The 56,347-nt window shown below is 63.5% G+C and carries 52 protein-coding genes and 1 pseudogene (2 of these 53 cut by a window edge); 32 read left to right on the top strand and 21 right to left on the bottom strand.

Annotation, left to right across the window (positions count from 1 at the left end; translation table 11 throughout):
• From ggt to AC0L3O_RS04805, 14 genes are all read left to right on the top strand, one after another.
• A protein-coding gene (ggt, locus tag AC0L3O_RS04870; RefSeq protein ID WP_023800417.1) for a gamma-glutamyltransferase crosses the window boundary here: on the top strand, positions 1 to 1,567 show its 3' portion. 44 nt of this gene lie to the left of the window's left edge; only the last 1,567 of its 1,611 coding nucleotides appear in the window; its start codon lies off the left edge, out of view; the stop codon is at positions 1,565 to 1,567.
• Between the two features lie 58 nt (positions 1,568 to 1,625).
• The gene (locus AC0L3O_RS04865) at positions 1,626 to 2,603 is read left to right on the top strand and encodes an ABC transporter permease (RefSeq protein ID WP_287218166.1); all 978 of its coding nucleotides are present in this window, start codon (positions 1,626 to 1,628) and stop codon (positions 2,601 to 2,603) included.
• A 1-nt stretch (position 2,604) separates the two neighbouring features.
• Positions 2,605 to 3,528 carry an ABC transporter permease gene (locus AC0L3O_RS04860; protein WP_473614962.1) on the top strand — a complete coding sequence of 308 codons (924 nt, stop codon included), beginning with the start codon at positions 2,605 to 2,607 and terminating at the stop codon, positions 3,526 to 3,528.
• On the top strand, positions 3,525 to 4,487 hold the full coding sequence (locus AC0L3O_RS04855) for an ABC transporter ATP-binding protein (protein WP_091597382.1): 963 nt from the start codon (positions 3,525 to 3,527) through the stop codon (positions 4,485 to 4,487). Before AC0L3O_RS04860 ends, AC0L3O_RS04855 begins: the two co-directional genes overlap by 4 nt.
• Before the next feature lie 56 nt (positions 4,488 to 4,543).
• A complete protein-coding gene (locus tag AC0L3O_RS04850) occupies positions 4,544 to 5,539 on the top strand; it encodes an ABC transporter ATP-binding protein (protein ID WP_091597380.1) in 996 nt (331 codons plus the stop codon).
• Between the two features lie 20 nt (positions 5,540 to 5,559).
• Positions 5,560 to 7,470 (top strand): CocE/NonD family hydrolase, encoded by a 1,911-nt coding sequence (locus AC0L3O_RS04845; RefSeq protein ID WP_473614961.1) that lies wholly within the window; start codon positions 5,560 to 5,562, stop codon positions 7,468 to 7,470.
• 365 nt (positions 7,471 to 7,835) lie between these two features.
• Positions 7,836 to 9,146, top strand: a complete 1,311-nt coding sequence (locus AC0L3O_RS04840) for an ABC transporter substrate-binding protein (RefSeq protein WP_473614959.1) — start codon at positions 7,836 to 7,838, stop codon at positions 9,144 to 9,146.
• Between the two features lie 72 nt (positions 9,147 to 9,218).
• Complete coding sequence (locus AC0L3O_RS04835) at positions 9,219 to 10,094, top strand: ABC transporter permease (RefSeq protein ID WP_473534942.1); 876 nt, start codon at positions 9,219 to 9,221, stop codon at positions 10,092 to 10,094.
• 2 nt (positions 10,095 to 10,096) lie between these two features.
• A complete protein-coding gene (locus AC0L3O_RS04830) occupies positions 10,097 to 10,996 on the top strand; it encodes an ABC transporter permease (RefSeq protein ID WP_023800425.1) in 900 nt (299 codons plus the stop codon).
• Entirely contained in the window at positions 10,993 to 12,099 is a 1,107-nt protein-coding gene (locus tag AC0L3O_RS04825) for an ABC transporter ATP-binding protein (RefSeq protein WP_128167576.1), read from the top strand. The genes AC0L3O_RS04830 and AC0L3O_RS04825 overlap by 4 nt, the downstream gene beginning before the upstream one ends.
• Before the next feature lie 13 nt (positions 12,100 to 12,112).
• Positions 12,113 to 12,601 (top strand): (2Fe-2S)-binding protein, encoded by a 489-nt coding sequence (locus tag AC0L3O_RS04820; protein WP_023800427.1) that lies wholly within the window; start codon positions 12,113 to 12,115, stop codon positions 12,599 to 12,601.
• A 2-nt stretch (positions 12,602 to 12,603) separates the two neighbouring features.
• Entirely contained in the window at positions 12,604 to 14,991 is a 2,388-nt protein-coding gene (locus tag AC0L3O_RS04815; protein WP_128167606.1) for a xanthine dehydrogenase family protein molybdopterin-binding subunit, read from the top strand.
• A 10-nt stretch (positions 14,992 to 15,001) separates the two neighbouring features.
• On the top strand, positions 15,002 to 15,823 hold the full coding sequence (locus tag AC0L3O_RS04810; protein ID WP_128171840.1) for an FAD binding domain-containing protein: 822 nt from the start codon (positions 15,002 to 15,004) through the stop codon (positions 15,821 to 15,823).
• Positions 15,824 to 15,871: 48 nt separating this feature from the next.
• Positions 15,872 to 17,335 carry an amidase gene (locus AC0L3O_RS04805; RefSeq protein WP_023800430.1) on the top strand — a complete coding sequence of 488 codons (1,464 nt, stop codon included), beginning with the start codon at positions 15,872 to 15,874 and terminating at the stop codon, positions 17,333 to 17,335.
• Here the strand turns inward: AC0L3O_RS04805 and AC0L3O_RS04800 are convergent.
• The 3 genes from AC0L3O_RS04800 to AC0L3O_RS04790 all read right to left on the bottom strand — a co-directional run bounded on the left by AC0L3O_RS04800 (position 17,322) and on the right by AC0L3O_RS04790 (position 20,182).
• Positions 17,322 to 18,251, bottom strand: coding sequence for a LysR substrate-binding domain-containing protein (locus AC0L3O_RS04800; protein ID WP_023800431.1), 930 nt, complete (start codon positions 18,249 to 18,251; stop codon positions 17,322 to 17,324). The two genes, AC0L3O_RS04805 and AC0L3O_RS04800, sit on opposite strands and share 14 nt — an antisense overlap.
• Positions 18,252 to 18,403: 152 nt before the next feature.
• Entirely contained in the window at positions 18,404 to 19,303 is a 900-nt protein-coding gene (locus AC0L3O_RS04795; protein ID WP_287226318.1) for a proline iminopeptidase-family hydrolase, read from the bottom strand.
• Positions 19,304 to 19,456: 153 nt separating this feature from the next.
• Positions 19,457 to 20,182, bottom strand: coding sequence for a LuxR family transcriptional regulator (locus AC0L3O_RS04790; RefSeq protein ID WP_287226316.1), 726 nt, complete (start codon positions 20,180 to 20,182; stop codon positions 19,457 to 19,459).
• Between the two features lie 299 nt (positions 20,183 to 20,481).
• Here AC0L3O_RS04790 and AC0L3O_RS04785 point away from each other — a divergent pair, with 299 nt between their 5' ends.
• From AC0L3O_RS04785 to AC0L3O_RS04765, 5 genes are all read left to right on the top strand, one after another.
• Complete coding sequence (locus AC0L3O_RS04785; RefSeq protein WP_473614957.1) at positions 20,482 to 22,173, top strand: ABC transporter substrate-binding protein; 1,692 nt, start codon at positions 20,482 to 20,484, stop codon at positions 22,171 to 22,173.
• 121 nt (positions 22,174 to 22,294) lie between these two features.
• Positions 22,295 to 23,323, top strand: coding sequence for an ABC transporter permease (locus tag AC0L3O_RS04780; protein ID WP_473614956.1), 1,029 nt, complete (start codon positions 22,295 to 22,297; stop codon positions 23,321 to 23,323).
• An 11-nt stretch (positions 23,324 to 23,334) separates the two neighbouring features.
• A complete protein-coding gene (locus tag AC0L3O_RS04775) occupies positions 23,335 to 24,297 on the top strand; it encodes an ABC transporter permease (RefSeq protein ID WP_287171680.1) in 963 nt (320 codons plus the stop codon).
• Positions 24,287 to 25,309, top strand: coding sequence for an ABC transporter ATP-binding protein (locus AC0L3O_RS04770; RefSeq protein WP_128171846.1), 1,023 nt, complete (start codon positions 24,287 to 24,289; stop codon positions 25,307 to 25,309). The genes AC0L3O_RS04775 and AC0L3O_RS04770 overlap by 11 nt, the downstream gene beginning before the upstream one ends.
• Positions 25,306 to 26,298 (top strand): ABC transporter ATP-binding protein, encoded by a 993-nt coding sequence (locus tag AC0L3O_RS04765; RefSeq protein WP_473614954.1) that lies wholly within the window; start codon positions 25,306 to 25,308, stop codon positions 26,296 to 26,298. Before AC0L3O_RS04770 ends, AC0L3O_RS04765 begins: the two co-directional genes overlap by 4 nt.
• Positions 26,299 to 26,351: 53 nt before the next feature.
• On the opposite strand, the gene AC0L3O_RS04760 is transcribed toward AC0L3O_RS04765, so the two are convergent.
• Entirely contained in the window at positions 26,352 to 27,248 is an 897-nt protein-coding gene (locus AC0L3O_RS04760; RefSeq protein ID WP_128171847.1) for an arginase family protein, read from the bottom strand.
• A 279-nt stretch (positions 27,249 to 27,527) separates the two neighbouring features.
• A complete protein-coding gene (locus AC0L3O_RS04755) occupies positions 27,528 to 28,466 on the bottom strand; it encodes a LysR family transcriptional regulator (RefSeq protein ID WP_473614953.1) in 939 nt (312 codons plus the stop codon).
• 80 nt (positions 28,467 to 28,546) lie between these two features.
• On the opposite strand from AC0L3O_RS04755, the gene AC0L3O_RS04750 reads away from it, so the two are divergent.
• Complete coding sequence (locus AC0L3O_RS04750) at positions 28,547 to 29,035, top strand: cupin domain-containing protein (RefSeq protein ID WP_128171848.1); 489 nt, start codon at positions 28,547 to 28,549, stop codon at positions 29,033 to 29,035.
• A 17-nt stretch (positions 29,036 to 29,052) separates the two neighbouring features.
• Here the strand turns inward: AC0L3O_RS04750 and AC0L3O_RS04745 are convergent, their stop codons facing one another.
• From AC0L3O_RS04745 to AC0L3O_RS04710, 8 genes are all read right to left on the bottom strand, one after another.
• On the bottom strand, positions 29,053 to 30,129 hold the full coding sequence (locus AC0L3O_RS04745; RefSeq protein ID WP_023800441.1) for an ABC transporter ATP-binding protein: 1,077 nt from the start codon (positions 30,127 to 30,129) through the stop codon (positions 29,053 to 29,055).
• Entirely contained in the window at positions 30,126 to 30,926 is an 801-nt protein-coding gene (locus tag AC0L3O_RS04740; RefSeq protein WP_473614951.1) for an ABC transporter permease, read from the bottom strand. The genes AC0L3O_RS04745 and AC0L3O_RS04740 overlap by 4 nt, the downstream gene beginning before the upstream one ends.
• Position 30,927: 1 nt before the next feature.
• Positions 30,928 to 31,788 (bottom strand): ABC transporter permease, encoded by an 861-nt coding sequence (locus AC0L3O_RS04735; RefSeq protein ID WP_128245434.1) that lies wholly within the window; start codon positions 31,786 to 31,788, stop codon positions 30,928 to 30,930.
• A 69-nt stretch (positions 31,789 to 31,857) separates the two neighbouring features.
• Positions 31,858 to 32,862 carry an ABC transporter substrate-binding protein gene (locus tag AC0L3O_RS04730; RefSeq protein WP_473614950.1) on the bottom strand — a complete coding sequence of 335 codons (1,005 nt, stop codon included), beginning with the start codon at positions 32,860 to 32,862 and terminating at the stop codon, positions 31,858 to 31,860.
• Positions 32,863 to 32,917: 55 nt separating this feature from the next.
• Positions 32,918 to 34,393 (bottom strand): aldehyde dehydrogenase, encoded by a 1,476-nt coding sequence (locus AC0L3O_RS04725; protein ID WP_473614949.1) that lies wholly within the window; start codon positions 34,391 to 34,393, stop codon positions 32,918 to 32,920.
• Positions 34,390 to 35,442 (bottom strand): LLM class flavin-dependent oxidoreductase, encoded by a 1,053-nt coding sequence (locus AC0L3O_RS04720; RefSeq protein WP_473614947.1) that lies wholly within the window; start codon positions 35,440 to 35,442, stop codon positions 34,390 to 34,392. Before AC0L3O_RS04720 ends, AC0L3O_RS04725 begins: the two co-directional genes overlap by 4 nt.
• The gene (locus AC0L3O_RS04715; protein ID WP_473614946.1) at positions 35,439 to 37,247 is read right to left on the bottom strand and encodes an alpha/beta fold hydrolase; all 1,809 of its coding nucleotides are present in this window, start codon (positions 37,245 to 37,247) and stop codon (positions 35,439 to 35,441) included. Before AC0L3O_RS04715 ends, AC0L3O_RS04720 begins: the two co-directional genes overlap by 4 nt.
• Positions 37,240 to 37,827 (bottom strand): amino acid synthesis family protein, encoded by a 588-nt coding sequence (locus AC0L3O_RS04710; RefSeq protein WP_023800447.1) that lies wholly within the window; start codon positions 37,825 to 37,827, stop codon positions 37,240 to 37,242. Before AC0L3O_RS04710 ends, AC0L3O_RS04715 begins: the two co-directional genes overlap by 8 nt.
• A 146-nt stretch (positions 37,828 to 37,973) precedes the next feature.
• Between AC0L3O_RS04710 and AC0L3O_RS04705 the strand changes: the two genes are divergently transcribed.
• The 4 genes and pseudogenes from AC0L3O_RS04705 (at position 37,974) to kce (ending at position 41,519) form a co-directional block, all read left to right on the top strand.
• Positions 37,974 to 38,645 carry a GntR family transcriptional regulator gene (locus tag AC0L3O_RS04705; RefSeq protein ID WP_473534931.1) on the top strand — a complete coding sequence of 224 codons (672 nt, stop codon included), beginning with the start codon at positions 37,974 to 37,976 and terminating at the stop codon, positions 38,643 to 38,645.
• Between the two features lie 150 nt (positions 38,646 to 38,795).
• Positions 38,796 to 39,602, top strand: coding sequence for an SDR family oxidoreductase (locus tag AC0L3O_RS04700; protein WP_287190188.1), 807 nt, complete (start codon positions 38,796 to 38,798; stop codon positions 39,600 to 39,602).
• Positions 39,603 to 39,613: 11 nt separating this feature from the next.
• Positions 39,614 to 40,560 (top strand): annotated as a pseudogene (locus tag AC0L3O_RS04695) (3-hydroxyacyl-CoA dehydrogenase).
• Complete coding sequence (kce, locus tag AC0L3O_RS04690) at positions 40,557 to 41,519, top strand: 3,5-dioxohexanoate:acetyl-CoA acetone transferase (protein WP_091597324.1); 963 nt, start codon at positions 40,557 to 40,559, stop codon at positions 41,517 to 41,519. The pseudogene AC0L3O_RS04695 and the gene kce overlap by 4 nt, the downstream one beginning before the upstream one ends.
• A gap of 70 nt (positions 41,520 to 41,589) precedes the next feature.
• On the opposite strand, the gene AC0L3O_RS04685 is transcribed toward kce, so the two are convergent.
• Positions 41,590 to 41,835 (bottom strand): hypothetical protein, encoded by a 246-nt coding sequence (locus AC0L3O_RS04685; protein WP_198032841.1) that lies wholly within the window; start codon positions 41,833 to 41,835, stop codon positions 41,590 to 41,592.
• Between AC0L3O_RS04685 and AC0L3O_RS04680 the strand changes: the two genes are divergently transcribed.
• Complete coding sequence (locus AC0L3O_RS04680) at positions 41,822 to 43,033, top strand: acyl-CoA dehydrogenase family protein (protein WP_287226284.1); 1,212 nt, start codon at positions 41,822 to 41,824, stop codon at positions 43,031 to 43,033. The genes AC0L3O_RS04685 and AC0L3O_RS04680 overlap by 14 nt on opposite strands.
• 30 nt (positions 43,034 to 43,063) lie before the next feature.
• Complete coding sequence (locus AC0L3O_RS04675; protein WP_287226281.1) at positions 43,064 to 44,101, top strand: phosphotransferase family protein; 1,038 nt, start codon at positions 43,064 to 43,066, stop codon at positions 44,099 to 44,101.
• Positions 44,102 to 44,141: 40 nt separating this feature from the next.
• Here the strand turns inward: AC0L3O_RS04675 and AC0L3O_RS04670 are convergent, their stop codons facing one another.
• The 6 genes from AC0L3O_RS04670 to AC0L3O_RS04645 form a co-directional block, all read right to left on the bottom strand.
• Positions 44,142 to 44,639, bottom strand: coding sequence for a sarcosine oxidase subunit gamma (locus AC0L3O_RS04670; RefSeq protein ID WP_473614944.1), 498 nt, complete (start codon positions 44,637 to 44,639; stop codon positions 44,142 to 44,144).
• Positions 44,632 to 47,586 carry a sarcosine oxidase subunit alpha family protein gene (locus AC0L3O_RS04665; protein ID WP_473614942.1) on the bottom strand — a complete coding sequence of 985 codons (2,955 nt, stop codon included), beginning with the start codon at positions 47,584 to 47,586 and terminating at the stop codon, positions 44,632 to 44,634. Before AC0L3O_RS04665 ends, AC0L3O_RS04670 begins: the two co-directional genes overlap by 8 nt.
• On the bottom strand, positions 47,583 to 47,879 hold the full coding sequence (locus AC0L3O_RS04660) for a sarcosine oxidase subunit delta (RefSeq protein WP_473614941.1): 297 nt from the start codon (positions 47,877 to 47,879) through the stop codon (positions 47,583 to 47,585). Before AC0L3O_RS04660 ends, AC0L3O_RS04665 begins: the two co-directional genes overlap by 4 nt.
• Before the next feature lie 13 nt (positions 47,880 to 47,892).
• Positions 47,893 to 49,149: a sarcosine oxidase subunit beta family protein gene (locus AC0L3O_RS04655; protein WP_473614940.1), complete on the bottom strand. Its 1,257-nt coding sequence runs from the start codon at positions 49,147 to 49,149 to the stop codon at positions 47,893 to 47,895.
• A 9-nt stretch (positions 49,150 to 49,158) separates the two neighbouring features.
• Positions 49,159 to 50,307 (bottom strand): M24 family metallopeptidase, encoded by a 1,149-nt coding sequence (locus tag AC0L3O_RS04650; protein WP_473614939.1) that lies wholly within the window; start codon positions 50,305 to 50,307, stop codon positions 49,159 to 49,161.
• Positions 50,308 to 50,382: 75 nt separating this feature from the next.
• Positions 50,383 to 51,573 carry a M24 family metallopeptidase gene (locus tag AC0L3O_RS04645; protein WP_473614937.1) on the bottom strand — a complete coding sequence of 397 codons (1,191 nt, stop codon included), beginning with the start codon at positions 51,571 to 51,573 and terminating at the stop codon, positions 50,383 to 50,385.
• A 216-nt stretch (positions 51,574 to 51,789) separates the two neighbouring features.
• Between AC0L3O_RS04645 and ehuB the strand changes: the two genes are divergently transcribed.
• The 5 genes from ehuB to AC0L3O_RS04620 are packed head-to-tail and all read left to right on the top strand — an operon-like array spanning position 51,790 to position 55,603.
• Positions 51,790 to 52,659 (top strand): ectoine/hydroxyectoine ABC transporter substrate-binding protein EhuB, encoded by an 870-nt coding sequence (ehuB, locus tag AC0L3O_RS04640; RefSeq protein WP_023800462.1) that lies wholly within the window; start codon positions 51,790 to 51,792, stop codon positions 52,657 to 52,659.
• Positions 52,660 to 52,714: 55 nt separating this feature from the next.
• Positions 52,715 to 53,443: an ectoine/hydroxyectoine ABC transporter permease subunit EhuC gene (ehuC, locus tag AC0L3O_RS04635; protein ID WP_473614936.1), complete on the top strand. Its 729-nt coding sequence runs from the start codon at positions 52,715 to 52,717 to the stop codon at positions 53,441 to 53,443.
• Positions 53,440 to 54,099 carry an ectoine/hydroxyectoine ABC transporter permease subunit EhuD gene (gene ehuD, locus AC0L3O_RS04630; RefSeq protein WP_023800464.1) on the top strand — a complete coding sequence of 220 codons (660 nt, stop codon included), beginning with the start codon at positions 53,440 to 53,442 and terminating at the stop codon, positions 54,097 to 54,099. Before ehuC ends, ehuD begins: the two co-directional genes overlap by 4 nt.
• Positions 54,096 to 54,875, top strand: a complete 780-nt coding sequence (gene ehuA, locus AC0L3O_RS04625) for an ectoine/hydroxyectoine ABC transporter ATP-binding protein EhuA (RefSeq protein WP_023800465.1) — start codon at positions 54,096 to 54,098, stop codon at positions 54,873 to 54,875. Before ehuD ends, ehuA begins: the two co-directional genes overlap by 4 nt.
• Complete coding sequence (locus AC0L3O_RS04620; protein WP_023800466.1) at positions 54,872 to 55,603, top strand: GntR family transcriptional regulator; 732 nt, start codon at positions 54,872 to 54,874, stop codon at positions 55,601 to 55,603. Before ehuA ends, AC0L3O_RS04620 begins: the two co-directional genes overlap by 4 nt.
• A gap of 28 nt (positions 55,604 to 55,631) precedes the next feature.
• On the opposite strand, the gene AC0L3O_RS04615 is transcribed toward AC0L3O_RS04620, so the two are convergent.
• Positions 55,632 to 55,904: a hypothetical protein gene (locus tag AC0L3O_RS04615; protein WP_287232803.1), complete on the bottom strand. Its 273-nt coding sequence runs from the start codon at positions 55,902 to 55,904 to the stop codon at positions 55,632 to 55,634.
• Between the two features lie 126 nt (positions 55,905 to 56,030).
• On the opposite strand from AC0L3O_RS04615, the gene AC0L3O_RS04610 reads away from it, so the two are divergent.
• Positions 56,031 to 56,347: the 5' portion of a helix-turn-helix domain-containing protein gene (locus AC0L3O_RS04610; protein WP_473614935.1), read on the top strand. Its footprint extends 904 nt past the window's final position; 317 of the gene's 1,221 nt are visible here — the first part of the coding sequence; its start codon is at positions 56,031 to 56,033; its stop codon lies beyond the right edge, outside the window.

The raw sequence follows: 56,347 nt of genomic DNA, 5'->3' as shown, positions 1-56,347 counted from the left end.
GGGCGCGCTGGTGCTCAAACGCGGCGGCAACGCCGTCGATGCGGCGATCGCCTGCGCTTTCATGCAAGGCGTCGTCGACCCTCAAATGGCCGGCATCGGGGGCTTTGGCTCGATGCAGGTCTATATGCCGCGACGCGGCGTGCACGAGGTGCTAGAATTCTACGCCAGGGCGCCGCTCAAAGCGTCGCCTGAAATGTGGAGCGACCTTCTGGTCGGCCAGTCGCGCGACGGCTTCGCCTTTCTGCTGGAAGGCGGCATCAGCGAGATCGGCTATCTCGCCGTCTGCACGCCGGGCAGTGTCAAGGGCTATGCCGAGGCGCTGGCGAGATACGGCACTTTTGAATGGGCCGACGTCGTCGCACCCGCCGCCAAGCAGGCGAGGCGCGGCTTTATGGTCCGCCCGCATGTCCATTGGTACTGGGCCCAGGACGGCGTAGATACCGGCGAAGTGCGGACCCTTGACAAGCTGCGCTTCAGCAACACGGGGCGCGCCATCTATTTTCGCCCGGACGGCGCGGTCAAGCTGCCAGGCGACGTCGTCGTCAACACCGACCTCGCCCAAACGCTCGAGCGCATCGCGGCCGCCGGTCCGGATATTTTCTACAAGGGCGAGATCGCCGAAGAAATCGCCGCCGACATGGCCGCCAACGGCGGCCTTATCGGGAAGGATGATCTGGCGCGCTATGAGCTATCCACCGCGCAACCGCTCTGGGGCGAGTATCGTGGCTACGATATCGCGACCAGCCCGCCGCCCGCCAGCGGCATATCCATGCTGCAATTGCTCCACATCCTCGAGCATTTTGATGTCGGAGCCATGGAGCATGACGGTGCCGAGCACATCGTCCTGCTGGCGGAGGCGATGAAGCGCATGACCATCGACAAGGACCGCCATCTCGGCGATCCTGCCTATGTCGACGTGCCGGTCGCGCGGCTGCTGTCCCGCGACTATTGCAGCGGGCTCGCCGCCGAGATCAAGGCCGGGCTGCGCGCCAGGATCGAGCGCGTCGATGACCGGTCGCCGCGCGACACGACCCATATTTCGGTGGTCGACCGTGAGGGCAATGCCGTCGCCTTGACCCACACGCTGGGCAGTCCCTCGGGGGCGATCACCGATGGCCTGGGATTCATGTACAACGGAACGATGAGCCGCTTCGACCCAAGGCCGGGCCGGGCCGGATCGCTGGCTCCCGGCAAGCGGCGGGCCAGCTCTGCGGCGCCCACAATCGTATTCAAGGACGACCGGCCGGTGATCGTCATGGGAGCGCCCGGCGGCAGCTATATCGCGCCGTCCATGGCGCAGGGGCTGATGAATCTCATTGATTTCGATATGAGCATGTCGGAAGCGGTGGCCGCCCCGAGGATCGTGGCGGTGTCGAACACAATCGACGTCTCCAATCGCATTCCGCGCTATGTCACTGAAGAAATCGAGGGCCGGGGCTACGAGGTGAAGCGCTCTTGGCAAAGTTACGCTTTTGCCGCCCTCCACGGCATCCAGATCGAAGACGGAATTTGCCGCGGCGGCGCCGATCCGCAGCGCGACGGCATGGCGATGGCGGTGCCGGCGTGATGTGCCGCGCACAGACGACCGGCGACCCTTTCCGGCAATCAGGCTGCGGAGCGATGCCATGACCGCAGCCGTCGCGCGCCGGCTGCTCCAAGCCGCGATGGTCATGCTCGCCATGACGGTCATTGTCTTCATCGCGATCAACGTCATCGGCGACCCCGTCGACATTTTGATCTCGCCCGACGCCGATCAGATCGAGCGCGCGCGCGTCGTCCAGGCACTCGGGCTCGACCTGCCGCTTTGGCAGCAGTACCTCCGCTTCCTCTGGGCAGCGCTGCATGGCGACCTTGGCGAGAGCTACGTCTACAACGAGCCGGCGATCAGGGTGATCCTGCAGCGACTGCCGGCAACACTCGAACTGGCCGTCTCTGCCATTCTCATTGCCATCGTCGTCGGCGTGCCGCTCGGGCTTTATGCCGGACTGCGGCCGGATGGCATCTTGAGCCGCGTCATCATGACCGTCAGCATCCTCGGCTTCTCGTTGCCGACCTTCTGGGTCGGGCTGGTCCTGATCATGTTTTTCGGCGTGCAGCTCGGCTGGTTGCCGAGCGGCGGGCGCGGCCAGACCGCCGAACTGTTCGGTGTCCAATGGGCGTTCCTGACCAAAGACGGCCTTGCCCACCTGATCCTGCCGGCGGTGAACCTCGCCTTGTTTGACGCCTGCCTCATTCTGCGCCTGACGCGCGCCGGCGTCGCCGAAGTCCTGCCGCTCGATTTCGTCAAGTTCGCGCGGGCCAAGGGCCTCAGGGAAACGCGCGTGATCGGCGTCCACGTCTCGAAGAACATCATGATCCCGGTGGTGACCATCATCGGCCTGGAATTCGGCTCCATCGTCGCCTTCTCGGTCGTCACCGAAAGCGTGTTCAGCTGGCCTGGCATGGGCAAGTTGATCATCGACAGCATCAACGTGCTCGACCGTCCGATCATCACCGCATACTTGATGGCGATCGTCGCCTTCTTCGTCATCATCAATCTCGTCGTCGACCTGACCTATACGGCACTCGACCCGCGGGTGCGGCTCCAGGGCGAGGGACCGTGACATGAGCGTCGACACCTTGCCGCCACCGATGCCTACCGAGGCCGAGAAGGGTGAAGAGGCGCCGTTTCGAGTGCTCGTGCGGGCATTCTTCCGCTCGCCTGCCGCCATTGCCGGCTTCGTGCTGCTGACCGCGATCATTGGGCTGGCGCTGCTCGCGCCACTTATAGCGCCGCAAAATCCCTACGACCTCAACCAGCTCGACATCATGGACAGCCGCCTGCCGCCCGGCTCGCAATCGATGACGGGCATGATTTTCTGGCTCGGCACCGACGACCAGGGCCGTGACATGCTTTCCGGCATCATCTACGGTCTGCGCATATCGCTCGGCGTCGGCGTCAGCTCGGCACTTTTCGCCGCGCTGTTCGGCGCCTCTTTAGGCCTGCTCGCCGCCTATCTCGGCGGTCGGACCGAGACGGCGATCATGCGCGTCGTCGATCTGCAACTCTCCTTCCCCTCCATTCTCGTTGCACTGATGATCCTTGCCTTTCTCGGCAAGGGAATCCTCAACGTCGTACTCGCGCTGGTGATCGTCGAATGGGCGACTTATGCACGTGCCGCGCGCGGCACGGCGCTGGTGGAGCGGCGCAAGGAATACATGGAGGCGGCAGAGTCGCTCGCCATTCCGCGATGGCGCATTCTGTTCGTCCATCTTCTGCCCAACTGCCTGCCGCCGCTGATCGTGATCGCAACGGTGCAGGTGGCGCGCGCCATTTCGCTGGAGGCGACCTTGTCCTTTCTTGGCCTCGGTGTGCCGATCACCGAGCCCAGTCTCGGCCTGCTGGTCGCCAACGGCTATCAGTACATGCTCTCCGGAATGACGTGGATCAGTTTCTATCCCGGCGTGGCGCTGCTGATTACCGTGGTTGCGATCAACCTCGTCGGTGATCGGCTCCGCGACGTGCTCAACCCGCGGGGGCGCGAATGAACGCGACCGTGCTCGAAGTCCGCGATCTCAGGACCCATTTCGGACAAGCAAAAGCCGTTGACGGCGTCTCGTTCAGCGTCGCGCGAGGCGAGGTTCTGGGTCTCGTCGGTGAAAGCGGGTCCGGCAAATCGGTCACCGGCTTTTCCATCATCGGCCTTGTCGATCCGCCAGGCACGATCGTCGGCGGCCAGATCGTCTTCGACGGCCGCGACATCACCCGCTCCAGCCGCGAGGAGATGCGAGCGTTGCGCGGGCGCCGCATGGCGATGATCTTCCAGGATCCGATGATGACGCTGAACCCGGTCCTGCGCATCGACACGCAGATGATCGAGGCGGTGCAGGCGCATGAAAACGTCTCGCGCATGGACGCCAGGGCGCGGGCGCGCGACGCGCTCGGCATGGTCGGGATCCCGAGTCCGGATGAGCGGCTGCAGGCCTATCCGCATCAGTTTTCCGGCGGCATGCGCCAGCGCGTCGTTATCGCTATTGCGCTGCTGCACCGGCCGGACTTCATCATCGCCGACGAGCCGACCACCGCGCTCGATGTTACGATCCAGGCACAGATTCTCGCCGAGATGCAAAAGCTCGTGGCGCAGAACAACACGTCGCTGATCTGGATCACGCATGATCTCGCCGTCGTCTCGCGGCTCGCCGACCGGATCGCCGTGATGTATGCGGGCCGCATCGTCGAATCCGGCCCGGTGTCGGACGTTCTCGCCCGTCCGTTGCACCCTTATACCGCCGGTCTGATCGACTCCGTTCCCAGCCGCAACCGGCGTGGCGAGCGGCTTCGGCAGATCCCGGGAATGGCGCCCAGTGTTGCGCGGCTGCCGGCCGGATGCGCTTTCGCCCCGCGCTGCGCGCGCGCCGACGCGGCGTGTGCCCAGGCGGTGCCTCTGCTCACTGCTGGCCCGCGCGAGCACCGCTGCGTTCATCCCTTGCCGGAGTTCCGCGTATGATCCCCTCCACTCCGATTGCGGCAGACATTCAAAGCTCCTCAGCGGGTTCTAGCGGGATGGCGCCGCTGATCGAGCTGAACGAGATTTCTCACAGCTTCGGCACGCGGCCGGATCTCGCGGCCCGTTTGGCGATCTCGTTCAAACTCGCCAAACCGACGGCAAGCGTGCAGGCGATCGACGGTGTCAGCCTCGCCGTTCGCAGGGGCGAGGTTCTGGGCCTCGTTGGCGAGTCGGGATGCGGCAAGTCTACACTGGGCCGGATCGTCGCCGGCATCGTGGCGCCCAGCAAGGGATCGGTATCATGGCGCGGCAAGGACTTGAAGGCGCTTCCGCCGCTCGAACGGCGTGAGGCCAAGCTGCGCGTTCAGATGATATTCCAGAATCCCTACGCCTCGCTCAATCCGCGCCGCAAAGCGGCCGATATCGTCAGCGAGGCGCCGCGCGTACACGGGCTGGTTGAGGGCGATCTCGGTACCTTTGTCGATCAACAGTTCCGGCGTGCCGGTCTCGATCCGGCGCTAAAACACCGCTTTCCGCATCAGTTCAGCGGCGGCCAGCGCCAGCGGATCGGCATTGCCCGCGCGCTCGCCGTGCAGCCGGAATTTCTCGTCTGCGATGAGGCCGTTGCCGCTTTGGACGTCTCGATCCAGGCGCAAATCCTCAATCTCTTCATGGACCTGCGCGAGAGGCTGAACCTCACTTACTTGTTCATCAGCCACGATCTCGGAGTGGTCGAGCACATCTCCGATCGGGTGGCGATCATGTATCTCGGCCGCATTGTCGAAGAGGCTCCGGCCGAGGAGATCTTTGCACGGGCCAACCATCCCTATACGCAGGCGCTTCTCGCCGAGGTGCCGCGGATCGAAACCACCAAACGCGGCTTTGCCGCGATCAAGGGTGAATTGCCGAGCCCGCTCTCGCCGCCGAGCGGATGTCATTTCCACCCGCGCTGCCCGCACGCGATGCCTCGTTGCCGCACCGAAGCGCCCCGACTGAAGGTGGTTGCTGCCGGACACAAGAGCGCATGCCACCTCAATGACGCCGCCGCCTGAACGCCTTGGAATTTTTTGAGATGACCGACCTCCAGGCGTTCCAGTCCGTGACCGATGACATGGTCCTCTGCCGCGATATCATGGTGACGATGCGCGATGGGGTAAGACTGGCGACCGACGTCTACCGACCGGCAAGGGGAGGCCGCGCGCTGGACCGGCCAGCTCCCGTCATCGTTGAGCGGACGCCTTATGGCAAGGCGATGGCATCGCGCGCCGAACTCGAGGTCAGCATGACCGAACCGATGGATCGCGCGACGGTCGCCGAGCATTTCGTGCGCCATGGCTACATCGTCGTCTACCAGGACTGCCGCGGCCGCTACGGCTCGGAAGGCGAGTTCGTCAAATATCGCTCCGAAGGTCCGGACGGCTACGACACGCTTGCATGGATCGCAGCCCAGCCCTGGTGCAATGGCCGGATCGGCACCATGGGCCTTTCCTATGCTGCGCATACCCAAATGGCCGCGGCGTGCCTTGCGCCGCCGGCTCTTGCAACCATGATCCTCGATTCCGGCGGATTCTCTAACGCCTTCACCTGCGGCATCCGCCAAGGCGGCGCGTTCGAGCTGAAACAGGCGACCTGGGCCTACCGGGAAGCCCGCGAGAGCGCCGTCGCCGCCGGCGACGAGTTGGCCCGGAAGGCGCTCGAAGCGGAAAACCTGCATCGCTGGTTCGGCAAAATGCCCTGGTCTGAGGGCCGTTCCCCGCTCCGCTGGGCTCCGGACTACGAGGCTTACCTGCTGGAGCAGTGGCGGCACGAGACCTTCGACGGCTTCTGGAAGCAGGTCGGCATTCATGCAGCGGGCTTCTACGACGCCATTCCCCACATTCCGATCGCCCTGATCTCGAGCTGGTTCGACGTCTATGTCCCGACGACGTTCGAGAATTTCGCCGGCCTTGCACGCAATGGCAAACGGCCGCTCGCCTTGATCATGGGTCCGGGTCTGCACGGCGATCGCAATCTGACCTTTGCCGGCGACGTCGATTTCGGACCGAACGCTCCGCTCGGCGGCAATGTGGCGGCGAGCTGGCTGGAGTTTCGTCGCCGCTGGTTCGATCGCTGGCTGAGGAGCGGGCCGGAGGACAATCTCGACGAGGAGCCGATCCGCCTTTTTGTCATGGGCGGGGGAAAGGGCACGAAAACTGAAACGGGCCGTCTCGATCACGGCGGGCGCTGGATCAAAGCCAAGCGGTGGCCGCTGCCGGACATGACCGAGCAAACCTACTACCTGCACCCCAACGGCAGGCTTTCGGAGGCCTTTCCCGCGCCCGACGCCGCCGCGCTAAGCTATGATTTCGATCCCGCCGACCCGGTCCCGACCATTGGCGGCGCTCTGACCAGCGGTCAGCCGATCTTCACAGGGGGCGGCTTCGACCAGCGAGAGGACGAGAGGTTCTTCGGCTGCCGCAATTTCGGACTGCCGCTTTCCGCCCGTCTCGATGTCCTCTCCTTCGAGACCGAGCCGCTTGCCGACGATTTGACCGTGCTCGGAAGGGTGGCGGTGGATCTCTGGGCGACGACCGATGCGCCAGACACCGACTTCACCGCGAAACTGATCGACGTCCATCCACCGAGCGCCGACTATCCGACGGGCTTTGCCCTGAACCTGACCGACGGGATTTTCCGCTGCCGCTTCCGGCGCTCATTCGAAAGAGCCGAACTCGTGAAGCCTGGAGAGATCATGCGGCTTCGCATCGAGCTATTTGCGACTGCCAATCTGTTCCGTGCCGGCCATCGGCTGCGGCTGGATATCTCTTCGAGCAATTTTCCGAAGTTCGATGTCAATCCGAATACCGGCGCGCCGGCGGGCCTCGGCCGTAGCCGGCAAGTGGCGCGCAACACGGTTTTTCTCGATAGAGCGCGGCCATCGAGGCTAATCGCGGAGAGATTGGGGGCACAATCGGGCGGCTCCTTTTCGGCAGAGCTCGCTTGAGCGGACATCCTCTCTTTGATATTGCGGCTCCCTCACGGTCCCCTCCGTTCGTCCAGATCACGGTGAACGTGCCTTGAAATTATTTTTCGCCCGGTGGCTGCGAGTCTGCGCGCTACGGGAATTGCCAACTTGCTGAATATTCTGGCAGGAAAGAGGAGGGAATCTGCGCTTTTGCATATGTTTTGGGAGAACGGCGCTTGCCGGTGCGCATATCGGCGGCAGATTTGCCCTGCTTATAATTGGAATTTTCACTTCTAATTTGGCGGGCTGCGCAAAAAATATATCCTACCCTCCAGCATAAAGCCGGACATCGAAGAATGTGGATTGCCGACAACAGGCTCGGCATGCAGGGGAAGGGTTTGACCATGAAACAGGTGAAAGAGCCGACGAATACACTGACAAGAAGAAAGTTTCTCAAAGGCAGCGCGGCTGCTGCCGGGGCCGCCGTAGGGTCCGGAGCGATCGGCGGTTTTCCGACGATCTGGGCCCAGGAGATCAAGGACATCGAACTGCGCCACGTCGGCGTTTCGTACTCGGTCGTCAAGGCGATCGGCGACCAGGCGGCCAAGGATCTCGGCTTGAAAGTGACGATGCAGAATCTCGACACCTCCGCTGCCATCAACCGCTTCATCACCCAGCCGAATTCGGTCGATATCGCCGACCTCGAAGGCTGGCAGGCCAAGCTCGCCGCCAAACGCGGCGTGATCCAAGGCATCGAAATCAACAAGATCAAGGAGTTCGATAATATCCTGCCGATCTTCACCAAGGGTGAGATCGACGGCGCAGTGGTGTCGCGCCAGGGCATTTCGCCGTACGAAGCGATGTATATCGAGACGCCCGACGCGACCGATCTCCACGACGGCGTCACCGAATGGGCGACATTCCTGCCGCAAGTCTACAATGCGGATTCGATCGGCTACCGTCCTGATCTGATCGGCCATCCGGTTACCGAGTGGAAGGAACTGATCGACCCGAAGTTCAAGGGCAAGGCGGCGATCCTCGACGTGCCGGCGATCGGGATCATGGACGCCGCCCTGTGTTTCGAGAGTGCCGACCTGATCAAGTACGGCAACAAGGGAAACATGACCAAGGAAGAGATCGACTTCACTATCGACAAGCTGATCGAGCTGAAGAAGTCGGGGCATTTCCGCGCCACCTGGACCACATTCGACCAATCCGTGCAGCTCATGGCGGCCGGCGAGGTGATCATCCAGTCGATGTGGTCGCCAGCGGTTGCCACGGTTCGCGTCAAGGAGATCCCTTGCGTCTACGCGCCGGTCAACAAAAAGGGCGACAAGGAAGGCTATCGCGGCTGGTGCAACGGGATGGGCTTGATGAAGCACCTCACCGGCAAGAAGCTTGAAGCGGCCTACGAGTATATGAATTGGTACTACACCGGCTGGCAGGGCGCTTTCGTCGCCCGCTACGGCTACTACAGCCCGGTGCCGTCCACCGCCAAGCCGTTCCTCACCGCCGCCGAATGGGACTACTGGTACGACGGCAAGCCGGCGCCGGATGAAGTCAAGGACCCCTACGGCACTCCGATGGAGAAGACGGGTACGGTGCGCGATGGCGGCTCCTTCCTCGAGCGGGTCAAGAACATCTCGTGCTGGAACACGCTGATGGACGAGGCGGCCTACATGAACAAGCGCTGGAACGACTTCAAGGTTGCGTGACCGGCGTCGCCGCAACCGGATCGGGCGCCTTGCCCGATCACACCTTCATCCGAAAATCCTCGGAGTCCGGCGATGACACAAAGCGTTGCGTTCAAGCGAAATCTGGCCGGGTGGGCCTATGTTGCCCCGCTGGTCGTCGTGCTGATCCCGTTCTTCGTGCTACCGCTGGTTGCAGTGGTGGCAGCGAGCTTCTTCGAAACCGATGGCTTCGGCGGATTGTTCCCGGCGTTCAATCTCGAAAACTACACGCAGATACTGACCTCGGAACTGACGTTCAATCTCTATTACGAGACCATCAAGTTCACCGTGCTGACGTGGTTTTTCAGCCTGGTGATCGGCTTCCTCGTCGCTTATTTCCTTGTCTTCCATGTCAGGAACCCGCTGCTTGCGCTCGGGCTGTTCCTGCTCTGCACAGTGCCGTTCTGGACCTCCAACATTATCCGGATGATTTCCTGGATCCCCTTGCTGGGCAAGGAGGGGCTGGTCAATGAGGCCTTGCTCAAGATCGGTCTGATGGACCAACCGCTCGAATTCCTGCTGTTTTCCAGCTTCGCGGTGGTCGTCGCCTATGTCCACCAGCTCACCATCTTCATGATCGTGCCGATTTTCAACGCCATGGGCCGGATCGACAAGCGCGTCGTCGAGGCGGCGCTCGACGCTGGCGCCAGCCGCTTTGATATCATGCGGCTGATCATCGTGCCGCTGTCCAAGAACGGTATCGCGCTCGGTTCGATCTTCGTGATTTCGATCGTCATGGGCGACTTCTTCGTGGTCAAGGTAATGTCGGGCGGCGGCTCTGCCTCTGTCGCCGGCGCCTTTTATGAGGACATCTCGGTGCTGCAATATCCGACCGCCGCGGCCAGTGCAGTGCTGCTCACCGTCGTTCTCGTGCTGACTGTCGGCTTGATCCTGCGCTTCGTCGACATCCGCAAGGAGATCACGCGATGAGCATGGCCCCGACCATCGCCGCAAGCGTGCCGGCGCACAGGAGCCGGGCGATTGCCCCGGCCAGTGGACGCCGGCCGTGGACCTTCTATGTGCTTGCCACCCTGTTCACGCTCTACCTGGTGGCGCTCTACGGTCCGATGGCCTGCATCTATATTCTTTCCTTCCAGGATCTGCGCGGCGGGCTGGTCTTCCCGATCAAGGGTCTCTCGCTGCACTGGTTCGTCGACCTGTTCACGCAGGTCCGCACCGGCGACGTCAAGGGCTCCTTCGAGCGCTCGTTCGAGCTTGCGATCGTGGTCACGGTGCTGACCGTGGTCGTATCCTTCCTGGCCGGACTTGGCTTTCGCAAACGCTTCGCCGGTGACACGACCGTCTTCTATTTGATGATCGGCAGCCTGGTCGCTCCCGGCCTGGTGCTCGGCATCGGCGTCGGACTCATCTTCAACGCGGTCGGTATCGAGGCAAGCCTGTTCACCTCGGCGCTTGGTGCGCAGCTTTCATGGACGTTGCCTTTTGGCGTGCTCGTCATGTTCGCCGTCATGTCGCGCTTCGACCATGCCTGGGAAGAAGCGGCGCGCGACCTTGGCGCCTCGCCCTGGCAGGCGATCCGGCTCGTCGTGATCCCGGTGCTGGCGCCCGGCCTTGTCGCCGTCGCGCTGTTCGGCTTCACGCTCTCCTATGACGAATTTGCCCGGACGCTGCAGACCGCCGGCTCGCTCAATACACTGCCCCTGGAGATCTGGAGCATGACGCTGAACATCACTTCGCCGGCACTCTATGCGCTTGGCACCGTCACCACGATCGTCTCTTTTCTCGTCATCGGGGCAAGTCTGGGCACGATCGCCTTCATCCAGAAGCGGCGCAGGAGCCGCCCGCCCGTTCTCGTGGGAGCCGGCGCATGACGGTCGGCATGGGTCATATTGAGATCGCCGGCGTCGCCAAGAGCTATGACGGCTTCAGCTATGCGGTCGACGGCGTCAATCTGAAAATTCCGGACGGCGCCTATTGCTGCATTCTCGGCCCTTCGGGCTGCGGCAAGACCACGATCCTGCGTATGATCGCCGGCCACGAGGATCCGACCGTTGGCGAGATCCTGATTGGCGGCGAAAGTGTCGTCGGCCTGCCACCGGTCGAGCGCCGTACGGCGATGATGTTCCAGTCCTACGCGCTGTTTCCGCATCTGACGGTTCGCGACAACATAGCCTTCGCGCCCAGGGTCCGTGGGCTCTCGAAGACCGAGCGCTACGCCAGGACTGACGCCATGATCGAGAAGGTACGGCTGGCCGAGTTTGCCAACCGTCTCCCGGCGCAGCTTTCCGGCGGTCAGCAGCAGCGCGTGGCGCTCGCCCGCGCTGCCATTACCGAACCACGGGTGTTGCTGCTCGATGAGCCGCTTTCGGCGCTCGACGAGCATCTCCGCATCAGGATGCGCGCCGAGCTGAGACGCATGCAGCGCGAACTCGGCATCACCTTCGTCCATGTCACGCATACGCAGCTCGAGGCCATCGCGCTCGCCGACATGGTCGTCGTCATGGAAAACGGCAAGATCAAGCAGTCTGGTCCGGCGCGTGAAATCTATGCTGCGCCGAAGGATCGCTACGTCGCGGAATTCCTTGGTGGGCAGAATGTGCTCAGTGGCAAGGTCGGCAGGATTAATGGCACGCGCGCTATGATCGCGAGCCCTGAAATCAACGGCATTACGATTCCGATGCGCGCCGGCGTCCGGCTGGAGGCCGGCCAGGCGATCGACATCGCGGTGCGGCGCGACGACGTCGAACTGTTCCGCACGGGCACAACGCTCTCCGAGCAGGACATGGCTTCGGTGCCGGCGACGATCCTCGGCATCGAATACCAGGGCAATTTCGTCAAGGTGATGCTGGACGCTGCGGGCGAGGAGGAATTCGTCGCCTATGTGCCGGAACGCCGCTTTTTCGAGAATCCATTCGACGTCGGCGATAGCGTCCTTGCCGCATGGCTGATCGACCGCGCGCATTTGCTTGCCTAGCCCGGAGCACACCATGGAAATCAATCTCACGCTCAATGCACGCCCGGTCAGCGTATCGATCGATCCGGCGATGCTGCTGGTCGATCTCCTGCGCGAGCAGCTCTCGCTCACCGGAACTCACATTGGCTGCGACACCAGCCAATGCGGTGCCTGCGTGGTGCATCTCAACGGCGAGTCGGTGAAAAGCTGTACCATGCTGGCAGTCTCGGCAGATGGCGGTTCAGTAGCGACGGTTGAAGGCCTGGCGGGCGCCGGACAGGCGAAGCTGCATCCGATGCAGCAGGCCTTCCATGAAAACCACGGGCTGCAATGCGGCTTCTGCACGCCGGGGATGTTGATGAGCGCGGTCGACCTTGTCGGACGCAATCCCGACCCAACCGAAACGGAGGTGCGCGATTGGCTGGAGGGCAATCTCTGCCGCTGCACGGGCTACCACAACATCGTCAAATCGGTGATCGCCGGCGCCGCCGCCATGCGCGCGGGCAAAGTGAGGGGCTCATGAACATGTCAAAAGTGGTTGGCATCGGCGCGGCGCCGAAGCGCAAGGAGGATCTGCGCTTCGTCACCGGGCGCGGAAACTATGTCGCCGATATCAAGCGGCCGGGCATGCTTTTTGGCGCGTTCCTGCGCTCGCCGCATGCGCACGCCCGGCTTGGAGAGATCGATGCAACTGCCGCCCGCGCCATGCCGGGCGTGGCGGCGATCTATACCGGCGAAGACCTGAAAGCCGACAATGTCGGCGGGCTGCCGGTCGGCTGGGGCATCCACGGCAAGGATGGCATGCCGATGAAGGAGCCGCCGCACCCGCCGATCGCTCATGGCAAGGTGCGGCACGTCGGCGATGCCGTCGCCTTCGTCGTGGCGCAATCACTGGAGCAGGCGCGCGCCGCGGTCGAGGCGATCGAGGTCGAGTACGAGATCCTGCCTGCCGTGGTCGGCGTGGTCGACGCGTTGCAGCCGGGTGCGCCCGCCGTCTACGACGACATTCCCGACAATCTGTGCTGCGACTGGGAGCTGGGCGATGCCGCTGCCGTGGAGGTCGCGTTCGCCGACGCGGCACATGTCGCCAGCATCGAACTCGTCAACAACCGCCTAATCGGCAATCCAATGGAGCCGCGTGCGGCGATCGGGGAATATGATTTCGCGACCGGCCAGCACACGCTGTGGACGACGAGCCAATTTCCGCACGTGGTCCGCTTCCTGATGGGTGAATTGGTGCTCCACATTCCTCAGCACAAATTGCGTGTCGTGGCGCCCGATGTCGGCGGCGGCTTCGGTGTCAAGCAGTTCCACTATGCCGAGGAAGCCGTCGTCACCTGGGCCGCCGCAAAGCTCGGGCAACCCGTCAAGTGGGTTTGCGAGAGATCGGAAGGCTTCGTCTCAGACGCCCAAGGCCGCGATCATTTCACCGAGGCCGAGCTGGCACTCGACGAGAGTGGCAAGTTTCTCGGACTCAGGGTGCGCACACTCGCCAACATGGGTGGCTATCTCTCGACCTTCGGACCAAACATCCCGACCAACCTTTACGCACCGCTGCTATCGGGCGTCTATCGTATGCCGGCTATACATTGCTCGGTGAAGGTGGTCTTCACCAACACCGTTCCTGTGGATGCCTATCGCGGCGCCGGACGGCCAGAGGCGACCTTCGTGCTGGAACGACTGGTCGACGTCGCGGCGATCGAGATGGGCATCGACAAGCGCGCGATCCGCCGCCGCAACATGATCCCGACCGAGGCCTATCCCTACCAGACGCCGGTCATCGTCGAATATGACAGCGGCGATCCGCTGGGCTGCCTCGACAGGGCCGAGAAGCTCGCCGATGCGGATGGCTTCGAGCAGAGGCGGCTGGAATCGGCGGGCCGCGGCAAATATCGCGGCCTCGGCCTGTCCACCTATGTCGAGGCTTGCGGATTGGCGCCATCGCGATTGGCCGGTAGCCTCGGCGCACGTGGCGGGCTTTACGAAAGCGCGACGGTGCGCGTGCACCCGACCGGCGCGGTCACTGTGCTGATCGGCACCCACAATCATGGCCAGGGCCACGAAACGACGTTCGCGCAGATCGTCTCGGATCGTCTCGGCGTGCCGTTCGAAGACATCGACATCGTCTGCGGCGACACCGCCAAGGTGCAGTTCGGGATGGGCACCTACGGCTCGCGCTCGCTTGTGGTCGGCGGAGCGGCGCTCTCGAAAGCCGCCGACAAGGTGGTCCTGAAGGGGCGCAAGATCGCCGCGCACCAACTCGAGGCCGATCTTGAGGATATCATGTTCGACGCGGGAGAGTTTTCGGTCGCCGGAACCGACCGCAAGAAAACGTTCACGGAGATCGCCGGCGCGGCCTATGTGCCCTTCGACTATCCGCTGGAAACCCTTGAGCCCGGCCTCGAGGAGCAGTCCTACTACGACCCGGTCAACTTCACCTATCCTGGTGGCGCGCATTTCGCCGAGGTCGAAATCGATCCCGATACCGGCATGGTGACGCTGGAGCGCTACACCGCCGTCGATGATGTCGGCACGATCATCAATCCGATGATCGTCGAGGGCCAGTTGCAGGGCGGTATCGTACAGGGTGTCGGCCAGGCGCTGTTCGAGCACGGTGTCTACGATGAAAGCTCCGGACAACTGCTCTCCGGGTCCTTCATGGACTACTGTATGCCGCGTGCCGACAATTTTCCGGCGATAGTCGTTGCCCCGCATTCAACGACATGCACCCACACGCCGATGGGCGTGAAGGGATGTGGCGAATGCGGCACTATCGGTTCGCCGGCTGCCGTTATCAACGCCGTGGTCGACGCCCTGCAGCCCCTGGGCGTCACCCATGTCGACATGCCTGCGACGCCAAACAAGATTTGGAACATCATCCGCAATTCGCGCGCCGCGCTCGCAGCCGAATAAGGCGGCTTCGATGAAATCCTTCGACTATCTGAAGCCTGCAACGACCGTGGCAGCGGCTGCCCTGCTTGCCGAGCATGACGACGCCAAGATCCTAGCTGGCGGCATGACCTTGCTGCCCACCATGAAGCAAAGCCTAGCCGCGCCCGTCGCGATCATCGATCTTTCGGCGGTCGCAGCACTTCGCGAGATAGCGTTCGATGAAGGCGTTCTGGTCATCGGCGCGATGGCTCGCCATTGCGACGTCGCCTCCTCAGCGCTGGTGCGGACACATATACCTGGACTGGCTTCGCTCGCCGCGCACATCGGCGATCCGCAAGTCCGCCATCGTGGCACGATCGGCGGCTCGGCCGCCAACAACGATCCAGCCGCCGACTATCCTGCGGCGATCCTCGCTCTTGATGCAACCGTGATCACGATCGAACGGACGATCCCCGCCGACGCGTTCTTCGTCGATATGTTCGAGACTGCGCTCGAAGCTGGCGAAATCGTCACCGGTTTCCGCGTCCCGGTTCCCGACATGGCGGCGTATGCGAAATTCCGCAGTCCTGCATCGCGCTATGCGATTGTCGGCGTGTTCGTCGCACGAACGGCCGGAAAGGTGCGCGTCGCGGTCACCGGTGCAGCCTCGTCGGTGTTCAGGGCAACCGACATCGAAACGGCGCTGCAGGAGCGGTTCGATCCGGATGCGCTGAGCCGCGTGTCATTGGATCCGTCGGGATTGAATTCGGACATCCATGCGGATCGGGAATATCGCGCCAATCTCGTAATGGTCATGGCGCGACGCGCGGTCGCCGCAGCGCTCCGGAATGCCGACGAAAGTGCAACAAAATAGCGGTCGGCCGGCGTGGTTCGGCCGCGCGAGTCCGGCCCGGGAGGGCTCATGACCATGATTCCAGTCAATGTCGGCGTAGCCAGTGCGCCGGGCGATCTTGCGCGTCTCTCTGCCGTCGACATGGTCGCCGGCTACAGGGCGGGCCGTTTCGACCCCGTTGATGTGATCGAAGACACGGTGTGTGCGCTCCGCCGCACGGATGCGGTCTGCAATATCGTTGTGACTGATCTCTACGAAGAGGCTGTTTCCGCAGCCAAGGTGATCGCGCAGCGTTACCGAAAAAGCGCCGAAACCCGCCCGCTGGCAGGGGTTCCCGTCACCGTCAAGGATCTCATCTTCGTCGCCGGCAAGCCGGCGAAGGCGGGCGCGCCCTCATTTGCCGGCTTCGTGCCGCCAGTCGATGCCCATGTCGTGCGCCGTCTACGCGACGCCGGCGCCATCGTAACCTGCAAAACGACCACCTGCGAATCCGGTTACAAGCTCACTGCCGACAGTCCCGTCAGCGGCATAACCCGCAATCCCTGGTCGCTGGAGCGAACCAGCGGCGGCTCCAGCGGAGGTGCTGCTGCGGGCGTCGCCGCCGGCTGCGGTCCGCTGGCAATTGGAACCGATGGCGTCGGCTCGATCCGCGTACCTGCTTCCTTCTGCGGGGTCTTCGGCCTTAAACCGACTTACGGCCTCGTTTCGCGCGCGCCCGGCTTCTTTCCGCCATCATGGGGATCGCTCGCGCACACCGGTCCAATAGCGCGCACGGTTGCGGACGCTGCTCTGCTGCTCGAGACAATAGCGGGCTATGATGTGCGCGACGCCGCCTCGCTCGCCCTGAAGCCGCAGGAGTACTCCAGGATTCCGCCATCGGTCATGGGTCTGCGCGTCGCTTTTTCGGTCGATTTCGGGTATGCGCCGGTCGATCCGCAAGTGCGTGCGGCGTTCGCCACCGCACTCGACATTCTGGCCTCCGCCGGCGCCAACCTCGTCGAGGTTCCCTTCGCCCTCGACCCGGATATTCTCGACAGGGTGCTCAATCCGATCGCCTTCACTGAACAAGCGGCATCGGTTGGTGATCGCGGCGCGGAAGCATTTCTCGACTCGGACGAGGAGTTCCGCGCCGTTCTTGACAAAGGCCTCACCTACAGCGGCGCTGATTACATGGAGGCGACGCATCTGCGCTCCCGGCTCCGGAACCAATTCGTCGAACTGTTCCGCACCGTCGACGTGATGCTTACGCCGACAGTTGCGGTTACCGCCTTCGCGGCCGGCACGCTCGGCACGTCCTGCATCGACGGGCATCCGGTCGACGCGCATCTGGGCTGGTCGCCTTTCACGTGGCCGGTCAATCTGTGCGGCCTGCCGGCCGCGACGGTCCCGTGCGGACGTGATTCTTCGGGCCTGCCGATCGGCGTTCAGATGATCGCACCATGGATGCGCGAGACTTCCATCATCGCTCTCGCGGGAGCCTTTGAGGAAGTGCGACCCTGGACGGAGGAATGGCCGCCGCTCAACCTTCGTTGAGCGGCCTTTCGGATTCGGGTTCGCGCATGTCCGGCATCACCACAGCGCCGATCTCCCGGTTAATATCGAGGTAGTGCGACAGGTAGTCATAGAGCGCCTTGGCCGCCGGCTTGGTCGTGCCCTGCGCCTTGTAAAGCAGCAGGTCAACTTTGGGCAGCGTGGGAAAGTCGCCGCTAGCCACGATCTCGCGCATGCCCGAAACGAGTGCGCTGCGGCCGAGCACGGTTACGGCCATGCCTGAAAACACCGCCGCCTGGAGCCCGCTGACACTCTCGCTCACGCAGGCGATCCGCCATGAGCGGCCCGCCACTTCGAGGTGCTCTATCGCATGATCGCGATAGATGTTGCCCGGCGGAAGCAGCGCCAGAGGCAGAGGTGTCTCGGTATGCGCCGTCGAGTGTTCTCCGGTGATCCAGACGAGCTGTTCCTGACGCACCACTCGCCCGCCGATGAAGTCGTTCATCCGCGTGACCAGCGCGATGTCGATTTCGCCGCGATGGACCTGTCCGACCAGCGGCGTCGACAGCGAGCAGTGAAGCTGGACCTGGACGCGCGGGAAGGCACGCTGGAATACCGCAAGGATCGACGGCAACAAATAGGCCGCGTAGAGGTCGGGGGTGCCGAGGATCACCTGACCTTCGATATCGGGCGATGAGAGGCGCGAGAGCAGTTCGTCGTGCAGACGCAGGATCGAATTTGCATAAGAAAGCACCAGTCTGCCATCGGAAGTGAGCACCATTTTGCGCCCATCGTGACGGAACAGATTGCAGCCGCAGATCACGTCGAGCCGCTGTAGCTGCAGGGTAATGGCGGGCTGCGAGCGGCTGAGGCGCCGCGCCGTCTCAGTAATGCTGCCGGTTTCCGCGACGCACTGCAGCGATCGGAGCATTCTTATGTCGACGCTGATGAGGTTCATATGTTCGAGCCAGATCCGATGCGGCCGGTCTAACTACGCAAGATTCATTCCAGCCGACCTTCGGCGCAGTTTTGTGCTCCGTCGCGCAACTCGATTGGCTAAGCCCAGCACAATCAGCTTGCGCAAAGACAGGCCGCTGTGGGGCATGGGCCTCAATCGTATTTGGCGACAAAACGTCCGACGGCGGCGAGGCAATCGTCCTTCTCCTCGACATGCGGCATGTGGCTGGAATTCGGGAAGACAATGCCTTCCACGTCCGGGATGCGATCGAGAAAGGGCTGGACGCAGGCTTCGGTCGCTTCGTCGTAAAATCCGCGGAACGCCAGCGTCGGCGCCTCGATCAGATGCAGGCGCTCGACGATGGTCCAGTTCCGCATCGTGCCGATGACGTGGAATTCATTGGGTCCGTTCATGGTGTGATAAACCGTCGGATCCGCGTCGATTGCCGCGAATGTCCGGGCGACCTCCCGCGGCGTTGGAAGGACCCGGCAGACGTGGCGGTCATAGAAGGCTTTGGTTGCCGCAACATAATCCGGGTGATCGGTGGTCCCGGCTGCCTCGTGCCGGTCAAGCGCGAGTTGCACATCGGCCGGCAGCCCGGCCCGCAATTGCAGCGCGCCTTCCACCCATAGCGCCATTGAGGCCAGCGAATTGGCCAGGATCAATGCCTTGAGCCCGGCAGGGCGTCGCACGGCATGTTCGGCCGAAAGTATGCCGCCCCAGGACTGGCCGAGCAGGGCGTAACGCTCGGCAATGCCAATGTGAGCGAGCAGCGCATCGAGTTCGCCCAAAAAGAAATCGACGGTCCAGAAGTCGCCGCCCTTGTCGGGCAGATGGGTCGACTTGCCGTTGCCGATCTGATCGTAGTGGATGACGGCCCGCCCGGTATCGGCAAGCTCCCTGAACGAATCGACATAGTCGTGGGTGCAGCCCGGCCCGCCGTGAGCGACGACCAATGGCAGCTTGCCCGAGTTGAGATCTCCGATCACGCGATACCAGGTGCGGTAGCCCCTGTAGTCGCTGAATCCTTCGGTGGTCGCATGTGCCGTCACAGTCCCAAGCTCCGGGTCCTGGCTGGCAGGAACCAAAGTGACGGACCCTCCCAAGCCTTGTTTGCGGCCGACGGTACTAAGCGGCCCGGCGCATTTACAGCTAGCACTATTTATAGGTTTGCCCTGGCGGGAGGAGCCCTCAGGCGGAGAGCCTCAATGCTCCGGCTCGAGCAGCCGGTAGTGGGCAGCCAGCGCGATGGCGTGGAAGCGGTTGCGCGCGCCAAGCTTGCGTGTCGCCGCGTTGAGATGCAGCGTTGCTGTCGGCACCGCGCGGCCAATCTCGCGCGCGACCTGCTTGGCCGTCAGTCCGGCGGCGGCGAGGCGCAGGCACTGGCGCTCGCGCGACGTCAGGTGGACGTACGGGCAGGTGCGGATGCCGGCATCGAAACCGGCGTAGACGGAGTCGTGCAAGAGATGGCCCAGATCGCCGATTTCGGCGATTAACTGCCTTGCTTCGGCCTCGAACCCTGGCTCTGGGTCGGTGCGGATCGCGGTGAAGGTGGCCAGATCCCCACCGGCAAGACGGATGGGCACGGTGACGCCGCAGGTCATCCTGGTATCGAGCAGATAGCTGATCACCGGATCATGCCTGGACCGAAGCACATGCTGCATGACGGTGCTCTGAACGCCCTTGTGCGACCAGAGGAACGGCCTCGATACGGCGAGCGCGGCTTCCTGCACCGGGTCAAGCTGATAATAGCCGCCTTTGCACCAGAGATCCTGCATGTCGCGCGGCACGTTGTGCAGAGCCATCAGCGACGGGGTGATCAGGTCGCCCTCATGGCTGACCGGCACGGGCGTATAGTCATAGATGAATGAGGTGAAACCGACGGGCTCCAGCACATCGGTCGCCACCGCCATGGCGGCGTCGATGCTCATTCCCGTTCGGAACCGGCTCTCTAGATCGCCTGAAAAGCCCTGCATGCGACAAGCTTACCCGCTGGCCATTGCTTGTCAAATAGCCATGTCACCCGCTTGCCCAATAAATAGGCTTAAGGCTGGCCTCTCCGACCTATCTATCTTAATAGCTATCCTGCTCGGCTTCGCTGGTCGTAGTCTTTTGCGATTGGGCGAAGGTGCGGAGACCACCCGCGACCCAGATCATTTCCAGCCACGCCGCGGTCGTCGATTGCGTATAGCGTGGCCAGTCGACACGCTTTCCACGAGGAAACACAGCCATGCGACCCCAAAAGGCACTTGCAGCCCAAAAGGCACTGGCAGCGTTGATACCCGGCCTGGCTCTGCTCGGCATGACGATCGTGTCGCCGCCGAGCAGTGCCTTGGCCGCGGAAGGCAAGCTTGGCGGCACGCTCCGCTTGCTGGCCAACGCCGCTGCCGGCACCGCCGATCCGCATATCAATTACACGCTGCAGTTTTTCCAGATGAACTATATTCTCTACGATGGTCTGGTGACCTACAAAAAGGCCGGGGACAAGACCGGCTTCGAGGTGGTCGCGGACCTCGCTGAAACCCTGCCGAAGGTCGAAAACAGCGGCAAGACCTACGTCTTCAAGCTGCGCAAAGGCATCAAGTTCGCCGACGGCTCGGACGTCACCAGCAAGGATGTGGTGGCTTCGTTCCAGCGCATCTTCAAGATCAGCGGGCCGACGGCCGGGACCTTCTACAACGGCATCGTCGGCGCCGATGCGTGTTTGAAAACCCCGGCGACATGCACCCTCGATGGCGGCCTGTCGGTTGACGACGCAGCCGGAACGATCACCTTCAACCTGGTCCAGCCGGATGCCGAGTTCCTGCAGAAGATCGCCATTCCGCACGCGGCGATCCTGCCGGCGGGCGCGCCGCTCAAGGATGCCGGCACTGATCCGATCCCGGGCACTGGGCCCTACATGATCGCGAGCTATGACCCGAACAAGCTGATGAAAATGGTGCGCAATCCTCACTTCAAGGAATGGAGCAAGGAAGCCCAGCCGGCAGGGTATCCCGACGAGATCGACTATGAATTCGGCCTCACCGACGAAGCGGCGGTGACGGCAGTCGAGAACGGGCAGGCGGACTGGATGTTCGATCCGCCGCCGGCGGACCGTCTCGGCGAACTCGGCACAAAATATGCCAAGCAGGTCACGGTGCATCCGCTGATGGCGATGTGGTATGCGCCGATGAACAACAATCTGGCGCCGTTCAACGACATCCGTGTTCGCCAGGCGGTGAACCTCGCCATCGACCGCGCCGCGATCATCAAGCTCTTTGGCGGCAGCAATCTGGCGCAGCCGGCTTGCCAGATCCTGCCGCCGGGCTTCCCGTCATTCGCGCCTTATTGCCCATTCACCGCCAATCCGGGCGAAAAGTGGTCGGCGCCGGATATGGACAAGGCCAAACAACTGGTTGCTGAATCGGGAACTGCTGGTCAGGAGGTGACGATCATCACCGAGGACAGCAGCGTCTCGAAGTCGATCGGGGTCTATCTGCAGGACGTGCTCAACCAGCTCGGCTACAAGACATCGGTCAAGCCGATCTCGCAGAACATCCAGTTCACCTACATCCAGAACACCAACAACAAGGTGCAGATCTCGGTCTCGCAATGGTTCCAGGATTACCCGGCGCCATCCAATTTTCTGGAAGTGCTGTTCAGCTGTGCCTCATTCACGCCGGGCTCGGACGCCTCGGTCAACATTTCCGGGTTCTGCGACAAATCGATCGACGCGTCGATGGCCGAAGCAGAGACAGCCACCATCGCCGACCCAGCCAAGGGCGCAACACTCTGGACGGCCATCGACAAGGCGGTGACGGACAAGGCCCCGGTCGCTGTTTTGTTCACACCCAAGCGGGTCGATGTCGTCTCTTCCAGGCTGAAGAACTTCACCTTCAGCCCGCAATTCTACTGGATCGTCAGCCAGTCCTGGGTCGAATGATCCCCTCGAGCCAATGCGACGGAGTGCCACCGGCGCTCCGTCGCATTTCCTTTTCCGCCGGATCAGCGCATCTTCCACGTCGAGATTTTTGCCAGGCAATCCCGTTTATGGTCCCCCGTTCATGGTCAATGTCATTGCGGACCAGCCTGCCGCCCCGGTCCGCCAGGCCGCCGCTGGCCCATGGCGCACGGCATGGCGCAAGCTTAAAGCCGATCGTTCGGCAATAGCGGCGTTCGGTGTGCTCGTCGTCATCGTCATCGCTTCGCTGGCGGCTCCGCTTTATGCGCAATACATCGCCCACACGGATCCTTTCGTAACCAATCTCAACGGCGAGATCGTCATCGATGGGGTGACCCAGCCGGTACTGCAGGCTTCCACCGAAGGCCTTGGCCTCGGCATGACGCCGATTGGGCCGACCTGGCGGATCGGGCCGTATCTGCTCGGCGCCGACAATCAGGGCCGTGACGTCGCGGCGCGACTGCTTTATGGCGGGCGGGATTCGCTGCTGATCTCGGGCACTGCGGCTGTGCTGTGCCTCGTCCTGGCGACCTTTCTGGGGGTTGTTTCCGGGTTCTTCGGCGGCATTGTCGACGTCGGCCTGTCGCGTATTCTCGACGTGCTCTGGGCGTTCCCGGTTTTCCTGCTGGCGATTTCCCTGTCGATCGTGCTGATCGCGCAGAGCATTCAGATCGGTCCGTTCGAAATTCGCTCCGGCAGCCTGTGGCTGCCGATCTTCATCATCGGCATCGTCTATGTGCCCTATGTGGCACGGCCGATCCGTGGCCATGTTCTGACCTTGATGCAGGCCGAATTCGTCACCGCGGCGATCGGGCTTGGTGCGTCGCCCTGGCGCATCCTGCTGCGCGACGTCATGCCAAATGTGGTGACGCGCATCATCGTTTTCGTGCCGTTGATCCTGGCACTCAACATGATGACCGAATCCTCGCTGTCGTTTCTGTCGATCGGCGTGCAACCGCCGGACGCCAGCTGGGGCACGATCATCCAGGACGGTCAGGGCCTGCTCTATTCCAGGCCGATCGTGGCGCTGGCGCCCGGGCTTGCCATTGTCATCACTGTGCTGGCTCTCAACATTCTGGGCGACGGCGTGCGCGATGCGCTCGATCCGAAATCCTCGCCGAGGGGCATCTAGTGCTTGCCGCCATGAGTTTTCGGCTCGGCCAGATGGTGCTGGTCATGTTCGGCATCAGCGTCGTCGCTTTCCTGATCTTCTTCGCAACGCCCGGTGCCGATCCCTCGGCGCGCATTGCCGGCCGCAACGCGTCCCAGGAGACATTGGTCCAGGTCCGCCACGATTTCGGTCTCGATCGGCCATTGCCGGTGCAATACGGGCTGATGATGAACCGGCTTTTCGTCAGCCGCGACCTCACCTCCTTCGTCAATCGTGGGCAGCGCGTAATTCCCGCGGTGACAGCCGCCATTCCGGTTACGCTGTCGCTGGTCGGCGGCGCGGCGGTGCTGTGGGTGTTGGGCGGACTGATCGTCGGGGTGATCGCCGGGGCGACGCGCGGCACGTTTATCGACCGGGCGCTGATGATCCTGAGCCTGATTGGAGTGTCCGTTCCGGTCTTCTGGCTCGGCGAGGTCGCCAATCTGCTGACACAGAGCCGCTGGCATGACACCTGGCTGTTTTCTTGGGTTCCTCCGCTCGGCTACATCCCCCTGACACAGGACCCCTGGGGCTGGTTCAAGGCGCTCGTCATTCCGTGGTTCACGCTGGCGACGCTTTATGTCGGCCTTTACGGACGGGTGCTGAGGGCAAGTCTGATCGAGATGATGCAGGAGGATTTTATCCGCACCGCGCGGGCCAAGGGGATCGGCGAGCGGCGGGTTTTGCTGCATCACGGCCTCAGGACGTCACTGGTGGCATTCGTCACCATGTTCGGTCTCGATTTCGGTGCCTTGGTCGGCGGCGGCGCGCTGTTGACCGAAGTGGTCTTCGGGCTGCAGGGCGTCGGGAAATTGACCTATGAGGCACTGCAGACCCTCGACCTGCCGATGATCCTTGCCACGGTGATCTACGCCTCGTTTTTCGTGGTGATGGCAAACTTCGTCGTCGACGTCGTCTTCGTCTTTATCGACCCGAGGGCTCGCGATGTCCGTTAACGCTCCCCTTCTCGTCGTCGAGGGTCTCACCGTATCCTTCCGCAGCGACGCGGGGCTGGTGCGGGCTGTGGCAGGCGTCTCGTTTGCCGTCGAGCAGCGGGAGATCGTCGGTGTCGTCGGTGAGTCCGGTTCCGGCAAAAGCCAGACCTTGCTGGCCATCATGGGGCTGATCGACAGCCCCAATGCCGTCGTCTCCGGTTCAATCCGCTTCATGGGGCAGGAGCTCGTCGGGCTCAACCGGCGTGCGCTCGATGCCATTCGCGGCCGCCAGGTCGCGATGATCTTCCAGGATCCGATGTCGGCGCTCACCCCGGTGCATACGATCGGCAACCAGATCGGCGAGCAGGTGCGTGCGCATGAGAAAGTGTCGGCGCGGGCGGCGCGGGCGAGGGCGGTGCAGTTGCTGGATGCGGTCGGCATTGCCAATCCTGATCGGGTCGTCGACGGCTATCCGCACCAGCTCTCCGGCGGCATGCGCCAGCGTGCGGTGATTGCGATGGCGCTCTCGTGCAACCCGGCGCTGCTTGTCGCGGATGAACCGACCACGGCCCTGGACGTGACCGTGCAGGCGCAGATCCTCGAACTGATCGGACGGCTGCGCGATCAGTTCGGCTCGGCGGTGATCCTGGTCACACACGATCTTGGCGTCGTCGCCCAGGTCGCGGATCGGGTCTTGGTCATGTATGGCGGACGCTTCGTCGAGGAGGGCCGCAAGAGCAGCGTGTTCCGAACGCCGCTGCATCCCTACACATGGGGACTGTTCGGCTCGATCCCGCCGATGGATGGTGAGCGTCCGGTACGCCTCGCCGCGATTCCGGGAGCTCCGCCTTCCCTCTCCGACCTGCCGAAAGGCTGCGCCTTCGGTCCGCGCTGTGCCTTTCGCCACGATGCCTGCCTGGTCCAGCTCCCGACAATGCGTGGCGACGGCCATCGCGCCGCCTGCGTATTACCGGAAGCCAGACGCAAGCAATTCAACATCCACAAGGCTGTCGGCGTGGAAATGCAACGATGAGTGCTGCGCCACGCGAGCGCCCGCTACTTCGCGCCGTAGATCTTTCGAAGCATTATCACGTCGGCCGCTCGATTTTCCCGGCGCAGCGCCGGACGGTCCAGGCGGTCGACACGGTATCGCTCGACATCTGGCCCGGGGAAACGCTTGGCATCGTCGGGGAGTCAGGTTGCGGTAAATCCACTCTTGGCCGATGCCTGGTGCGTCTGACCGATATCACCTCCGGTTCTCTGGAGTTCGAGGGCCGCGACATTACCGACGCGTCCCAGCGTCAGCTCCGTCCGTTGCGGCGACAGATGCAGATGGTCTTTCAGGATCCGAGCGCCTCGCTCAATCCACGTCGGCGGGTGGGCGATCTGCTGGCCGATCCGTTCCGCATCCATGAGCGCATCTCGGCATCGGAAATGACGGACCGCGTCGCCGAGCTTCTGCGCTGGGTCGAATTGTCCCCCGAGCACGCGTCGCGCTATCCCCACGAATTCTCGGGCGGCCAGCGGCAGCGGATCGGCATTGCTCGCGCGCTGGCGCTCAGGCCAAGGCTGATCGTGGCCGACGAGCCGGTCTCGGCGCTCGACGTTTCGATCCAGGCCCAGATCGTCAATCTGCTGGCCGATCTGCGCGAGGAGTTCAACCTGACCTATGTATTCATCGCCCATGATCTATCCGTGGTGCGCCAGATTTCGACGCGCGTGGCCGTCATGTATCTGGGATCGGTCGTGGAGAGCGGGCCGACCGATCTGGTCTTTGCGGCGCCCAGGCACCACTACACCACGGCACTCCGTTCCGCGGTGCCGATACCCAGTATCGATCGGGCACGACGCGAGCGGCTTGTCCTGAAGGGTGACTTGCCGAGCCCGATGAACCCACCCTCCGGCTGCCGGTTTCACACCCGCTGCCCGGCTGCCACTTCCATGTGCCGCAACGAACGTCCGCTGCTGCAGAGCACGGGCGACGGTCGCCTGGTTGCTTGCCATCATCCGGGCGGCGGGTAAGGCGCGGTTGCGTGTGGCGGCGAAGTCGAAGCACAACGATCTAGATTGCTCCCTCAAGCGGGCGCGGCTGTGCCGAGAGCTGCGGCCAGGACATCAGCGAGGCCACGGCCGGCGCTGCCGTCCTCGTCGAGGCGCGGATTGTAGATGGTGACCTCGATCCCGACCGCCTTGCCGCTCGCCAGGATGATGCGGAGCGCCGCCGACAGTTCGTCCCAAGACAGCCCGCCCGGTATGCGGAAATCGACCGCCGGCATGATCGCATCGTCGAGACAATCGGCGTCGAGATGGATGAAGAAGCCGTCGAGTTCCGCCCGCGTCAGGTGGCCAACGGCGGCCCGGGCGGCGGCTTCGACGCCCAGGCGGCGGATGGCGTGCAGATCGTAGGCCATGAACTCGGCTGGCAAAGGCTGGCTGCCGAATTCGGCCTGGTCCTCGTGGTCGCGAAATGCGAAGGCGACGACGTCCCCGGAGCGCACCAACGGGCGGCGGCCCTCCAGGTCGGTCAGCAGCGCCGGCCCGTAGCCGGTGACGAAGGCCAGCTCCATCGACGCGCCTTCGCTGTTGGGCTCCGCTTCCGGCTGGAAGAAATCGGCGTGGCCGTCGATGAAGAACAGGCCGTAGCGGCCGCGCCGGCGCAGCGCGAGCATCGGACCCAGCAGGATCGTACAGTCGCCGCCCAGCACCACCGGGAATTCGCGGGCGTGCAGCACCTCCTCCACGGCGTCGGCGAGCTTGGGTGACCACGCCGCGATCGCCTTGGCATTCAGCGTCAGGGTGGCAGGGTCGGGCTTCGGGTCTTTCGGCGGGACGGCCAGCCGACCGGCGCGGCGCGCATGGATGCGTTCGGCGAGGCCCAGTTCCAGCAGCCGACCGGGCAAGGCTTCAACGCCGTCGGTCGCCAGACCCAGCGAGGACGGCGCTTCAAGGATGGCATAGGGGCGGGTCGGCATCAGGTGCTCCCAGGTATCGCGAGTGAGAACCGGCGCAACGCCAGCGGTTTCCGCTACTGAGCGCTGCTGCCGGTTTGACGGCCCCATAAGCGACGCTTTTGCAGCCAAAAAACTCGCCTCGCAGCCGGCGTAACCCAGTACGTGGGCGAAAGCGAGGAGATTTCAAGCCGCCGCCCAACTTCCCTGTTGAAGGCAGGATCGCAAGTTTTCCGACCGGTGGGAGACCGTTTTTGAGCGCATTCAGAGAGGACGATGCGCGGCCAAAACGGGGCGCTCTTCTCAAAGGCCCTCATCCCAATACGGTGCGCGTCCTATGCATCGAGCAAGGTGGTCGACGAAGGCACGGACCTTCATCGACATGAGCCTGTTGCTGGGATAGACGGCATAAATCGTGCTGGCTGGATGCTCCCAGGCATCCAGCACGCGGCGCAGCGCGCCGGTACGCAGCGGCTCCGCCACCGCCCATGTGGGCAATAGGGCGATGCCGATGCCGTCGAGTGCGGCAACGCGCAGCATCTCCGCATTGTTGCTGCGAAAGCTGCCGCCCACGGTCACCCGCACCTCGCCAATTTTGCCGGTAAGGCGCCATTCATCGCCCCAAGGCAAAAGGCTGGTGCAGAGGCAGTTGTGCTTGGCGAGGTCGCCCGGCTCGCGCGGCGCTTCATGCTTGGTGAGATAGGCGGGCGCAGCACAGGCGACGAGCCGGGATGGCGCGAGCTTGCGCACGACAAGCGGCGAATCCTCGAGCGCGCCGATACGGATCGCCAGATCCAGCCCCTCATCGACCAGGCTCACATGCGTTGGGCTCAAGGCAATGTCGACGGAAAGGTCCGGATAGCGCCTCAGGAATTCCGGGACGGCCGGCGCCACATGCATCCAGCCGAAGCTGTCGGGCGCCGATATGCGAAGCTTGCCGCGCGGTTCGCGCTGCAACGCGCTCGCCTCTTGTTCCGCCGCTTCAGCTTCGGCGAGAATCCGGGCGCAGTGGCGGTAGTAGGCTGCGCCCGCTTCGGTCATCGTGAGCCGACGCGTGGTGCGGTTGAGGAGGCGAATGCCCAGGCGCTGTTCGAGCCGCTGGACATGGGCGCTGACTGCCGATTTGGAGAGTCCGAGCCGGTGAGCCGCAGCCGAGAAACTGCCGCTGTCCACGACGCGAGCGAACGCCGCGATGCCATTGAGCGGGTCCATCATCGGATTGTCCTGAAATCCGGACAGCATGTCCATACAATTCCGGCTAATCGACGGACGAGAACGGCCTATCTCCTGGTGAACGACCTGAACCACGAAGGAGATCGACGATGGATGCCAAAGCTACAGCGGCTGAAGCGTTCGTGCGCGAGCCGGCGGCCGGCTCGACGCTCAACGTTTTGGGCATCACCCATATCTACAAGGCCACCGGCGCCGAGACCGCCGGGTCCTTCTCGCTCTGGGAGTCCGTGGTTCCGCCGGGCGCGGGAGTGCCACCGCACATCCATGCCCGAGAGGATGAAGGCTTTTATGTGCTGAGCGGCGAACTCGTCATCGAATTCGAGGGCCAATCCGCGCCCCATCGCGTTGCGCCCGGCGGCTTCTTCTTCGGCGCACGCGGCCGGCGCCATGCCATCCGCAATGTCGGCGACAAGCCAGCTCGCGTGCTCGTCTTCTGCGCACCGAGTTGCGGCCTTGATCAGATGTTCGCGGAATTGGACGCCGCGACTGCCGCCGGCACGCCGGAGATGGCAAAGGTCGTGGCCATCACCGCCAAATACGGCGTCACCATCGAGGCGCCGGCTGATCCGCCGCACTGAGGTCGAACGATCGTCTGTCAGGCCGGAAACAGAAATGCGGCGGCGGGATCGAAATAAATCTGTCTGCTCGAGGCGATGCCCTCCTGTGCTCGCGCCATGTCGGATGTCGGCCTGACGTCGATCTCCTGGCCGGCGGCGGTGCGTGCGATGACGCGCCGCCGCTCGCCGAAGAAGGCGGTGTCGATGAATTCGACCGCAAGCCCGGCCGTGGCCGCGCCGGGTCTCAGCCGAAACGCTTCCGGCCGCACCATCAGCCGGGTCTTCTGGCCTTGGCTGAACTCCCGATCGTTCCTGACGCCGGAGACGACCGAGCCATCGGCGAGGCGGATCGTGGCGGCGCCGTCGACGGTTTCAAGATGCTCGGCCGGCAGGAAATTGGAATTTCCGATGAAGCTGGCGACGAATTCGCTCGCAGGTCTCAGATAGAGGTCCTCACCGCTGCCGATCTGCTCGATGCGCCCGTCACGAAACAGGGCGATGCGATCCGAAAGATGCAGCGCCTCGTCCTGATCGTGGGTGACGTAAAGGATCGTTACGCCGGTTTCGCGATGGATGCGCCGTATCTCGGCCTGGATTTCCTCGCGCAGCTTCTTGTCGAGCGCCGAAAGCGGCTCGTCCATCAAAAGGATCGGCGGATCGTAGGCCAGCGCCCTGGCAAGCGCCACGCGCTGCTGCTGTCCGCCGGAAAGCGCGCCAGGATATCGGCCGCCGAAACTCTCGAGCCGTACCAGCGACAGCATCTCGGCGACTTTTCGGTTCACCTCTGCGTCCGGACGGCGGCGCACGCGCAACGGAAAGGCAACGTTCTCGGCGACGGTGAGATGCTGGAACAGCGTGTAGCGCTGGAACACCATGCCGATATTGCGCTTGTGCGACGGCACCGACAGCAGCGACCTGCCTTCGAGAAGAACGTCGCCGGATGTCGGGTGCTGAAAGCCGGCGATCGCATAAAGTGTCGTCGATTTGCCAGAACCGGAAGGGCCGAGAAAGGTCAGGAACTCGCCCTTGGGTATGTCGATGGTGACATCGTGTACGGCGACGAAGCTGCCGAACGCCTTGCGCAGGTCGCGAATGGAGAGGAACGGTTCGGTCATTTCGACAATTTCCGCCGAATGAGTGCGGTTACGATCATCAGGCTCAGCGTCAGAAGAACGAGAAGGCTGGAGGCCGCAGCGATGACCGGGCTGAGATCCTGGCGCAGGCTGCCCCAGATCTTGACCGGCAAGGTCTGCAAGGTGGGGCTTGCCATGAAGATTGCGACCACCACCTCGTCCCATGAGGCGAGGAAGGCAAAGATCGCCGCCGAAAAAATCCCGATCTTGATCGCCGGCAAGGTGACCCGGAGTTTTGCCTCGAAGGGGCTCGCGCCGCAGACGATCGCCGCATCCTCGATGGATTTGTCGAAACCTTCGAGTGCCGCAGTGATCGGAATGATGGCGAAGGGCAGTGCCAGGACCGTATGGGCGATGACGAAGCCTACCGTGGTGCCGCCGAGCCCGATCCGCAGGAAGAATGCATAGATGGCGATGGCGAAGACGACAACCGGCAGCACCATTGGCGTCAGCAGCAGGCCGCGAAGCGTATTGCGCCCGCGAAACTGTCCCCTGACCAGCGCGAAAGAAGCCAGCAGCCCGATGACGACGGCAAAAATCGCGGCCATGGTGGCAATGCGCGCGCTGGTCAGCGCCGCTTCGAGCCAGGCCGGATCGGCGAAGAGCTCCTCATACCATTTCAACGTCCAGCTTGGTGGCGGAAAAGCCAGCCACCGCGACGACCCGAACGACAAAAGCACGATGAAAACCACCGGCAGCAGCAGAAACGCGGCAACCAGGCCGGTGAAACCCAGAAGTGCTGCGCGCAGCCAGCCCAGCCGGTCGTAGTCGAGCAGCATCTCAGATGCCTCCTGTCATGCGCTTGGCGCCGACGAGGCGCAGCTGCAGCGCGTAGAGCGCCATGGTCACCAAAAGTAGGATGAAAGCCGCCGCGCTTCCGAGCCCCCAGTTGAGCAAGGACTGGATCATCTGGGCAATCATTGCGGCGAGCATCATGTTGGAGGTGCCGCCGAGCAGCGTCGGTGTCACGAAATAGCCGAGCGACATGACGAAAACCATCAGGCCGCCTGCAGCGATTCCGGGAAGCGACAAGGGCAGCAGAATGCGGCGGAAGGCGTCGAAGGGGCTCGCACCGCACAGAGCGGCGGCGCGCAGCGTCATCGGATCGATGGCGCGCAGCGTTCCGACCAGTGGCAGTATCATGAAGGGCAGCATGATGTAGACCATGCCGATGGTGACGCCGGTCAGGTTGTTGATCAGCGGCAGCGGCTCGCTGATCAGGCCGATATCCATCAGCGTCCGATTGATGACGCCGGTGCGTTGGAGCAGCACCATCCAGGCATAGGTGCGGGTGAGCAGATTGGTCCACATCGACAGGATGATGATGCCGAAGACGATCGAGCCGAGGGCAGGCGGCATGATCGCCAGCATCCAGGCGACTGGAAACGCCACGATCACGGTTACGGCGGTGACGACGGTGGCGACCAGAAAGGTGTTGAAGAAGACCCGCGCATAGGTGCCGTCGCCAAACAGGGTGGCGTAGTTCTGCAGGCCCGGCACGGGTTCGGTCAAGCTGCGCAACAGCAGCGCAACAACCGGCACCACGAAGAACAGGGTGATGAGGGTCAGCGCCGGCAAGGCGCCGCCGATACCGTCGGGCCTTCGGAGGATTGGCTGTCGATGAAGCAAATTGCCCGACATGGCGATAATCCCGGCAGCTCAGGCGGGACGCCTAGCGACGCCCCGCCGGTTCATGGGTGAGGTCGGCGGCTATTTGGCCTGCCAGGCGTACCAGCGCTCGGCGATCTTATCGCGGTTTTCAGCCCAGTAGTTCATGTCGAGGTTGATCTGCCCGTCGACATAGGCGTCCGGCAGCGACTTGACGACATCGGCCGGCATTTCGGCCTTGGCTGCCGTGTTGATGGGTGCGTAGCCGCTTGCTTCAGCAAACATGGCCTGGCTTTTCGGGCTTGTCGCAGCGGCCAGGAATTTCATGGCGCTCGCCTTGTTCTTCGAACCCTTGGGAATGACGAGCACGTCGGCGGCGGTCATGTTCTGGTTCCAGGATACGCCGACATCGGCGCCGTCCTGCTCGAGGGCGAAGACCCGTCCGTTCCAGAGCTGCCCGAAGGCTGCCTCACCGGAGGCGATCAGCTGCTGCGACTGCGCGCCGCTGTCCCACCAGACGATTTCCGATTTGATCGTGTCGAGTTTCTTGAACGCCCGGTCGAGGTCGAGCGGATAGAGCTTGTCTGCCGGCACGCCGTCGGCCAACAGCGCAATCTCGATGACGCCCGGCGCCGACCATTTGTAGAAAGTGCGTTTGCCGGGAAATTTCGTCAGGTCGAACATGTCGGCCCAGCCGGTTGGCTCGGCCGACACCGCCCCTTTGTTCCAGGCAAGAACGAAGGAGTAGTAGAAGCTGCCGACCGCATGCTCGGTGGTGAAGCGAGGATCGAGATCGGCTTTCGGCACGACGTTGAAATCGATCGGCTCGAGCAGGCCGTCCTTGGCCGCCTTGATGGCGAAATCCATCTCGACATCGACGACATCCCAGGCGACGCTGCCGCCTTCCACCATGGCCTTCAGCTTGCCGTAGTCGGTCGGGCCGTCCTGCAGGACCTTGATGCCGGAACTGGCTTCGAACGGAGTAGCCCAGGATTTGGTCTGCGCCTCCTGGGTGGTTCCGCCCCAGCTGGTGAACACCATTTCATCGGCGTGTGCGGCAGTGGCTGCCAGGAGTGCGGCCAAAATGCCGGTCAAAATCAGTTTCATGTCATTCTCCTCTGTTGGTTGTCTGGTTCTTGTTTTTATGAATTGCGCGATTGCCTCATCGCATGACGAACGGGTCCGGGATCGGCTCGTCGGATATCCGTATCCAGACGGATTTCGGGCGCGTGTAGTCGCGGATGGCGTCGAGCCCGCCCTCGCGGCCGAACCCCGACTGACCATAGCCGCCGAACGGCACGAGCGGCGAAACGGCGCGGTATGTGTTGACCCAGACGATGCCGGCATGGATGTCGCGCGCCATGCGGTGCGCCTTGGCGAGATTGGTGGTGAACACGCCCGAAGCGAGGCCGAACGGCGTATCGTTGGCAAGCGCCAGGGCTTCGGCTTCCGTGTCGAAGGTGAGAACGCTGAGCACCGGACCGAACAATTCCTCGCGCACGCAGGGCAGCGCTGAATCCTCGGCATCGATGATGGTCGGTGCGTAGTAGAAGCCGTGCGGATGATTGTCGGGCCTTTTTCCGCCGGTGACCAACGTCCCGCCATTGGCGAGGCTCTCGGCAACGATCTTCTCGATCCATTCCCGCTGACGTGGCGTTGCCAGCGGTCCCATTTCGGTGGCTGGATCCTGCGGATCACCAATTTTGATGGCCTCGGCCTTGTGCTTCAGCCTGTCCAGGAACTCGGCCTTTATCGAACGCTCGACAAGCAGCCGGGAGCCGGCGACGCAGCTTTGTCCAGACGCTGCGAAAATCCCGGCCACCACCGCGTTGGCCGCGCTGTCCAAGTCGGCGTCGGCGAAAACGACAACCGGACTTTTCCCGCCCAGCTCCAGCGTCGTATAGGCGAGATTTTCCGCCGTGTTGCGGACGATAGCGCGAGCGGTCGAAGGTCCGCCGGTGAAGGCGACGCGTGAAACCAGCGGATGACTTGTCAGGCGCCGGCCGCAATCGTGTCCGAACCCGGTCAGTATGTTGACGCTTCCGGCGGGAAATCCGGCCTCATGAACGAGTTCGGCGAAGGCCAGCAGCGGCGCTGGACCATCCTCCGAGGCTTTCAGGACGACCGTGCAGCCGGCGGCCAGCGCCGGGCCGAGCTTGACGGCCGAAAGGAAGAGCTGCGAATTCCACGGCACGACGGCAGCGACGACGCCGATCGGCTCGCGTCGGATGGTGACGTCCATATCGGCCTTGTCGATCGGCACATGCGAGCCTTCATGCTTGTCGGCAAGCCCGCCATAGTAGCGATAATAGTCGCCGACATAGGCGATCTGGGCGCGGGTCTCGCGGATGATCTTGCCGGTGTCGCGCGTTTCCAGTTCGGCCAGGCGGCCGGCATTGGCGACGACCAGGTCGCCGAGGCGCACCAGCAGCTTGCCGCGCGCCGTGGCCGTCAGCGAGGCCCACGCGACCGAGTGCAGCGTCCGGTGCGCCGCCTCGACGGCGCGGTCGACATCGGCCTCGGTTGCGGCGGGCATCGTCGCCCAGGGCGCTCCGGTTGATGGATCGGTGCTTTCGAAGGTGGCTGTCGGCGTATCGAACGCCCCATCTATGAAGTTGCTGAAGGCCACAAGGGTCATTGCGGCCTCCCATGCCCGAAGGCCGGCATCACCTTGTCGACGAACAGCTGCAGCGACTTCTTCTTGCGTTCGTGCGGCAGACCGCTGTCGATCCAGATCGAGTACTGGTCATAGCCGAGCGCCTCATATGCCTTAAGCCGGGTGATCACCTCTTTGGCTTCGCCGATGACCAGGTTCTGTCGGATTTTGTCCGGCGCATATTGCGGCATGGCTGCGATCTCGTCGTCGGAGAGCGCTTCCAATATGCCTTGGCGAACCGGCTTCTTGTTCTGGAACCACGCGCCGAACTGGCAGTAGAACAGCGACAGGTCCCTCGTCAGTTGCTCCGCATCGGCGGCATCTTCGGCAACGAATGTGTGCATCAGCAGCATGATCTCGGGGCGGGCCATGTCGGGATGCGCCGCGCACGCCGCGTTGAAGCGCTCCATCAGGCTGGTTACTTCGTCGTCGCCGGAGGCGAGCGGCGTCACCTGGACGTTGCAGCCGTTGGAGACGGCGAAGTCGTGCGAGTTCGGATCGCGCGCCGCCACCCAGATCGGCGGGTGCGGCTCTTGCACCGGCTTGGGCGACGAGGTGGTCGAGGGAAACGACCAGAATTCGCCGGACATCTCGAAATCGCCTTCCCAGAGGCCCTTGATGGCCGGGATGATCTCGCGCATGCGCTGGCCCGCGCCCCAGGCGTCGAGCCCAGGGAACAGGCGTTGGTACTCGTAGCTGTAGGCGCCGCGGGCGATGCCGATGTCGAGCCGGCCGCCGGTGACGACATCGGTCATGGCTGCCTCGCCGGCGAGCTTGATCGGATGCCAGAACGGCGCGATGACGGTTCCTGTGCCGAGCCGGATGCGCTTCGTCCTGGCGCCGAGATAGGCAATGTTGATGAACGGGTTTGGCGAGATGGTGAACTCCATGCCGTGGTGTTCGCCGATCCAGGCCGTCTCGAAGCCTGCCGCCTCGGCCATCACGACCAATTCCTCAAGCTCATCGATGAGGTCGGCATGCGGCTTTGCCGGGTCCGAGCGTTCCATATGGACGAAGAGCGAGAACTTCATATCTGTTGACCCGGACTGGAAGTGTTGATTGCTACCGGCTTGGCGAGCGGACGGACTTCACCTTCGACCTCGTTGCCGACATAGACTCCAAACGCATCCTCCCGACATTCGCGAACATAGCGGGCGAGCATCGAGCGCACGGCAGCGTCGGCGATGTTCAGTCCGGCAATCCTGTCGATGTCGACGAGCCGGACCTGGCGATCGCTGGAGTGGGGCGCGGCTAGCGTGCCGCGGTAGTAGACGTGCGTTCGCGATGGGCTTGCGGCGTCGTCCCAGACCGCAAACAGGAATCCGAGATGAGCCTCGATGGCTTTCGCAGCGAGGCGTCCCCTAAGGCTTCGCGTGTCGCCGGGTGCCCCGAGCCCTCGGCCCGCCGGCAGTTCGAAAAAGCCGTCGGCGGTTTCGAGGAACAGCACGCGGCCTTCATCTTCGAGGATGGCGCCGACCTCCATGTCGGGCGGCGCGGCCGCCAGTGCTTCCTGGCTGAGGCCGGGCGAGACGTAGGCGCCACGGCAATAGCCGAGGGGCTGCGATGAATTGTGGGAGAATTCGCGAACGCGGCCGATGAGGATCGAATGGTCGCCGGCGTCGACCAATTGCTCCATGTCACAGTCGAACGTCGCCACCGATCCAGCGAGCAGCGGGCTGCCGGTCGGGCCGAAGCGCCACTCGACAGCCGAGAACTTGTCCTGCGATTTCGAAGCGAAGACGCCGGACGCGGCTCGCTGTTCCTCCGAGAGCACGTTGATGGCAAAGCATTTCGAGGTCGAAAACACCGGATGACCCAGCGCTTTCTTGGCGATGCAGACCAGCACAAGCGGCGGATCGAGCGAAACGGATGAAAACGAATTGGCGGTGAAGCCTCGAGGCTCTCCTTCCGGCCCGATCGCGGTGACGATTGTAACGCCGGTCAGGAAGGAACCGAGCGCCCGCCTGAATTCGCCCGCGTCGAAGGCTGTGTCCATTGCCGGTCGCGCCGATGTGCTTGCGCCGTCGTTGCTCTCGAGAAAATCGACAATGCGCCGTGTGACCACGTCAGGCGAGGCTACGGCCATCATATGTCGTTCGCCCTCCAGAACGACGCAGCGACCGCGCGGCGCGAGGCGTGCCATCGCCGCCGACATCGCAGGCGAGGAATTCCTGTCCTGCGAGCCGGTCATGAACAGGGCCGGCATTGCGAGACCGGAAAGACGATCGCCATGCGCCGCATCGGCATGGGCGAAAAGTCGATAGGTGCGCGCATAGCCCTCGGAGTTGACGCTTTGCAGTGCCACGCGCGTCATCCTTGCCGCCTCGGCCAGGCTGTCGGGGACCGGGTTGCCGAACCAGCGCGCGATCGTTGCGTCCGTCCCCGACGGGTTTTCCGCGCCATTCAGTTCGGCGGCGCGCTCGCGCACTGCCTGCGCAAGCTCCGCCGGGCGGCGAAAAACCGCATTGAGCGAGACGAGGCTACGAACCCGTTCGGGTGCATTGAGAGCGATTTCCTGCCCGACCAGCGCCCCCATTGAATGGCCAACGATCGAGACGGCATCCAGGCCAAGGTGATCGAGAAGCCGAATTGCCTGTCCGGCATAATCGGCAAGGCTGGCGTCCTCGGGCGGCAACGGCGACTGGCCGTGTCCCAGGATGTCGATTGCGATCACATCCCATCTGTTTTTCATCAGCTCGATCTGGGGTGCCCAGATCGCCGCGTTCATGCCGACACCGTGGATGAGAAGGACCGGCGCGCCGGATCCGGCACGGATGAAACTGGTGCCGTCAGGCGCCGTTCCGCGATGCCAGCCACGGTCCGTCAGCTCAGCCATGCAGGTCGCCGACCTCCTTGAGATCCTGGTAGCGGTCGCCGATGCGATGATGCGGTCGTCCGCCGATCGAGGCGCCAAGCGCCACCACCAACTCGTCCGGCGCCGGCGCGTCGCCGATCTGGAAGTGCACCGTCAGGTAGTGCGAACGTCGGCCTTCATCGTTCTTGTCCATGAGCGGGATCATGATCGGCGTGTTCGGCCCGCCGCGCAGGTTGGTGAAGGCAAGATAGGTCTTGGCGCCGACGGCACGCCGATAGTGGTTGCCGAAATGCAGCGTGTGGATGAGCGCCGAGGCATGCTCGATCTCGCCTGATGTGCCGCAGATTGCGGCCTTGCCGTAGCCTTCGATCGCTTCGCCGGATCCGGCAACTGCGAGGATTTCATGGGTCAGCATCTCCCCCAGAACCGGCGCATAGGCGCGGATCTCGGGCGAAAGGTCCTCGGTGAAACCGCGCCCGGCCCAGGGGTTGTCGAGCACCGCCGCCACGCCGATCAGGCGCAGCGGCCGGGGGGCCGCCTTGCCGCCTTCGATTAGCGTGTTCTCGACATGGGTGACGATCTTTCGAATGGCCGGCTTCATCGAATCCTCGTTGTCGGGTCGGCTGAGGCATCCGGAAAAGTTCCGCTTTTGCCTAGCTGTCTTATGGTATACCATACTATTGAAGACCAAATCCCTTGTCAACGGATCGTCGAATCTGTTTCTTGCGGATGCTGGGAGTATATGAATTGGCCGACGACACACTGAGGATCGAACGATCCGCCAAGACGCTGAGAACGCTGGCGCTGGAGCGCATGCGCGACGCGATCATGGGGTTTCATTTCCAGCCTGGCGAACGGTTGGTCGAGCGGCCGCTTTGCGACCAGCTCGGCGTCAGTCGCTCGGTGGTGCGCGAGGTCCTGCGGCAGTTGGAGACCGAGGGCCTCGTCCAGATGATACCTGGCCATGGACCCGCGGTGGCCAGGCCGGATCTCAGCCGCACCGACGAGATTTATGAACTGCGCGCTCTGATGGAGGGCATCGCGGCGCGCGCCTGCGCGCTGACGGCGACTGAGGGTCAGATCGCCGCGCTTGAGCGCGCGTTCGATGTGCTGCTCAAGGCGTGGGCATCAGCCAATCCGATCGAGGTGATGCGGGCGACCACAAAATTCTACGAGGTGCTTTTCGATGCCGCCGACAAGCGCATCGCCTGGGAGATCGTCCAGGGTCTGAACGTCCGCATCAACCAGCTGCGTTCCATGACCATCGCTTCGGAGAATCGCCGCGATGCCGCAATTGCCGAAATGACCGACATTATGAACGCGATCAAGTCGCGCAACGGCGATGCCGCCGAAGCCGCGGCCCGGCGGCATGTCGAGCAGGCCTGGCGAATTGCGCAACAGACGCTTCGCGATAGCTGAAGCAGAAAACTCACATTGCGGAATCGTCCGTCGCCTTCGCAGAGGGCAGTGCTTTCGTCACAATTTCAGGGGCAATATTGTACCGCTTGGTCGTTCTGGGCGCTGTCATGGCGCTGCGCGAACGGCGGCTGCAATGAGAAGGGATACACGATGAGCAAAGGGGCGCCGACATCGGCGGATGATTTTCTGACCGGGCTGAAGGGGCAGCGCGTGCTGGTGACGGCGGGCGCCGGCGGCATCGGCCTGGCCATTGCAGAAACGCTGTCGCGGCTCGGCGCGCGCATCGTCGTTTGCGACGTCTCCGACGAGGCGCTGGCCGCCGCTCCGGACAGGATCGCCCTGGTCGCCGCGGTCAAGGCCGATGTCTCGCGCGACGACGACGTCGACCGGCTGTTCGAGACGGTGAAGGAAAAGCTCGGCGGCCTCGACGCGCTGATCAACAATGCCGGCATCGCCGGGCCGACCGGCGGCGTCGACGAAATCGATCCGGCGGAGTGGCGGCGCTGCATCGACATCTGCCTGACCGGCCAGTTCCTCTGCGCCAGGCGTGCCGTGCCGCTGATCAAGGCGGCGGGCGGCGGCTCGATCGTCTCGATGTCGTCCGCCGCCGGCCGCCATGGCTACGCTTTCCGCACTCCCTATTCGGCGGCCAAGTTCGGCGTCATCGGTTTCACGCAAAGCCTTGCCAAGGAACTCGGGCCGCACGGCATAAGGGTCAACGCCATCCTGCCCGGCATCATCGAGGGACCACGCATCGACAAGGTTATCGCCGACCGGGCCAGACAGCTCGGTGTGTCGAACGAGGAGATGACGGAGCGCTATCTCCACAACATCTCGCTGCGCCGCATGACCAGCCCCTATGACGTCGCCGCGATGGTCGCTTTCCTGTTGTCCGATGCGGCGATCAACATCTCCGGCCAGTCGCTCGGCGTCGACGGTAATGTCGAAACCCTTTGAGGAGCCCGACCATGATGAAAGTAGCGATTGTCGGCAGCGGGTTCATCGGGCGGGCCTGGGCGATCAGTTTTGCCCGCGCCGGCCACGATGTGCGGATGTGGGACCAGTCGCCGGCCGCGACCGAAGGTGCGCACGATTACATCGCCGGCGTGCTCGGCGACCTCGCTGCGAATGGTCTGCTGCGGGGGCAGGCAATCGACGTCGTGCTTGGTCGCATTGCCGTCGTTGCGGAGCTCAAGAAGCGCTGGCCGATGCGGTCCATATCCAGGAGAACACGCCCGAAAACCTCGACGTGAAGCGCGAGGTGTTCTCGCAGATCGATGCAATGGCCGGTCCGCAAGCGGTGATCGCCAGTTCCACCTCAGCGTTGCTGCCGTCGAAATTCACCGACCATCTGCAAGGGCGGCACCGCTGCCTGGTCGTGCATCCGATCAATCCGCCCTACCTCATCCCGGCCGCGGAAGTCGTGCCGGCGCCATGGACGTCTTCCGAAACGGTCGAAAGGACCCGCGCCTTCCTCGTCGATGCGGGCCACGCGCCGCTGGTGATGAAGCACGAGCTCGACGGCTTCATCATGAACCGCCTGCAGGGCGCGCTGCTGGAGGAGGCTTTTCGACTTGTCGCCGACGGCTATGCCAGCGTCGAGGATGTCGATATCGGCATTCGCGACGGGCTGGCGCTGCGCTGGTCGTTCATGGGTCCGTTCGAAACGATCGACCTTAATGCGCCGGGCGGTGTACGCGACTATATCGAGCGCTATCAATCGATCTATGCCAACATTTTTCCGCAGATGCTGCGCCGCGTCGACTGGGCCGGCGAAGTCATCGAGACGGTGGAGGACGACCGCCGCAAGCGGCTGCCGCGGGAAGAACTCGGCGAACGGCAGGTTTGGCGCGACCGCCGGCTGATGGCGCTGGCCGCGCACAAGAAAAAATCGGATCAGGAGTTTGGAAGATGACGGAAACAAGCCGCAAGCCCGGTGCTACGCAGACCAGGGGCAAAATTATCATCACCTGTGCGGTGACAGGGGCGATCCATACACCTACCATGTCGCCCTATCTGCCGATCACGCCGGACCAGATCGCGTCCGAGGCGATCGCGGCGGCGGAGGCAGGTGCGGCGATCCTGCACCTGCATGCCCGCGACCCCGAGACCGGCAAGCCCGACCAGACGCCGGCGGCCTTCGCCCGCTTCCTGCCGCGCATCAAGCAGGCCACCAATGCCGCCATCAACATCACCACCGGCGGCAGTCCCTACATGAAGGTCGAGGAACGCGTGCGCCCGGCCGCCGAGTTCAAGCCAGAGGTCGCCTCGCTCAACATGGGCTCGATCAATTTCGGGCTCTATCACCTCGTCGACAAATACGAGACTTTCAAGTTCGACTGGGAAAAGCCGCATCTGGAAGCGACGCGTGACCTGGTCTTCCGCAACTCGTTCAAGGACATCGAATACATCCTTGCGACCTGCTACGACAACGGCACGCGCTTCGAGTTCGAGTGCTACGACATCGCCCATCTCTACAATCTCTCGCACTTCGCCGATCGCGGGCTGGTCAAGCCGCCGTTCTTCGTGCAGTCGGTGTTCGGTCTGCTTGGCGGCATCGGCACCCATCCCGAAGATGTCGCCCATATGAAGCGCACCGCCGACCGGCTGTTCGGCGACCAGTTCCGCTGGTCGGTGCTCGGTGCCGGCGCCAGCCAGTTGCGCATCGCCGCGCAGTCGGCAGCCCTTGGCGGCAACATCCGCGTCGGGCTCGAAGACAGTCTGTGGGCCGGCAAGGGTAAGCTTGCCAAATCGAACACCGAGCAGGTGGTGCTTGCCCGCAAGATCATCGAGGGTCTCGGCATGGAAGTGGCGACGCCCGACGAGGCGCGCGAGATCCTGTCACTGAAGGGCGGCGACAAGGTCGCGTTCTGAGGCGGCTCGCCTATCGCCGCACGGTGCCAACAGAGGAGGACGGCCATGAAGATCGAAGTCGTGGTGGTCGTTACCGCGCCTCCCCGGCGATGGCGTCCTGCGCGGCAGCCTGTTCGCGATAACCGGCCTTGGCATCAAGGGCGTGGCGGAACCACGCTTCGCCGGATGACGGCAGCTGCAAAAGAGGATAGAGGCGAATAAGGAAAACGAGCGCGCGCTCGATTTCAGATATGGACCCGATGCTTTTCGGCGATCTCGTCCATCGATGGTGGCCACCTCGTTTCATCGCTGGGAGTTTGTCCATGAATTTCGACATTCCCGCCCGCACCGAAGATTACCGCGTCCGCATTGCCGACTTCGTCGAGCGTGAGATCGTGCCGCTCGAGGCCGACAAGACGTCCTATGACGCACATGGAAATATCGCCTTGCCGCTGCTGGAGACGCTTCGCGCCAAGGCGCGGATGGCGGGGCTGTGGTGCCTGCAGCTCAAGCTGGAAAGCGGCGGCGCCGGTCTCGGCAAGATGGATATTGCGGTTTGCTATGAGGAGATGAACCGGTCGATCTTCGGGCCCGTGGTGTTCAATTCGGCAGCGCCCGATGACGGGAACATGATGGTTCTGGAGGCGCTCGGCACGCCAGCGCAAAAGGAAAAATGGCTGAAGCCGATCGTCGAGGGCAAGGTGCGCTCGGCCTTTGCCATGACCGAACCGCACCCCGGCGGCGGCTCGGACCCTTCGATGATCCTGACGCGTGCGGAGCGGCGCGGCGACAAATATGTCGTGACCGGCCGCAAATGGTTCATCACCGGCGCGGAGGCGGCCAGCCATTTCATCCTGATCGCGCGAACTTCGGACGATCCGCGCCATGGTCTGTCGGCCCTGATGTTCCACAAGGACCAGCCGGGCTGGCGCATCATGCGCCGCATCGAGATCATGGGCCCGGAGGAGCATGGCGGGCATTGCGAGCTGGAGTTCGACGGGCTCGAAATCTCTGTCGAAGACATGCTGGTCGGCGAGGGCAGGGGCATGAAGGTGACGCAGGTGCGGCTCGGCCCGGCGCGACTTACCCACTGCATGCGCTGGCTCGGACTATCCAAGCGCTGCGTCGAGATCGCGCACGCATACGCTGCCGAGCGCCATAGTTTCGGCCAGCGCCTCGCTGACCGCGAAAGTGTCCAGATGAAGCTCGGCGACCTCGCCATGCGCATCGAGATCGGCCGAATCCTGGTGATGAAGGCTGCGTGGGAGCTGGATCGCGGCGGCCTTGCCCGCAAGGAAGTGTCGATGGCCAAGGTCCAGGTCGCCAATGTGCTGCATGACGCGGCCGATGTGGCGATCCAGATCAATGGCGCGCGAGGCTATTCCAAGGACACGGTGCTCGAATGGATCTACCGCTATGCTCGTCAGGCGCGGCTGGTCGACGGTGCCGATGAGGTCCACAAGATGGTGCTGAACCGTTTCCTCAACGAGGAGGAGAGGGGTTTTTGGCGCTGGACTGTCGAAGGCGAGGCGTAGGGGACGCGCGGTGGCGTCTCAGGAGGAAAGATGGCGCAGCCGTTGAATGCGGATTTCGATCCTGCGGCATTGAAGGGCTTTCTCGCGAACCGCTTCGGCGATACCGAAATGACGCTCCAGCGGATCGGCGGCGGACAGTCCAACCCCACCTATTTCGTCGACTATGGTGCGCATCGTATGGTGCTGCGCAAGAAGCCGGCAGGGCCGATCCTGCGCGGGGCGCATGCCGTCGACCGCGAGTTCCGCGTGCTTGAAGCGCTCGCACCGACCGATGTCCCGGTGCCGCGGCCGGTGCTCTATCACGACGGCGTCGAGCCGCTCGGCACGCCTTTCTATCTGATGGAGCGGCTGGATGGTCGCGTCTTCCATGACTGTTCGCTGCCCGGCCTTTCGCCGGCGGAGCGACGCGGCATCTATTTCGGCATGGCCGAAGCGATGGCCAAATTGCATGCTGTCCGTCCCGACGAGGTCGGTCTCGGCGACTACGGCCGGCCCGGCAACTATTTCGAGCGCCAGATTGGCCGCTGGACCAAGCAGCTCAGGGAATCCCCGAGCGACAGAATTCCGGCACTCGAAGCGGTCGCCGACTGGCTGCCGCAGCATATGCCCGCGGATGATGGGCGCGTGTCGATCGCCCATGGCGACTTCCGCCTCGGAAATCTGCTGTTCCATCCCGGCAAGCCTGAGGTGATCGGCATTCTCGATTGGGAGCTGTCGACGATCGGCCATCCGCTCGCCGATCTCGGCTTTTGCTCGATGACCTGGCATTCGACCCCGGACGAATATGGCGGCATCCTCGGGCTCGATCATGCTGCACTCGGCATCCCCAGCCAGCGCGAATTCCTCGACCATTATTTCGCGCATGCCGCGCCCACTGCGCCCCTGGAACGCTTCCACCTGGTGTTTTCGCTGTTCCGTTTCGCTGTGATCTTCGTCGGCATCGCCGACCGGGCGCGGGCAGGCAGCGCGGCGTCGGCCGATGCCGCCAGCAAGTCGCCGCTCGCCGGTCGCTTTGCCGAACGTGCTCAAGAGATCATCCAAGGGGCAAGACCGTGGAGCGCCGCCTGAGACGAGCGCTCGCGCCCTGGTCCTTTCCCTACCAGCGGCGTCAGCAATCCAGTCCGGCAACCCAGTCCGAGAGGCTTTGCGAAAAACTTCGCGGCACGATGAGTTCGCACGCGGTCTCGCCGGTGCGCAGGAACAGCACGGGCACATGGTGCAGGGATGTCAGCACGGCGCGGCCCGGGGCGGCCGCCGGCGCGCACCAGTCGACGGCGATGCATCTGGAGAGCACTCCTGCGATGTCCGCTCCGGCCATTCTGAAACGCACGCGACCCTCGCCGAGAGAAACCGAACAGCCGAGATCCGGGTCGACGGCAAGCGAAGATGCTTGCGCGCCGTCGTCGAGAGCCAGCCACAAGCGGCGAGGCGCGACGCGGATGACGAGAAAACCTTTGTGACGGACCGTCTCTCCGACCGAGGCGGGAAGTTTCGTGCCGAGTGATGCCGAAAGGTTCGATTCGAATTGCGCCAGCGTGCCGTCCCAGCCCTCGATCTGGATGAGTGGGCAATCGACCACGGACAGGCTGAAATCCGGGCTAGCCATGCAGTCGCTCCCCCTGCGGATCGAGGAATACCGGCGAGACGATGCGGGCACGGACCGTTTCGGCTTTCATCGGATAGACTGCCACGACCTCGCTTCCTTCGCTGGCGACATCGCCGGCAAGCAAGGCCAGCCCGACATAGTGGCCGCGTTCAGGGCTGAAGGTGACGGAGGTCACGCGGCCGCGCCCGTGGCCGTAGGGCTTCTCGCCCGGCAGGAACAGTATGGCGCCACCGCGGAGGCGTTTCCCCTCCTCGATGCATTCCAGTCCAACCAGGCGCTGGCGATCGGGCGCCTGGAAGGCGGGGCGCCGTCGCAGCACGTCGCCGACGAAGCCGGTACGCTTGCCCGCCATGCGGCCGAGGCCAAGATCGTCGAGCGTCGTGCGCCCATCGATTTCAGGTCCGGCGACATGGCCCTTTTCGACGCGCAGCGCGCCGAGCGCCTCGACGCCGTAAGGTTTCAGGTCGAGCGGCCTGCCTGCTTCGAGCAGGCGGCTCCAAAGCTGTTCACCGGCAGTTGCGCCGGCATAGATTTCGTAGGCGCGCTCGCCGGAATAACTGAGGCGCAGGATGCGGAGCGCACGGCCCTGCCATTCGCTTTCTAGCAATCCCATATGCGCAAGTGCCGCATCGGAAACATCGAGAGCGGGAAACGCCGCACTCAGAATTGCGCGGCTTTTCGGTCCGGCAACCGACATCGCCGCCCATTCATCGCTCACCGAGGTCACGGCGACGCGCAAATCCGGCCAGGCCGTATCGAGCAGGAATTCAAGACGCGACAGCACGTCGGCGGCCTTGGCGGTCGAGGTGGTCATGAAGAACCGGTTCTCGGCCAGCCGCGTCGTGGTGCCGTCGTCGAAGACGATGCCGTCGTCGCGCAGCATGACGCCGTAGCGCGCACGGCCAACCGGCAGTTTGGCAAAGCCGTTGGCGTAGATGCGATCGAGGAAAATCGCGGCATCCGGGCCCTGGACGTCGATCTTGCCGAGAGTGGAGATGTCCATCAGGCCAGCGGCCTGGCGCACACTCCGCATTTCGGCGACATACGCTTCGTTCACGTCGAGCCCGGATTGCCTGTAGAAATAGGGCCGCATCCAGAGCCCGACCTCCAGCATCTCGGCGCCGTTCGCCATGTGCCAGTCGTGCATCGGCGTGCGGCGGATCGGCTTGAAATGATGGCCAATGGCGCGCCCGGCAAGCGCACCGATGGCGACCGGCGTATAGGGCGGTCGAAAGGTCGTGGCGCCGGTCTCGGGGATGGTTGTGTTGCGCAGGGCCGCCATCGCGGCAAGCGCCGAAAAATTGCTGGTCTTGCCCTGGTCGGTGCCCATGCCAAGCGTGGTGTAGCGCTTCAGGTGCTCGACCGATTCGTAGCCCTCGCGATAGGCGAGTTCGATATCTCCGGTCGTCACGTCCATCTGGAAATCGACGAAGGCCTTTCCACGGCCGAGAGAAGGGATTTCGCGAAACGGGGCCGTGGCGGTCTCGCCAAGATCGAGTTTTGACGGAGCGGGCACCGGCGCCGACTTGCCGCAGAACGATGCCGCCGCGGTGCCGGCGCGATGACCGTCCTCGATGGCACTGGCGGTCGAATAAGTTCCCATCATCGAGCCGGCGCCGAACCGGTCTGCCGGAAACGCGCCCGGCACGAAGCCGCCAATGTCGTCTCGATATTGAGGTTTGACGCCAAGGTGCGAGGTGAGATGCACGGTCGGCGACCAGCCGCCGGACACGCAGACCAGGTCGCAGGCGGCCTCGGACTGGCCGTCCGGTCCGTTGAGCGTTGCACGCCTGACGGCATGGCCGCCGTTAAGGTCGACGATGCGCGTTGCGGCCCGCACCACCACGCCGAGCCGTGCGGCTTCTGCGGCAAGTGCGGCGGGCGGCGCTGCACGCAGATCGGCAACCGTCACCTCTGCGCCGCCTGCGGCATAGTCGAAGGCGGTGCGCCAAGCGCCGTCATTGCTGGTGGCGACGACTATTTTCTTGCCGGGCAGGACGGCGAAACGGTTGAGGTAGGTCCGGGCGGCCGACGCAAGCATCACGCCGGGTCGGTCGTTGTTCGAGAATACCATTGGTCGCTCGATGGCGCCGGTGGCGAAAACGATCGAGCGGGCGCGAAGCATGGTCAATGTCTGCAGCACTTCGCCGGCCAGCTGCGGATTGCTTGGGTCGCGTTGCCCGATCAGTCCGATGACATTGCCGTCATAGATGCCGAAAGCGGTTGTCCGCTTCATCAGAGTGACGGGTTCGGAGCTCTCCAGCTTGGCCTCGGCCTGTCTCAACCATGCGTCCGCTGCGCTGTCGGACGGCTCCGCCAGAAGCTGGCCGCCGAGCAGGAAATCCTGTTCGATCAGCGCCACCCGCACGCCGGCCGCTGCGGCAGCGCGCGCCGCCGACAATCCCGCTGGGCCGCCGCCGACGATTGCGACATCGGCAAAGGCATGACTGATATCGTAGCGGCCGGGATCAGGGTCGGTGCCGGCTCTACCGAGCCCGGCCGCCTTGCGGATAAAGTGCTCGTAGAACATCCAGGCGCGGCGCGTCGGACCCATGAAGGTCTTGTAGTAGAAGCCGGCCGAAAGGAACGGCGCCAGCAGGCCGTTGACGCTTTGCACGTCAAAGGCAAGCGATGGCCAGCGGTTCTGGCTTTCCGCGATTAGGCCGTCTTCGAGCTCCAGTGTCGTCGCCGGCAGGTTCGGCTGGCGCCTGCCTGCGGTTGCGAGCGTGACCAGCGCATTCGGTTCCTCGGGTCCGGCGGAAAAAATGCCGCGCGGACGATGATACTTGAAGCTGCGCCCGACCAGGGTGACGCCGTTGGCGAGCAGCGCGGAGGCAAGCGTGTCGCCGCGATATCCAGCCAGTTCGCGGCCGTCGAAGGTAAACTCGACCGGCTGCTCGCGGTCGATACGGCCACCCATCGACAACCGCTTGTGGTTCGAACTCATGCCGGCGATTTCCTGGCGGGTGATTTCCTGGCCGACAATTTCCTGGCCAGCTCGACCGATGCAATGGCGTGGTTGCGCGTGTCGCGTTCGACCACCAGCCATTGGCGGCAGCCGGTCACGTGCTGCCAGAACTCGCGGTGCGGGCCCGCCGGATTTGTCCTGACATAGACGTAACGGTACCAGGCCTCAGGATCGGGATCGTCGTGCGCCGGACGCGTGACGGAAGCGTCGCCGCTGTAGCGGAACTCGTCATGGTCGCGCGGACCGCAGCAGGGGCATTCGATGCGCAGCATTGTCTTGCGCCTCCTATTGCAGCCAGGCTGAGGGGCCGGCGCCGGCCTCGTCGAGCGTGTAGCCGGTGCGGAAACGATCGAGCCCGTAGGCTGCGATCAACGGATGCGGCTTGCCGGTGGCGATCGTGTGGGCGAAGCACCAGCCGGAAGCCGGCGTCGCCTTGAAGCCGCCATAGCACCAGCCGCCGTTGAGATAGAGGCCCTCGATCGGTGTCGGGCAGATGATCGGGCTGGCATCGGGCGTCATGTCCATGACGCCGCCCCAATGGCGCAGCAGTCGGATGCGCGAAATGCACGGCATCAGAGCGATCGCCGCCTCCGCTACTTCGCGCACGACGCCCAGATTGCCGCGCTGGGCGTAGGAATTGTAGCCGTCGAGATTGCCGCCGAAGACCAGCCCGCCCTTGTCCGACTGGCTGACGTAGAAATGATCGGCGCCATAGGCGACGACATGGTCTACCAACGGCTTCAGCGGCTCGGTGACGAAGGCCTGCAGGACGTGGCTTTCGATCGGCAGTTCCAGCCCGGCCTTGCCGCCGAGCACGGATGTATGACCGGCAACAGCGAGGCCGACCTTCCCGGCGCCGATCCCGCCTTTCGTCGTTTCGACGCCGACGATCCTGTCGCAGTCGCGGAGGAAGCCTGTCACCTCGCAGTTCTGGATAATGTCGACGCCATGGCCGTCGGCGGCGCGCGCATAGCCCCAGGCGACGGCGTCGTGGCGGGCCGTGCCCGCCCGGCCCTGGAAGATAGCGCCATGGATCGGAAAGCGGGCCGTATCGGAAAAATCGAGATAGGGCACGAGACGGCGCACCTCGTCGCGGTCGAGGATGTCGGCATCGATGCCGTTCAGCCGCATGATGTTGGCGCGGTGGCTGAAGCCGTCGAGCTGGTCGGCGGAATGCGCGGTGACGAGCTGGCCGCGCTGCGAGAACATGACATTGAAGTTCAGCGCCCGCGACATGTTCTCCCAGAGTTTCATCGAGAATTCGTAGAACTGGGTGTCGCCGTCGAGCAGGTAGTTGGAGCGGATGACGGTGGTGTTGCGGCCGACATTGCCGCCGCCGACATAGCCCTTTTCGAGCACCGCTACGTTGCGGATGCCGTGGTTCTCGGCGAGGTAGAAGGCGGTAGCGAGGCCGTGTCCACCGCCGCCAATGACGATCACGTCGTAGGACGGTTTTGGCTCCGCTGCCCGCCAGGCGCGCTGCCAATTCTTCTGGCCAGACAGCGCGTTGCGGAAAATCGAAAATGCCGAGTAGCGCGCCATGCCTGCGGCCTATCGAACGATCGGGCCGGCCGGCGTGCGGGTAAGCACTTCGGCGCCCGCATCGGTCAGAAGCACAGTGTTGGAAACGAAGTCATCGCCGCGACCGGTGCCCATCAGCCACGACAGGATGTGGAAGCTCATCCCGGTCTCGATTTCGAGATCGGAATCGTGCCTCAAGCCGGTCACCGAATTGCCGCCGGTCCATGATGGCGGCTGGCCGGCGCCGACCAGATAGCCGCAGTGATGGCGGCGATAGTGGGAAAGACCGGCCTCGTCGGCGACGGTCTGCCAGGCGGCGTAGACGTCGCGCGCCCTGGCGCCGGGCCTGAGTGCCTCGACGACGGCATCGAACGCCCTGGCGGTCACCTCCGCCATCGCGGCGTCTTCGTCGCTGATATGGCCGATGCGAACGAGCCGGCCGAGCGGCGCGTGATAGCGCGAGATGCAGCCGGACAGTTCGACGAACACCGGCTCGCCCTTGCGGTAGATCCCGTCGCCCCAGGTCGTGTGCTCCTCGCCCAGGCGGGCGGCTGGGCGGATGAACGGGCCGAAGCCCGGAGCATGACCGCCGGCGCGGATCATTGCTGACACGCATTGGGCCGCGACCTCCTGTTCGGAGGCGCCGTCCGAGATCGCTGCGATCGCGGCGCCGGCGGCGGCGTCGGTCACTTGTGCCGCCTGACCCATCAGCGCCTGTTCCTCGGCGCTCTTCACCCGCCGCATCTTGTCGACCAGCCCGGAAACATCGCTCCATCTGGCACCGGCCTGCGTCTGCAGGGCGACGGCAAGCCCATGGCTGAGGCCGGCCGTCCAGTATTCGAGGCCGATCCGCTTGCCGGACAGGCTGAGCTCCGCAAGCACCCGCGCGGCAAGGTCGGCCGCCGTTTCGCTGTCGGAATGGCCGCGGAATTCCGCTGCCGTCACCTGTTTCTCGATCGTCACCTTTTCCATCGAGCGGGTGACCAGGACAGGTTTCCCTTCGAGCGGCACGATCAGCAGGTGTGGGGCGAAATATCCCCAGTGATCGAGCCCGGTGAGGTAGAAGACGTTCTCCGGCGAAGCAAAGACCGCCGCGTCGAGCTCGCGCTCGGCCAGCGCCGTGCGGACCCTGACAAGGCGGCCGGCGATTTCGGCTTCGGAAAACGGATTACGGTCCATCAGGCGTCCTCGTGCTGGTTACCGGTTTCGTTGCCGGCATGATCTTTCGTCAGTGACCGGCTTCCAGTCCCATGCTCAGTCGATGACGATGAGTTCGCGCGCCACGTCGCAGAGGCGTTCGCCGCCGCGATCTGTGACGACGAAGGATTCCGAGATGGCGATGCCGAAATCGTCGAGCCAAACGCCGGCCATGAAATGGAAGCACATCCCGGACTGCATCTCGGTGATGTCGCCGGGACGAAGACTTGCGGTGCGTTCGCCCCAATCGGGCGGGTAGGCGAGCCCGACCGGATAGCCGACGCGGCTCTCCTTCTTCAGCCCGTTCTTCCTCAACACTGCCTGCCAGGCGGCTTCCACCTCTTCGGCGGTGCAGCCGGGGCGCGCCTTCTCGAGGCCGGCGTCGACGCCCTCGACGATCGCCTTGGCCATGTCGACGAGGGCTTGCGGCGGCTTGCCGAAATGTACGGTCCGCGTCAGCGCCGCATGATAGCGCCGCCGCACCCCGGCGATCTCCAGTATGGCGAGGCCGCTGTCCGGCAGCGGCGCGTCGGACCAGGTCAGATGCGGCGTGCTGGTGCCCTCGCCGACGGGCATCAGCGGACAGATCGCGGCATAGTCGCCGCCCGCTCCGGGCACGCCCATGATCTGTGCCTGATAGATTTCCGCAATGACATGGTTCTGCGGCACGCCGGGCCGCATTTTTTCGATGCCGTGTTTCATGGCGTGCGTGCAGATCGCACCGGCCTCGCGGATCAGCGCCAGCTCGGCTTCGGATTTGACCAGCCGCGCCCAGTTGACGAGATCGTGGTTGTTGGCGAAGTGCGCGTCAGGCAGCCCGCTGACGAGATGGGCATGGCAGCGCGCGGTGTAATAATGCGCGTCCATCTCGACGCCGATGCGGGCGTTTCCCCAGCCACGCGACCGGATCAGCTGGGCGAGTTCGTCATAGGGGTGTTCGACGGGCTGCTGCACCAGCCGTTCCGAGAACGGCACGATGTTCTTCTCCGGCAGGCCGGTGGTCAGGCGTGCGCTCCTGGCGTCCTGCGCCCTGCCGAACCAGATCGGCCGGTCTTCCCTGAGATGGACGAGCACGCATTGCGGAACATAGAACGACCATCCGTCATAGCCGGTCAGCCAGCACATATTAGCTGGGTCCTGACAGATGATGAGGTCGAAGCCGGCCTTCTCCATGCGTGACTTCACGCCGGCCAGGCGCTGCGCATACTCCGCTTGCGTGAAAGTCCCGAAACCGCTCGCGCTCGCCACCGAAATCCCACCTGCCAGTACGCTGGTTTTTTCTTAAATTGTGCACAACTGGCAATAATGTGTGGTCTGATCACGAATTATTACCAGATTTCTGGAGCTTTTATATCTTAGCTTGCACAATGTCTAGGGCAGTTGTATACGTCTTGACAGGCAGGTGTCGACCTCGAAGAAGGCCGCGCCCGGGAATATCAGTCAGTTGTTCAATGGGAGAAAAGCATGTTCAAATCATCGATATCGCGCCGGATGGTCGTGAAAGCCGCCGCCTGCCTCGCGCTTGCCGCGACATCATTCACGGCGCTGCCCGCTTATGCGGAAACCACCCTCGAACAGGCCAAGAAGGACGGCTATATCCGCGTCGGCTTTGCCAACGAGGCGCCGTTCGGTTACGCCACGCCTGACGGCAAGCTGACCGGCGAAGCGCCGGAAGTTGCCAAGGCGGTACTCGCCAAGATGGGTATCGCGCAGGTTGACGGCGTGCTGACCGAGTTCGGCTCGCTTATCCCAGGTCTCAAGGCCGGCCGCTTCGATATCATCGCCGCCGGCATGTTCATCAATCCGAAGCGCTGCGCCGAGATCAATTTCTCCGAGCCGTCCTACGGCATCGGTCAGGCCATGCTGGTGGCAAAAGGCAATCCGAAGGGCGTGAAGGACTTTTCCAGCATCAAGGAAAACCCGGATCTCAAGCTCGCCGTGATGGCCGGCGCCGTCGAGGGCGGCTATGCCAAGGACGCTGGTGTCGCCGCCGGGCAGATCGTTGCCTTGCCCGACCAGTCCAGTCTGGTCGCCGCCGTCCAGTCGGGCCGTGCCGACGCTGCCGCGCTAACCGCTCTTTCGATCGCCGACATGGCCAAGAAGGCCGACGGCGTCGAATCGACCAAGCCGTTCGGCGAGGTTGCCGGCAAGTCGGTGAAAGGCCATGGCGGCTTCGGCTTCCGCAAGGAAGATACCGACCTGCAGGAGGCGTTCAACGCCGAGCTGAAGACGTTCCTCGGTTCGCCGGAGCACATTGCGCTGGTCGAGCCGCTCGGCTTCGGCAAGGACTACCTGCCCAACAAGACCACCGCGGAGCTTTGCGCGGGCAAATAGGTTCCCAACTGCTGGCGGCGCGAAAGCGCCGCCCCTTTTTCCTGGGGGAATCCGCATGGGAATCCGTACGCTCGTTGCCATGCTGGTCGTCGCGCTTGTCGTGATCGGTGCCTTGGCAACGCAGGAATCTTACAAAGTGTTTATGCCGGGGCTGCTGCAAGGCGCGGTCCTGACGATCGAGATCGCTATCCTCGCCAGCCTGCTGGCAATCGTCATGGGCGTGCTGGCGGCGCTGGCAAGAATGTATGGCCCGGCGCCGCTCAAATGGCTGGCCACGGTCTATGTCGAGATCTTCCGCGGCACCTCGGCGCTGGTGCAATTGTTTTGGCTTTTTTTCGTGCTGCCGCAATTCGGTGTCACGCTCAACGCATTTCTGGTTGCTGTCCTGGCGCTCGGCCTGAACGTTGGTGCTTACGGATCGGAAGTCGTGCGCGGCGCGATCCAGTCCGTCGCCCGCGGACAGTGGGAGGCGTCTACCGCATTGAACATGAGCCGCCCCCAGATGCTGCGCCGGATCATCCTGCCGCAGGCTTTCGTCGCCATGATCCCGCCTTGGGGCAATCTGTTCATCGAGCTTTTGAAATCGACAGCGCTGGTCTCGCTGATCACGCTCTCGGACCTCGCCTTCAAGGCGCAGCAAATGAACCAGAACACGTTCAAGACCATTCCGATCTTCACCCTCGTCCTGCTGATGTACCTGGCAATGTCGCTGGTCGTGACCATCGGCATGCGGCTTCTCGAAAGGCGGGCTTCGCTCGGATTGGCGCGGGGGAAGGCAGCATGATCTGGGACTGGGCATTTGCTTTTGAAATCCTGCCGGTGCTCGCCAGCGCTGCCATCGTTTCCATCGAGGCGACGCTGATCGGGTTTGCGCTTGCCGCCTCGCTTGGCCTGGTGCTGGCGGTGGTCCGCATCGCCGTGCCGTGGACCGGCTGGACGATTTCGGTGCTGGTCGAACTGATCCGGTCGACCCCCTTGCTGATCCAGATATTCTTTCTCTATTTCGTCTTTCCGAAATTCGGTGTCGTGCTCGACGCCTTCACCGCCGGGGTGCTTGCCATCGGTATCCACTACGCTGCCTATTGTTCGGAGGTCTATCGCGCCGGTTTCGACAACATCCATCGCGGCCAGTGGGAAGCCTCGGTCGCACTCAATCTGTCAGCCTGGACGACGTTCCGCGACATCATCATTCCGCAGGCGATCCCGCCGATCGTTCCGGCGCTCGGCAACTATCTGGTTGCCTTGTTCAAGGAGACGCCATTGCTTTCCGCAATCGCCGTGCTGGAGCTGATGCAGACCGCCAAGATCATCGGCTCCGAAACCTTCCGCTACACTGAGCCGATGACGCTGGTCGGCCTTTTCTTCCTTGCCATGAGCCTGGTTTCTGCTGCGCTCATTCGCTCCCTCGAAGGCTTGCTCAACCGGAGGACCATGCGATGACGGAACAACCGATGGTCCGCTTCGACAATGTTTCGAAACGCTACGGCGCGCTGACCGTTCTCGACGGGCTCAATCTGGACATAGCACGCGGCGAGAAGGTCTCCATCATCGGGCCGTCCGGCTCCGGCAAGACCACGGTGCTGCGCATGCTGATGACGCTGGAGACGATCAATGACGGCGTCATCTGGGTCGAAGGCGAGCCGCTCACCCACATGGAGAGGAACGGCAAGCTTGTTCCCGCCGATCTCGCGCACATCCGCAAGATCCGCGCCAAGATCGGCATGGTGTTCCAGTCGTTCAACCTGTTCCCGCACATGACGGCGATGCAGAACTGCATCGAGGCCCCGATAACCGTGCTCGGCATGAAGCGGGCCGATGCCGAGGCGCGTGCGGCCGAGCTGCTCGACATGGTCGGCCTGTCGGAGAAGAAGGACCACTATCCCTCGCAGCTTTCCGGCGGCCAGCAGCAGCGTGTCGCCATCGCCCGCGCTTGCGCCATGCGGCCCAAGATCATGCTGTTCGACGAGGTGACCTCGGCACTCGATCCCGAACTCGTCGGCGAAGTGCTTGAAGTCATCCGAAAACTCGGCAGGGAACATGACCTCACCATGTTGATGGTCACCCACCAGATGGGATTTGCCAAGGAATTCTCCGATCGCGTCTGCTTTTTCCATGCCGGCAAGATCTGCGAGCAGGGGCCGCCAGGCGAGTTGTTCGGCGCCCCCAAGAACGAGCGGACGCGGCAGTTCCTGCACGCTGTCCTGGAGGCTGGATGACGCTTGAGACGGATGCCGCGCCCCTGGCCGCGACCGCCGCACCGCCGCGCCCGCTCTCGGCGCGGGAGCGGTTCGAGCGTATCTACCGGATATTGCGCGACCGCATCTGCCTGCTCGACTATGCGCCCGGCAGCCATCTCTCCGAGGAAGAGCTTGCCCAGGAATTCCAGATCAGCCGCACGCCGGTTCGCCGTGTCCTGGCGCGCCTCGAATCCGAGGGTCTGGTTCAATCCGTCCATGGCGTCGGCACGATCGTCACCGACGTCGACATCGAGGAATTGCAGCAGGTCTATCACTTGCGCCTGGAGCTGGCGCTCCTCGTCGGCAAGCTTTCGCCGATCCCGCGCACGGCGGACGACCTCGACCGGATAAGGGCACTCATCGCGCGCTGCGATTCCGATGTGCTCAATCCCGACCAGCGCGCTTTCCTGCGCCTCAACATGGATTTTTTCTACGAGCTCACCGCGATGACCGGCAACCAGCCGCTGCGCGAGATCAGCGAGCGCCTGTATTTTCAGGTCGCGCGCGTCGTCCTGAAGATGATGCCGCAGTTGGGCCTGGTCGAGGAGTTCACTGCGTTCCGCCGCGAAATGGAAGAGGTGCTTGCCGCCGCCGAGATCGGCGACTGGGAGTCGATCGGGCACATCAGGCGAGCCCATATCTCGATGAGCTTTCGCCGCATGATGCGTCATGCAGGCGAGGTCAACCTATCCGGCGGAACTCTGTAATTCACGTTTGACCTGGCGCACGCCCGGGTCACGACCGGTGGGCACCGCTTCGTCGGCCGGCGACCAGCTTCAGCCAGGGTGCAAAATGGAAGGCGCTCATCAGCAGGTACATCATCGCCATTTCGTTCAGCGGCGACGCATCTTGCGCCGCGCAGATCATGTCGGCATCACCGGTAACGGCCGTCAGCAGCGCCATGATTGCGAAGGTGGGCGCGGCCGCCAGCGATAGCCAGTCGGCCGCGCCACGGGCGGCGACTTCGTCGCTTGGGAAATCGGCAGATCCGCTGCCTTCGGGCGGCATTTTCTGGTCGGGGTGGAGTGTCATCGAGACGTCATACCTTTTCGACACGGCACGCTGGTTGTTGGTGCTGAGATAGATTAGGACCGGACATCGAAAGGTGAGAGTGACAAGTGTGACGGGATTCCGATGGACTCGCTGATCACCGCTGCGGCGCGCGCCCTTGCGACGGGTGATCCTCTTGGCGCTTTGAAGCGGGTCGCCCTGCGTGAGGATGCGCCTGCGCTTGCGCTGCGCGGCATCGCGATGGCGCAGCTCGGCGATCTCGTCCGAGCAAAGGCTCTTCTCAAAAGTGCTGCGCGCGCCTTCGGTCCGAGAGAGGCGGTGGCACGCGCGAGGTGCGTCGTCGCCGAAGCCGAGATCGCGCTCGTTTCGCGCGACCTCGGCTGGCCGGCGAAGGCACTCGACGCCGCGCGGTCGACGCTTGAAAAACACGGCGACCACGT

The sequence above is a fragment of the Mesorhizobium sp. WSM4810 genome (genome assembly GCF_055811235.1).
The sequence above is the reverse complement of the archived record's forward strand: the minus strand, read 5'-3'. Positions and strand labels throughout refer to the sequence as shown.

Bases quoted from the DNA above. Each gene is read 5' to 3' on its own strand.
- AC0L3O_RS04650 (WP_473614939.1), bottom strand. From the start codon at position 50,307: ATGGACCGTAATCCGTTTTCCGAAGCCGAAATCGCCGGCCGCCTTGTC.
- AC0L3O_RS04740 (WP_473614951.1), bottom strand. From the start codon at position 30,926: ATGCTGCTCGACTACGACCGGCTGGGCTGGCTGCGCGCAGCACTTCTG.
- AC0L3O_RS04725 (WP_473614949.1), bottom strand. From the start codon at position 34,393: ATGACCCTTGTGGCCTTCAGCAACTTCATAGATGGGGCGTTCGATACG.
- AC0L3O_RS04745 (WP_023800441.1), bottom strand. From the start codon at position 30,129: ATGACCGAACCGTTCCTCTCCATTCGCGACCTGCGCAAGGCGTTCGGC.
- AC0L3O_RS04685 (WP_198032841.1), bottom strand. From the start codon at position 41,835: ATGTCGAAATTCATGGACAAACTCCCAGCGATGAAACGAGGTGGCCAC.
- AC0L3O_RS04780 (WP_473614956.1), top strand. From the start codon at position 22,295: ATGGTCAATGTCATTGCGGACCAGCCTGCCGCCCCGGTCCGCCAGGCC.
- AC0L3O_RS04775 (WP_287171680.1), top strand. From the start codon at position 23,335: ATGAGTTTTCGGCTCGGCCAGATGGTGCTGGTCATGTTCGGCATCAGC.
- kce (WP_091597324.1), top strand. From the start codon at position 40,557: ATGACGGAAACAAGCCGCAAGCCCGGTGCTACGCAGACCAGGGGCAAA.
- AC0L3O_RS04860 (WP_473614962.1), top strand. From the start codon at position 2,605: ATGAGCGTCGACACCTTGCCGCCACCGATGCCTACCGAGGCCGAGAAG.
- AC0L3O_RS04720 (WP_473614947.1), bottom strand. From the start codon at position 35,442: ATGAAGTTCTCGCTCTTCGTCCATATGGAACGCTCGGACCCGGCAAAG.
- AC0L3O_RS04675 (WP_287226281.1), top strand. From the start codon at position 43,064: ATGGCGCAGCCGTTGAATGCGGATTTCGATCCTGCGGCATTGAAGGGC.
- AC0L3O_RS04855 (WP_091597382.1), top strand. From the start codon at position 3,525: ATGAACGCGACCGTGCTCGAAGTCCGCGATCTCAGGACCCATTTCGGA.
- AC0L3O_RS04800 (WP_023800431.1), bottom strand. From the start codon at position 18,251: ATGAACCTCATCAGCGTCGACATAAGAATGCTCCGATCGCTGCAGTGC.
- AC0L3O_RS04620 (WP_023800466.1), top strand. From the start codon at position 54,872: ATGACGCTTGAGACGGATGCCGCGCCCCTGGCCGCGACCGCCGCACCG.
- AC0L3O_RS04830 (WP_023800425.1), top strand. From the start codon at position 10,097: ATGGCCCCGACCATCGCCGCAAGCGTGCCGGCGCACAGGAGCCGGGCG.
- AC0L3O_RS04850 (WP_091597380.1), top strand. From the start codon at position 4,544: ATGGCGCCGCTGATCGAGCTGAACGAGATTTCTCACAGCTTCGGCACG.
- AC0L3O_RS04670 (WP_473614944.1), bottom strand. From the start codon at position 44,639: ATGGCTAGCCCGGATTTCAGCCTGTCCGTGGTCGATTGCCCACTCATC.
- ehuA (WP_023800465.1), top strand. From the start codon at position 54,096: ATGACGGAACAACCGATGGTCCGCTTCGACAATGTTTCGAAACGCTAC.
- ehuC (WP_473614936.1), top strand. From the start codon at position 52,715: ATGGGAATCCGTACGCTCGTTGCCATGCTGGTCGTCGCGCTTGTCGTG.
- AC0L3O_RS04660 (WP_473614941.1), bottom strand. From the start codon at position 47,879: ATGCTGCGCATCGAATGCCCCTGCTGCGGTCCGCGCGACCATGACGAG.
- AC0L3O_RS04750 (WP_128171848.1), top strand. From the start codon at position 28,547: ATGGATGCCAAAGCTACAGCGGCTGAAGCGTTCGTGCGCGAGCCGGCG.
- AC0L3O_RS04825 (WP_128167576.1), top strand. From the start codon at position 10,993: ATGACGGTCGGCATGGGTCATATTGAGATCGCCGGCGTCGCCAAGAGC.
- AC0L3O_RS04730 (WP_473614950.1), bottom strand. From the start codon at position 32,862: ATGAAACTGATTTTGACCGGCATTTTGGCCGCACTCCTGGCAGCCACT.
- AC0L3O_RS04760 (WP_128171847.1), bottom strand. From the start codon at position 27,248: ATGCCGACCCGCCCCTATGCCATCCTTGAAGCGCCGTCCTCGCTGGGT.
- AC0L3O_RS04615 (WP_287232803.1), bottom strand. From the start codon at position 55,904: ATGCCGCCCGAAGGCAGCGGATCTGCCGATTTCCCAAGCGACGAAGTC.
- AC0L3O_RS04770 (WP_128171846.1), top strand. From the start codon at position 24,287: ATGTCCGTTAACGCTCCCCTTCTCGTCGTCGAGGGTCTCACCGTATCC.
- AC0L3O_RS04765 (WP_473614954.1), top strand. From the start codon at position 25,306: ATGAGTGCTGCGCCACGCGAGCGCCCGCTACTTCGCGCCGTAGATCTT.
- AC0L3O_RS04840 (WP_473614959.1), top strand. From the start codon at position 7,836: ATGAAACAGGTGAAAGAGCCGACGAATACACTGACAAGAAGAAAGTTT.
- AC0L3O_RS04710 (WP_023800447.1), bottom strand. From the start codon at position 37,827: ATGAAGCCGGCCATTCGAAAGATCGTCACCCATGTCGAGAACACGCTA.
- AC0L3O_RS04755 (WP_473614953.1), bottom strand. From the start codon at position 28,466: ATGCTGTCCGGATTTCAGGACAATCCGATGATGGACCCGCTCAATGGC.
- ehuB (WP_023800462.1), top strand. From the start codon at position 51,790: ATGTTCAAATCATCGATATCGCGCCGGATGGTCGTGAAAGCCGCCGCC.
- AC0L3O_RS04865 (WP_287218166.1), top strand. From the start codon at position 1,626: ATGACCGCAGCCGTCGCGCGCCGGCTGCTCCAAGCCGCGATGGTCATG.
- AC0L3O_RS04845 (WP_473614961.1), top strand. From the start codon at position 5,560: ATGACCGACCTCCAGGCGTTCCAGTCCGTGACCGATGACATGGTCCTC.
- AC0L3O_RS04805 (WP_023800430.1), top strand. From the start codon at position 15,872: ATGACCATGATTCCAGTCAATGTCGGCGTAGCCAGTGCGCCGGGCGAT.
- AC0L3O_RS04735 (WP_128245434.1), bottom strand. From the start codon at position 31,788: ATGTCGGGCAATTTGCTTCATCGACAGCCAATCCTCCGAAGGCCCGAC.
- AC0L3O_RS04715 (WP_473614946.1), bottom strand. From the start codon at position 37,247: ATGGCTGAGCTGACGGACCGTGGCTGGCATCGCGGAACGGCGCCTGAC.
- AC0L3O_RS04820 (WP_023800427.1), top strand. From the start codon at position 12,113: ATGGAAATCAATCTCACGCTCAATGCACGCCCGGTCAGCGTATCGATC.
- AC0L3O_RS04700 (WP_287190188.1), top strand. From the start codon at position 38,796: ATGAGCAAAGGGGCGCCGACATCGGCGGATGATTTTCTGACCGGGCTG.
- AC0L3O_RS04655 (WP_473614940.1), bottom strand. From the start codon at position 49,149: ATGGCGCGCTACTCGGCATTTTCGATTTTCCGCAACGCGCTGTCTGGC.
- AC0L3O_RS04665 (WP_473614942.1), bottom strand. From the start codon at position 47,586: ATGAGTTCGAACCACAAGCGGTTGTCGATGGGTGGCCGTATCGACCGC.
- AC0L3O_RS04815 (WP_128167606.1), top strand. From the start codon at position 12,604: ATGTCAAAAGTGGTTGGCATCGGCGCGGCGCCGAAGCGCAAGGAGGAT.
- ehuD (WP_023800464.1), top strand. From the start codon at position 53,440: ATGATCTGGGACTGGGCATTTGCTTTTGAAATCCTGCCGGTGCTCGCC.
- AC0L3O_RS04790 (WP_287226316.1), bottom strand. From the start codon at position 20,182: ATGAGCATCGACGCCGCCATGGCGGTGGCGACCGATGTGCTGGAGCCC.
- AC0L3O_RS04810 (WP_128171840.1), top strand. From the start codon at position 15,002: ATGAAATCCTTCGACTATCTGAAGCCTGCAACGACCGTGGCAGCGGCT.
- AC0L3O_RS04785 (WP_473614957.1), top strand. From the start codon at position 20,482: ATGCGACCCCAAAAGGCACTTGCAGCCCAAAAGGCACTGGCAGCGTTG.
- AC0L3O_RS04680 (WP_287226284.1), top strand. From the start codon at position 41,822: ATGAATTTCGACATTCCCGCCCGCACCGAAGATTACCGCGTCCGCATT.
- AC0L3O_RS04835 (WP_473534942.1), top strand. From the start codon at position 9,219: ATGACACAAAGCGTTGCGTTCAAGCGAAATCTGGCCGGGTGGGCCTAT.